The organism is Ureibacillus chungkukjangi (assembly GCF_044795995.1).
Classification (GTDB): domain Bacteria; phylum Bacillota; class Bacilli; order Bacillales_A; family Planococcaceae; genus Ureibacillus; species Ureibacillus chungkukjangi.
This window is the reverse complement of sequence record NZ_CP085009.1, coordinates 187,672-245,342: the sequence shown is the minus strand read 5'-3', so window position 1 is coordinate 245,342 and position 57,671 is coordinate 187,672. Positions and strand designations below refer to the sequence as shown.

Here is a 57,671-nt window from a genome sequence, read left to right as displayed (position 1 = left end):
AATACGAATTAGATACAGCGACTTCTAATACACCCACTTGTTCTTTCGCAACTTTACGTTTTAGATATTTTCCGTAATCTAACGAACCAACAAATTGTTTATCTTTAATCACAAACTCTCCTCGCAATAGGACACTAACCGGCTCCCCCAACACTTCTAACCCCTCAAATGCATTGTAATCAACGTTCATATGATGATTTTCTGCTGAAATGGTTCTTTTTGCATTTGGATCAAAAATTACAATGTCTGCATCAGTGCCAATCGCTATTGTTCCTTTTTGAGGATATAAGCCAAAGATTTTGGCAGCATTTGTTGAGATCATATCAACAAAGTCATTGAGTGAAATACGTCCTTTAGCGACACCCTCTGAATATAAAACACTAAAACGGTCTTCGATAAATGGTCCGCCATTTGGAATTTTTGAAAAGTCATTGATACCTAATTGTTTTTTTCCGTTGAAGTTAAAAGAGCATTGATCAGAGCCAATTGTTTGTAGTTGTTTTGCTTTTAAAGCATTCCATAGAGGTTCTTGATGTGATTTTGGTCGTAGAGGTGGAGACCATACATATTTGGCACCTTCAAAATCAGGTTTTTCAAGTGCTGTTTGGTCTAAAGTTAAATACGGTGGGCACGTTTCGCCGTAGACATCGTAGCCTTTTTCGCGAGCCTTGATAATTTCATCTACTGCTTCTTTACATGTCACGTGGACCACATAAAGCTTCGCACCTGCAACATGTGCTAATTCTATTGCACGTTTCGTTGCTTCCCCTTCGATTTCTGGAGGTCTAGTTAGAGCATGGTAAATAGGAGCAGTATTTCCGGCTAGCTTAGCCTCTTCTACAAGCTCATCGATAACTGAACCATTTTCACAATGGACCATTACGACAGAACCGGTTTCTTTTCCGATTTTAAACGCCTTATAAAGAGTACGGTCAGATGCTTGGAATTCCTTTGCATAGGCCATAAAGACTTTGATAGAAGTAATCCCCTCTTTTTCTAATAACAAAGGGAGTTCTTTTTCTGTTTCCTCATTTAAGTCACTAATCATCAAATGATAGCCATAATCGATCGCCGCTTTACCTTTAGATTTTTCATTCCATTTTATAACGGCATCAGATAGCCTAGTTTCCCCAGCTGTTAAGACAAAATCTAAAATGGTAGTTGTTCCTCCGAAGGCAGCTGCAATTGTTCCTGATTCCCAATCATCATCTGTTACCGTATTATTAAATGGCATATCTAAATGAGTATGGGGGTCAATTCCTCCCGGGAATACGTACTTTCCAGTTGCATCTATCACTTGGGCATCCTTGTCTTCAATCTTAGTCGCAATTTGAACAATTTTTTCATCTTCTATTAAAATATCTGCCTTAAACGTATCTGTCGCAGTCGCAATTGTACCACCTGTAATAATTTTCTTTGCCATAGTTTGAACTCTCCTTTTCTCATGACCAATTACAAGCCTGTAATCAATTATATGCTTTCATTTTCATAGAAAATCTCAAAATATCGAATTATTAAAATAGACGTTGCTCGATTTAATAGAAGGATGAAATCAAATTAACGCTTCTTTCATCGCTACCTTTGTTTGTAAATTCAATACTGTTTCAAGCAATACATCCGCCCCTTTAACACAATCCTCAAAGGTTGTTTCTTCCTCTTCACAGTGACTTTTACCATTAATACTCGGAACAAAAATCATGGCAGATGGAATGTAACTCGCAATGAATTGTGCATCATGACCGGCTCCGCTATATAGCCGTTTAGAGGAATAACCATATCCGTTGGACGCCTTTTCGATTTGGTTGCAAATTTCCTGGTCAAACACCACCGTGTCACGATCCCATAGCTTTTCTTTCTCTATTTTGCATCCACCCTCTAGCTGCGGCAGAGCGTGAATGATTTCTTCTACTTTAGCTATTATTTCTGAGTCCTTATGTCTTGCCTCTATTGTAAAGACTACTTTATCGGGAATAACGGTATGAATATTAGGTGTAACGTTCATTCTTCCTATTGTGTATACTAGCTCCTCATCCACTTTACCAAGCTCTTCGAGGAGCATCGTAATACAGTTGTTAGCTAAGAATAACGGATCCCTTCGCAGCTTCATCGGCGTTGTACCAGCATGGTTGGATTCACCAAATAGACGAATTTCATAGCAAACCATTCCTAGTACTCCTTCTACAACACCAATTTGGATATTTTCTGCTTCTAATACTGGGCCCTGTTCAATATGTAATTCAATATAAGCAGATGCCTCCGTCAAACGATTTTCTTCACTACCCTCGTACCCACTATTTTTCAATGCTTCTTCAAAAGAAACATATTCTTTATCGATGGATTTCAGCATTTTTGCTTTATCAAATTTACCTGATAGAACCCCTGAACTCATCATGGATGGTTCAAATCTTGCACCTTCTTCATTGGTGAAATTTACAATCGTTAAAGGTACATCTAATTCAATATCATTCTCTCTTATGGTCCTTACAGCCTCTAATGCAGTTAATACACCCAGAACGCCATCAAACTTACCACCCTTTACAACCGTATCTAGGTGTGACCCCATCACGATTGGAGGTAAGCTACTTTTTCCAGGAAGTGTCGCATAAATATTGGCCATGTCATCTAGTCGTATTTCCATCCCTAATTCCTTACAGCATTTTATGAAAAAGTTTCGAGCTTCTAAATCCTCTGGGGATAAGGAAAGCCTTGTTACACCACCTTTTTCAGTTGCACCAAACCGACTAAAGGCAACAATGGATTCTTTCAAACGAGCTTCATTGCATTTATACATTGAACACCCTCCAATACTTATGTTAACTTTTTTAACATATAGATTTATAGTTTATTTTAAGGTAAAATACTCTTACAGAATATGGTCATTCTTACTAAAGATTTTTGTGCAATTGCATAGTTCTAATGTTAAGTCTTCTAACATCCTAATAAGGGAGGAAGTTTAATATGGCGTCAGTAAGCGATCTACTAGTAGAACCAGAATTTAAAATGCTCAAATTAATAGCAGGAGAAAATGGGCTTTACAGGCAAATTTCTGGTATAAATGTGATTGAAAGCGTTGATCTAATTCCTTTTTGCCGTCCAAACGAAATCATCATTACAACCGGGATTCATTTAGATAGTGACTCAAAACAATTAGAAGAGCTTATAGAAAAGGCATTTGAGAAGAGGGTAGCGGGGTTTATCGTTAATACGGGACCTTATATTTCAAAGATACCTTCTTCAACTATTCAATTTGCCAATGATAAACAAATCCCTATTTTTGAAATGGCCTGGAAATATCGTATTGCCGACTTACTAAAAAGTACTTTTCAATTCCTTTCAGTAAAACAACAGTCTGCACACCAGCAGCAATCAGATGAAAAACTTCTATACAATTTGATTTTTCACTATGATGAATTTCAATTTTCGATTGAATCCTTGGAAAAACGCGGATTCCCGAATGGTTCAGAACTCGGAATTATCACTTGTACAACACCTACTTCCTCAAAAAATAACATTCATCGTTACGAATCAATTATTCTTTATGAATTTCAAAATCGTTATAATTACTTCCTAGCTTTAAAGCAGCATAATCAATTAATCTTTCTTATAAATCGGCAAGAGGTTAAAACAGCTCATATCCCATTTTCCAAAACAGTAGAGAAAATCTACGAAAAGGTGACTGAGATGAACGGTCAAGAGGATTTAATAATTGGTATGGGGAATTTTTCAACTTATTTAGGAGATATCGCAAAAAGCTACAAAGAATCTCTAACCGTCATTCACTTAGTAGAGCAGCACAAAAATCCCTTCATTCAAAAATACAAAGAAATTGGTGCCTATAAGCTACTAATGAATGTATCCGATCAATCAATTATAAAGGCGTTTCAACAGGATATGTTAGGGCCGCTTTATATGTATGACCACCTCCATAACACTGATTTTGTGCACTTTTTACGTATTTTCCTTGCAGAGGAAGGCAGCACTATTAGAATTAGCAAAAAACTATTTATTCACCGAAACACTGTGAACTATAAAATAAAAAAGATTGAAGCATTACTCGATGCCAACCTCAATCATACTTTTACAAGAACTAATTTAAATATGGCGTTGATGATTGAAGACATTTTAAGCCAGAAGAACAATCTATTAGAAAACTCGACTAAGCGCCAAGTCTTTTAGCAATATGCATTAGTTGCACTAAGGCGTAAAGTAAAAAATGGTGAAAAAGCTTAGACTTTTTCACCATCTATCTATTTATTTTGCTGTACTTTCTTTGCTTCGAAATGCATGAATAATAAAGGTTAATATAAACGCTAAAACTAATACGACAATAAATATTTCATTTGGAATGTGGATATTTACGAGAGTTAAGCCCATTTTAAGTGCAATAAATACTATCAACACATAGGCGGTCGTTTCCAATTCTGGCACCTTATTCATAAGAGTAATGAAAAATGTCGCAATACCTCGCATTAGTAAAATACCGATCATCCCTCCAAGTAAAACTACCCATACCTGTTCAGAGATAGCGAGTGCCGTAAGAATACTATCTACTGAAAAAGCTAAATCCATTAGCTCTACACTAATTACCGTTGCCCAAAATACACCGAACACCTTTACTAACCAGCCCTTGGGTTTCGCGTCAGCTTCCTCATCAGTATCCTGACCTTTACTTTTTTCACGGAAAAACTTAAATGCTAAATACAATAAATAAAGAGCCCCTATTAGTTTGATTGGCCAGAATTTAATTAACACTGTACCGAGTCCAATAAAGATAAAACGGAAAATGTAAGCTCCCCATAGCCCATAAATTAGAGCCTTTTTTTGCTGTTCCTTTGGCAGTGGCTTTACGAAAGCAGAAAGCACCAATGCATTATCTGCTGATAAAATACATTCCATGACTGCTAAAGACAAGATTAGTCCCCAGCTTTCCGAACTCGTTAATACGTTTGCCCACATATGCCAATCGAACATGGAAGCATAAGTTGAAAATATTTCTTCTAACACCCTACTCGTCTCCTCGAATTATGAATTGTAATTCATTTGCCATTCAATAGAAAAAAGATATATCCATATAATAGATATACCCCAAATTTACTCGTATCAATTATATGGCATGTCATTTCTAACAGTATTCATTATATACCTTTCAATTAATTTCAACCAATTTTCACACATAAATTTTATTGGTTAACCTCCCAATTCCACGTTAAGAATTCATTTTTTCAGAAAAATTTCTTTAATAGTAAATTCAGGATAATAATTCCAACCCCTTATGAATATGATGAATAACACTATGTATGATGGAGGTTTGGGAGTGGAAAATGTAAAAGCTATTGCCACCTTTCAGCTTATTGGAGAGGAAGTTTATCGTACAAATACGTATATACAATTTGGATCTTCGCGCAAGTCATTGGGTGCCGTGATCATGTTAAACCCTGGTTCAGCTGAGTTACAAGGAGAGGCAAGAAAAAAGCTAATTATGAATGGTTCCCATACTGATGAAACGACGATAGACAATACCATGCGTCAATTGATTCATTTTATGAAAGCTACTCATTCAAATTTAGAGGGCCGACTTCATATCTATAATTTATTTTACGTTAGAAATACCGCAAGTGTGGAAGCTATTGAACTTTTTGAGCTTTTGAAAACTACTGGGAAATATCCTACCATCACACTGCCTTCTCTTTTTGAAATGACACAGCATCCTTGGATCCTCATGGGCTGGGGAGTTGAAAAAAGGAATAGATGGCGTTATTTTGAGAAAGAAAAAAGAGATTGGCTTCAACTCATTAATGCAAGCGGCATCCCTTCATTCGGTGTCTTATCTGAGAATAACGAATACTTTCACCCTTGTCCAAAAGGTCCTGCCAAATCCGAAAGACTCCAACAGCTCATCCAAACATTCAACTTAAATATCAAGCCTCTTTCACTTGAAAAGTAAACATACCACTTGCAATTAATATAGAATGCCTCCCTATTAAACAATCCTAAAAACATGGAATTTCCTGCACTGTTGCTATCTAAATAAAAAAAGAGCTAGGAATATTCCCTAGCTTTTATTATTGCTTAAGTCTTAGTTTTGCCTGTTTTCGCATCCGATCTACTAAGAAGCCGCCTTTAAAGGATTTTGGCTCATAGGAAATGATAAATGCTTTTGGTTCAATGTTTTCAACAAGTGTAAATACTTCTTTTTCACGATTTCGCTTTGCTAATATTTCATATTTATAGCGATCGCTATCTCGCCCTTCTCCAACATAGGTTGTAATGGCGAAACCATTTATTCTTAATGTATCTACGAGTTCTTGATTTTTATTTTGTGTATTAATAGTGATATAAACGTAACCAATCGCTAATTTGTTTTCAATTTTCGTTCCTAAGAACATTCCCAGTCCAAATCCAACCGCATAAACAACCATCGCTAGTATATTTTGATCTCCATTAAACACTAAAGAAAGACCAAAAACATAAATCAGCATTTCTAGTATCCCAAAAATAGCCGCAAATAATGTAAGATTTTTTACTAAGAAAATCGTACGCAACGTTAATAACGGTACGTAAACGAGCTGCAATATTAAAATTAATATAATATTAGTCATACAAACGCCTCTTTCAAAATAATCTATTATCCTTATTGTTTACCCACAATGACGTATTGTACTCTTATTATTTTTTATCGTCTAGGTAGAAACCAATAATTTAACAATAAAAAGATATTCAAAAAGCCACTAGCTTTTATAAAGTGTACCCTTTGTAAAGGACATTTTGAAAAAGAGCCTAGGCAACTTGTTGAAGCTGCTGTCTGTATTTTGCAGGCGGCAGCTTTTTTAAATTCCATTGCCCACGATAATGATTGTAATAGGTCATGTAACTTTTGATTTCACGTTTTACTTCTTCAAGCGTTTCACAATTGCTAAAGTTTGTTTCATCTTTTAAATGCCCAAAGAATGATTCTTGAGGCGCATTATCCCAACAGTTTCCTCGCCGTGACATAGACTGACCTAAACCCATTTTCTTCACCAATGCCTGGTAAATCGGGCTTGTATAATGGAAACCCTGATCGGAATGGATAAAGGCATCTTCTGCTAAATGCGAATGTTTTTTTAATTTCTTCAACGTATTCAGAGCGATGTCCAAGTGTAAAGAAGATGACACTTCATAAGCTAGAATTTCGTTCGTTTCAGCGTCCTTAATCGTTGATAAATATGCACGTTTGCCGTTTCGATATGGCAAATATGTGATGTCTGTCAATAACACTTTACCCACTATACCTTGTTTAAATTTGCGTTTTAATTCGTTCGCATAAATGCGGTGTTCTTTCGTCGCTTTGACCATTCTTCGATAAGGATTTGCCTTGCGAATTGGACAGATGATGTTAAATTTCTTCATAATGCGGCGAATCCGCTTTAAGTTATAGGTGATGCTATATTGGCTTTGAAGCGTCATTTTAATTTGGCGTGCTCCCTTTTTACGTCCTCGGAAATGATACGCCTTTAAAATGATGTCTTTCACCACTTCATCTGCTTCATCTTGTTTGGCGCGATTTTGCGCTGATTTTTCATCAAAATGATGATAGAACCCTGAACGAGACACACCCATTACCTTACATAGATAGCTCACCATACGCTTTAGTTTATACTTTTGAAGCGTCTGGTGGATTAATTCAAATTTTAGTTTCGTTTCGATTGTAATTTCTTCTTCAACATCTGCCTTTCGAGTAGATCGAGCTTTTTTAGTAGTTCATTTTCTGCACGTAATAACTGGTTTTTCGCTTCTAAACGGGCGATTTTTTCTTCTGGGGTTAATTTCCGTTCAGAAGGTCGGCCGGAATTCATTTTACGAGTATCTTGTAAACCTACAATGCCAGAATTACGATAGGCTGCACGCCAGCGTTTCCCCGCTGTTTTAATACGATCCATTCCAATTAAGTCCACACTTAAGCCAGCTTCCTCGAAGATATCTCTAGGTAGCTTCCCCTGTTCATTTTCTGCAATAAAATGACGTTTGAATTCGTCGGTATAGGTAATCGCTTTCTCGCTGACTGACTTTACATAAGGGTTTCTTTTTAGCAGTTCTTGTTCTTTTTTCGTTAATAATCTTTTCGTCATTCTAATTCCGCTCCAACATCTTTTTTCTCATTATAAACAAAAGTACCCTACAAGAAGGACTTTTTTTAAAGTGTCCATCTTATAGGGTACATTTTATTATTACTAGTGGCTTTTAGATTTATTTAATTAATGCTTTTTTTACGTCTTCTATTTGACCAACATGACGCTGCTCATGATAGCCTACTAATGAAATCCATTGATTTAAGGTTAAGACACCAAAGCGACGATGGGCAAATGTTTTTTGATTTAAATCTTCCTCACTTGTTTCCTGTGAAATTTTTTCTAACGAAGCCCTTGAAGTAGCCAATTTCTGCTTTAACTCATCTAAGGTTTGAAAGTTATTAGCTGGCATTAAAAACTCTGGAGCATTAATCTTCTTAGTACGATCTGCAACTACATGAAGAGGGAATGTGCCAGGCGCCTCGAATTCATCCAATGTAAGCGAATGGCTGATTAAACGTACTGCATTTTCTTCCATTAAATATAAATGCTCTAAAACTTGTGCGATACTCCAAGACCCTTCTTCTATCACTTGATTTAATTGGTCATCTGTTAAATCACTAACACTTTCTAGAATCTCTGCTCGAACTTTATGTAGATTTTCCATTACCATTCCCCCAAAAAAGTCATTAGTATTTCATATTCCCTCTCACATCAACTTAGAACTTCCCCCAAAAATTAAAAAAGTGAGATACAAACCGGTATCTCACTTTAAATTAGGGGTATATTCACGAGCTATAGGGATGTGGATGGGTATGCTAATTTATTAGTAGCATTGGAAGAACCAGATACTATTCCGGTTGATGACATCATAAACCCAACCTCTAGTTCCTCTCCAACGGAAACCGATAATTTGATTTCCAAAGGCAAGCATTGGGAAGAACCAGAAACTATTACCATTTCTCAGCCATATAAATGTGTTTCTGAAAAAGCATCTTCTAATATTACCTATTCCGCCACTGCGAGTGAATTCTTGTTGTTGAATTGACGTCATTTGTGGTGTAAAGCTTGGCGGCGGTGTCGTTGGTGCTTGAAGTTGGCCTGGGCCACCTCCTGGAAAGCCTGGAGCTCCGGGGAATCCTCCTGGAGCACCGCCAGGGAATCCTGGAAGTCCTGGGATTCCTGGAAGCCCTGGAAGTCCTCCTGGAAAGCCGAATCTTTGTCCATCACCTCCTGGCCCTCTACCACGTGAATTATCAAAATCAAAAGGGTTCAATATACTACTCCTCCTTTCTATCTAATCTAATATCAATTTATGTAGAAAAAAAGAGCCCGTATAGGTTGTCCATCCCTACTATAAAAGTTTCTATGAAAAAAAGATTAAAAAGTATTTCTGCTAAGTCTCCTCCTAGATACTTGAAAAACCATAATAATTTTATTAATTCTTCACCATAAATTTTAAGAATCTATAAGAAAAACCAATAATGATGAATAATATTTAATTTTGAGAATATGTTTTAACGAATCGCTTTTTCTTATACAGCCAGAAAACTGGCCTAACAACCTAGAAGGAGCTGAATGCTATTCTTCAATTTGTTATTCCAAAGGAAAAATACAGTTTATGTCTTGTGAACCCGGGCAAAAAAGACGTTCAAGATGTTTATATGAAGTATTCTGGTTATGCGGTTGAGGGGTCAACGTATTACGAATTTGAACCAATTCACCTGCAAACAGAAGTACTTTATGGGGAAAGCTATGCCATTTTAGAGGAAGACAACACCTGGGAAGTAGATACCACATTCCAATATGAAGTTCTTTATGTTTCAGACGAAGGCATTATTTTAAAAAAGTTTCATCGAAAAAAGCTAGACAATGTGCAAACGCTAGAATCCCATCCTTTATTTCAATCAGCGATTTGGATGATCGAGGAAACCGCAAGCGAATACATTAATGAGGAAGATATAATTCAAATTGTTACAAATGATGTTTATGCTTCGACAGTGCCAACTAATAGTAGTACTTACCGATATCTAAAAGAACGAAGTGAGTTATTTGAACAATTTTTTGAGGATTTATATAGTGAAATGGATAATTATTATAACGGTGCGAAGCAAAACTCACCCGAGAAGTGGGATTTCGCCAACTATCTTCAAACAGATTACGGTGTTGAATTTGAACAATCTGAAGGAGCCGACATCGTATTATCCAACTGCTTAGGCTTAATGCGTAAATTAAACTTGACCTATCAAGAGATGGCAGAATATTTTTGTAAATATATATTGTAAGAAAAGATTGGCCTAATCCTTATCTGGGCCAATTTTATTTTTGTTTTTGTGGGTTTCTATGATCATCATCTACATTTCTTGCTCCCCCACAATTTCAATTATCCTTTATCCCCATAATATTTTAAATAATAGTTCGGTTAAACTATTTCGGGTTTAAAATTATTTAATTCGAAAGATGGATGAAACATACTAAATTTCACTGTTATAAACATTTTTTTCTTTAAAAATCAATAATATTGTTACATTTCTCCTCATACCTTTTAACATAGTGAATCTGCTGTCGTAGATGAAGGAGGTCATGGTCCATTTTATACATTTTTCTGATACTAACCGCAATCTGTCTAGTCGTCGCATTAAGAAAAAAACGCTTTGGAATTCTTGTAGTGCCTTTCGTAGCAATTGTGCTATTCATCATCGTGGAAATCATACTTGTACCAGTTCCATTTATCGATACTATTAAATTTATCTTTAGTCTACAGTAATTACGACACTACCTATTCTTCTTATGAACAATTCTACATTTCCCTAACGACTAAAACCTAGCTCTTAATTATCAATATCAATTTTCATTTTTTCTTTGTCTATCGAGAATAGCAGACAAAGTAAAAATAGAATTCTAACAAAAAGGAAGTGGGAAACTTAAGTTTGGTGTTTCATAAAACATCCTTACAAAAACGTTTTAGGAAATTGAAAAACAGGGGTGATCTAGTGAGAAAAATTGAGAAAAGCAAGGCTGACGCGTACTTCCGTGAGAAAAATACCTATATGGTTATCTACTTTATAATTTGGGCTATTGTTTCTTATGGTGTCGTGCTTATCGCTGAACCTTTAAGTGATGTTTATTTTAATGGGTTCCCATTACATTATTTTATGGGAGCACAAGGAGCTTTAGCGGTCTTTATTATATTACTATTTGTTAATGCAATTGTAGGGGATAAAATCGACAAAAAATATGGGATTGACCATAACAAAAATGAATTGATTGGTCGAGGAACGACTTCCAATCATTAAAAACTAACAGCACAATAAAGGGGGATGGTTTTTGGATACACAATTTATTGTTTCATTGGCGATGATTTTAGCGACTTTCGCTTTATATATTGGAATTGCCGTTTTAAACAGGGCAAAAGGAACATCTGAGTTTTATGTAGCCGGTCGAGGCGTACCACCATTATTTAATGGGATGGCAATTGGTGCGGACTGGATGAGTGCAGCTTCGTTCATCGGTATGGCCGGAACAATCATGATGCTAGGCTATGACGGGTTAGCTTATATTATGGGCTGGACTGGTGGTTATCTACTGTTAACGTTCTTGCTTGCACCACAGCTTAGAAAATCTGGTAGCTATACTGTTCCTGAATTTATCGGCGACCGTTATAAGAGTAAAGCTGCACTCATTATTGCAGCGATTTGTACGATGATTATTAGTTTCACTTATTCCATTGGTCAGTTGTCAGGTTCTGGAGTGGTAATTGGTCGTCTTTTTGAAATTGATGCGAGACTAGGAACAATGATTGGTGTCGTTATTATTGCAATTTATGCGGCATTCGGCGGAATGAAAGGGATTACATGGACACAGGTTGCACAATATCTTGTATTAATTATCGCTTATCTTGTTCCTGTAATTTTCATGTCACTGCAAATTACAGGTAACCCTCTTCCTTGGTTATCTTATGGAGAGGTTGTTAGTAAGTTAGGAGAACTTGATCGGGAGCTTGGACTATCTGAATACTTTGCTCCGTTTGAAAAAGGAAGTAAATGGCAATTCCTTGCACTTATGTTTACTTTAATGGCTGGTACTGCCGGTCTTCCTCACGTAATTGCTCGTTTTTATACCGTTTCTACAATGAAAGCTGCTCGTTGGTCAGGTGCTTGGGCATTATTATTCATCGGGTTATTATACTTCTCTGCTCCAGCTTATGCAGCATTCTCTCGTTTCATCTTAATGACTCAGGTAGCTGGAAGTAAAATTGCAGAACTCCCTGCCTGGACGAAAACTTGGGTAGATACTGGGCTATTAAAGGTAGCTGATTCAAGTGCTGATGGGATTCTGCAATGGAATGAATTAATCATTGCGAACGATATTGTTGTAATGGCAACTCCTGAAATTGCGAATTTAGGTATTTTTGTTATCGGTTTAGTCGCTGCCGGTGCTATGGCTGCAGCCCTTTCAACTGCAGGTGGATTATTAATCGCGATTTCTTCTGCCTTTGCTCACGACATTTACTATCGCATCATTAAGCCAACTGCTACAGACAAACAACGATTAAATGTTGGGCGTATCACAATTGTAGTGGCTACACTTTTAGCTGGTTTAGTAGCATTAAATCCTCCTGGAGCTATTACGCAAATTGTAGCGTGGGCCTTTGCAATTGCAACGGGTACATTCTTCCCTGCCCTAGTCCTCGGTGTTTGGTGGAAGCGTTCCAACTCAAAAGGCTTAATCTCTGGGTTGCTTGTTGGTTTAGGTGTAACCTTGGCTTATATCTTTGCTGCAAAATATGGTGGCTTTACAATCTTGGGCATTATCGATACAGGTGCTGGTGTGTTCGGTGCGATTGCTGCATTTGCCACAAACATCATTGTATCCCTTTCAACTAAACCACCTTCACAAGAAATCCAAGATGCCGTTATCAACCTTCGCTACCCAGAACAAATGACTTACAAAGACGGCGAAGTCTATATGGAAGATTAAAAAAAACGTACCAGGTACCCAAACAATTCTGAATTGTTTGGGTACCTGGTACTTTAATGATTTTTTTTATGAACTAAGAAATAGTATAAAACAAGAGCAATTAGGATTACTGGAACCATTGCTAAAAAAAGTATGCGGTAGGTTGTGTGAGGTTCAATCAGTCCTAATACAAATGGACCTACCCCTAATCCGATATCGAGTAATATAAAGTAGGTTGAAGTGGCAAGACCATATCGATGAGGTTCAGTTGACTTAACGGCCAAGGCTTGGGCAATGGAGTTCATATTGCCATACCCAATTCCGATTAACCCTGCTGCGACTAAAAAGAGAAACGAATTTGTGGCTTGACTAAATAACAGCATGCCGACTGCAAAAATACCTAACGCCGGATAGACTACTATATTTGCTCCTTTTCGATCCATTAAAGGGCCAGTGATTGGTCGAGTACATAGAATAGTAATCGCGTAGACAAGGAAAAAGTAGCTACCCGCTTTTACTAAATCAATACTCTCTGAGTAGAATGATAGAAACGACATCACACCAGAGTAAGCAAAGCCAATAAATAACACAATTATTGATATAGGCAATGCTTTTGGCTCAATATAGTTGCTAAGCTTAAACCCTTTTTCACTTGTTGCTTCCTTCTGTATAATTGGTGCTTTAATATTATTCAAATTCACAGTGAAATACATTAATACACAAACAACTACTAAAATAGCATTAAAAATAAATATAGAAGTAAAACTTTCTGTATTTTGTGTAAGGAGTATACCAATAAACGGACCAATTGCTGTTGCCAGCACTGCACTCATACTAAAATAACCAATACCCTCGCCACGTCTTGATGGCGGAATAATTTGTGCGATCAGTGTCCCTGTTGTCGTTCCAATAATCCCTACAGCTACACCGTGCAATAAACGAATTAATATTAATACTGGCAAATTCACAGCGATAAAATAAGCAAATGTTGTAATAAGGAATGCAATTAGCCCGATTTGAAAGGTTCTTTTACTTCCGATAGAGGTAATAACTCTGCCTGTTATTAATCGACCTACTAATGAACCAACAATAAAGATACTCGAAACTAGTCCAGCAGTACTTGTTGATGCATCAAATTCATCAACCGCATATCCTGCAATAACTACAATTAGTAAATAAAATATTAAAGTGACCAGAAAATTAGTCAATGAAATCATGATGAAATTTCTGGTCCATAATCGTTCTTTTTCAATCACGGTCTTTTCAATCACGTTCTTTACTCCCCTATCCTATCTCAATAGATTTTCTAATATTTGATTTAAGACATCGCGAGTAGTTTTCAAATCTTCCTCGTTAATGCCTTCGGTAAGCCCATTTAAAAATGTAGCTAACTCCTGTTGAATCGATATATAAACTTCTTTTCCTTTTTGCGAAAGGCGTACGTACTTTTCTCTTTTGTCCTCACCTTGAGTTACTTCGACAAACCCGAGTTCAATTAGCTTTTTTATCGTTGGTGTAATACTCGGTTTTTCAACTCGCATCTCTTTTGCGATTTCTGCCGAAGTACATGAATTCAAATCATTGACTAACCTTAAAACACTCCACTGAGTCGTATATAAATTATATTTTGCTAATCGAAGGTTTACTGCATTTACATATGGACGATAAAGCTCTCGATAGCTGTCAAAAAGTGTTGGCTCTAAACCACTCATTTTCATCCCTCCGAATTTAGATAGTTAGCCTAACTAACTATTATACTTTACACCTCACAAGAAGGCCTGTCCATATATTTAATACATAAACTTCTAGCAAAAAGTCATCTTAAGGAGATGAAACTTAATTCACTTTTTTTCGTATAATAATTATCACCAAAAATAAAACAAGATCATTTAAATAAATGAACTTTAAGAAAGGAAAGATTGTATGTTAGATAAGATTTTAAAGGGAATATTAGGTGGAGGACATGGGAAGCGCCGTCACTCCTCAAGTAGCAGAAAACATTATTCTAGAAAACACAATTACTACGGTCACAAGCATTATAAAAAAGGCTACAAACGTAGCTCCGGCTTTTTCGGTTCAAGAAGTTCACGCAGCTTTTTCAGTAGCTAATGATGCTTCGATATTTTTCCGAAAAAAAATACAATCACCTCGTAAAAGATTATGTAACAGCTAAAACCATTTATAACTTTATCGAAGAAATTGGTGTTGGGGCTTATGGGGTTGCCTATTTACTTGAGGATATGAATACTCATAAAAAATATGTGTTAAAACGCTTGAAAACAAAGCATCGTCATAAGAAAAAAATACGCCAAAAATTCGATCAAGAAATTTCAATTCTTAACGAAATAGAACTTCCAAATGTACCAAAGCTGGTTTCAAAAGGGGAAATTAGTGGAATCCCATTTTATATAATGGATTATATTGAGGGAAAGACCTTTGAACAGTCTATTTTTCAGGATGGGCAAATTTTCTCGCTCAAGCAATCCATGCAAATTACTAAGGAATTGCTTCAAATTTTGATAGAGTTTCATAAAAAAGGCATTGTTCATCGAGATTTACGCATTCCAAATATTTTACTAAAGGATAATACTCTTCATATTATCGATTTTGGATTAGCTGCATATATGAAACCTGAACTTCAATTAGATAAGATAAATAATCCGAAGCGAGCAGAAAATCATATTAGTGATCTATATTACATTGGGCATTTCCTGCTTTTTTTACTCTATTCCACCTACACACCTACCAAGAAGAAAGAACGAAGTTGGCAGGAGGAATTACTGTTACCACAAGAGGTTATTGAATATATAGAGCGACTTCTAATAATTCGACCTGCATTTTCTAGTGCTGCAGATGCATTACAAAGTCTACCTTTAAGAGAACATATTGAAAACACCAATATATACTAGTTTATGTTGTTTATTTACAAGATAAGGTATCAGTAACATAATTCTTGTCCATGCTTATAACAAATCTAGATGGAGGAATAAGACACCAATGTTACAATTTGAATCCGAACTTGATGGGAAACAAGCACAATTTGGTTATTTGCGTAATAAGTTAAAGAATTACGGTTTTTGCCTGGGCGGTTACTGGGATTACGATCGAGGCTTTTTCGATGCTATCTTGTCTAAACAGGATGGAGAAACAATCTATTTAAGGTTACCTTTTGTTGTTATTAGTGGTGTCCTTGATTCTGATAACGCTTATATTCAATTTAAAACCCCCTTTGTCATTAAACATATTGTAAATTACGGATTAGATTATGATGAAAGCTCTCTCTTAGATGCTACAGGGTTTAGTCAGTTCCAAACTCCCGTAGATAAAGATGGCAAAATTGAAAATAAACACAAATGGGTTCATGCTGGTGAGCAGGTCGTAGGAAAGGTGCTCCAATATATTAACTAAATAGAACGAGAAGCAATGTAGAACCTTTGGAATTTGGTTCTACATTGCTTCTTTTACGATTTATTGAAAAATTGAGCAACTTGGTCATAAATAAATTCTGTATTTGGAATCGGTTGGTTCGTAATTCTTAATGTAGTCATTCGATTTATGAGCCTAGATAGGTTATCCTCTAAGCTTCGATTTAAGTTGAATATTACCCCATAGGAGTACACGTCCTGAAGCTCATCTTCAATCCACCTTAATTTCCCAAAAACCTCAATCACCTCGTTAAGCACTTTAAACTCAAATTTAAATTTCATATTAGAGTTCACGGGTAGCTTTAAATTCGATAGAACCTTAATGCCACCCAAGCTTAAATTTTCAATTAATACCGGTGTTGAGCCTACCTGAACCACCTGATCATTTACTTCAGCAATGGTCATTTTACCATGGATATATAAAGGCAATTCAAATCGATAAAATTTACGATTTTCTCGCAAGCTGCTTTTCTTTTTCGTTCTTTGTACTGCCTTTAAATATCCTACCTGAATAATTTTTTCGAACTTTTCTTGGGGTACAGGCTCTGAAAACAGGAAGCCCTGTATCATATCGCACTCGTTGTGCTTTAAAAAATCCAGCTGTTCCTTATCTTCAACCCCTTCTGCAACCACTTTCATCTCGAGTCTTTTACCTAAAAATAAAATTGAAGCAATTACCCCTTTATCGACTTCACTTTCGCTCTTAATATTATTTATAAAGGTTTTGTCGATTTTAATGGTATCGGGCTTTATCTTCCTTAAATAGTCCAGAGAGGAATAACCGGTTCCAAAATCATCAACCGCTACTTTTACTCCTAATGCCTTTAATTCCTTTAGGATGGTTAAAACTGTTTGATCGGTTTTTAAAAGAGAGCTTTCGGTAATCTCTAATTCTAAGTATTGTGGCTTTACATCATACTTTTCTAATTGTGCCTTTACAAATTCGACTAATCCCTTTTTCATAAATCGAATTGGTGATACATTGATGGAAATCGGATAGAGACGGTAGCCCTTCCTCTTCCATTCATGAAGGATGGCACACACCTTTTCAATTTCCCAATCGATGATTTGATTTACCATATGATTTTCTTCCGCTAATGGGATGAATTCTCCTGGGGATATATCTCCCCACTCAGGGTGCTGCCAACGAATAAGCACCTCTGCCCCTACAACAAACCCTTTACTCGGCTCAACCTGAGGCTGAAAATATAAAGTAAACTCATCATTCAATAAAGCTAGTCGCATATCTCGGTCAAGAACATACTTTTTATAGGACGGGATATCTCTCGAGTGAGAAAACAAATGATAGGTATTTTTCCCCTGCCGTTTTGCTTGATATAAAGCAGTGTGTGCGTTTTCTAGTAAGGTTAACCTCCTCTCGCCCTCCTCAGGGAAGAAGGTAATACCGATACTCGTTGTAATATGCAAAACATAATCCTGGATTGTAATGGATTTTTCAAAAGTACCCAGAATTTTTTCTGCTAATTGATAAATTTCTTTTTCATCCCGATATTTCTTAACAATCATTATAAAATCATTGCTGTTTAAACGTGCAAGATAGCCTTCTTCCGGCGTTAGGTCAGATAAACGGAGCGCAATCTTTTTTAATGCCTCATCGCCAATTTGATAGCCTAACGAATTGTTAATAACATGGAATCGGTCGATATCAAAATAAAGTAACGCAAAATCTGCCCCTTCCCTACAGTCTTGGTCAAGCTTTTCAAATAAACTTTTTTGATTTGGCAGCTTTGTCAATGAGTCATAGTTTGCTAGAAAATTAAGTTTTTCTTCGATATCTACTTCATGTGTCACATCTGTAATCATGCCAAAAACCTGACTGACAATACCGTTTTCATTTACTCTAGGGACAATTTGTTCTAGAAGCCACTTTTTCTGCTCTTTTCCATCTGTAATCGGATACAGCATTTGCACCGTTTTCCCTTTGGCAACGAGCTCAAAATTAGTAGCCACTTCTTTTTTATGCATTGGGTGGACCATTCGATATCTTAAGGAGGGCGTTTCGTAAATTGTTTTTAAAGGCAGATTTAGAATCTCCTCAAACCCTTTTGAAGCATAGAGTAAATCACCATGAGGCTCCTCACGCATCCATATTCCTGTTGTTAAATGGTCGAATATATATTGGAAACTATTAATCTCACTTTCTATACCCTTTTCATCTAGTTGTATAGAGTCGAAATTAATCGTATTAGCTATTTTGTTTAGTTCGGCTATTTCAGTATTTTCTTCATTATTAAAAAGGCGTTTTAAAATATTCAATTTCGGTTCCTTATACCTTAAAATTCCCACTTCCTCCTACATTTATCAATAAATTGGAAATGTTTAGCTATTACCATTTTAGTATAAAAGTCACCGTTAAAGTATAGGTAATTTCTACCTATGTTATTGTTTGAAAATATAGCTCACCCCTCTCTAAGAGCTTGTACATAAAAAAAACAACCAAACTTTATGTTGGTTGCTTTTGTTTACTTTCACTTATTTATTTCAGTCAAAAAGCGGAAGGCTCTACTCATTGTAGTAGGAACGACCGATGCATGATTTTCCTCGGGTGCTATATACAATTGCTTTGTTTCACAGGTTGGGAGCTTATCATAAAACCGTATTGCATCTGTTACCATAAAGCCTTCCTGCTCCCCAGCAATGATAAATACTGAACAATTCTCCTTAACATCTTCATTTTCAAGATATTGGAATAATTCTTCGTCATTCCACCAAAGAGATGGACTTACTGCCAGGTAAGCTTGAAAGCACTTATTCTTAGTTAAGTAGCTCCAAAGCACAAAATATCCCGACAAGGAATGACCATATAAGGTTTGCTTATTTTTATTGATAGGATAGCGGGCTTCAATTACAGGCTTCAGCTCTTCCTCGATGAAGCGGCTGAAATTTTCTGCCCCGCCCAATTCATTTATCTCGACCCATTTACCTTTTGTATGCTCTGGGAAATGGTAGTCACTTGCTGGTGCTGTAAAGTCAAGAAACCTTCTAAGACTTTCTCCATTTTCCTGATGACCAATTCCTACAACAATGGCTCCCTCTATTTTTGTTTTTGGAGAGTTTCTAACTTGTAAATTAATCGTTTGTTTAGCAAAATCAAAGTAGCTTCGCCCATCAAGCACATAAATGATTGGGAACCCTTCTTTTGGTGTTTCCATATTTGGAACATATACCGAAATATCATATTGATAGTTTGTGTTTTTCGAATCTATTGTAAAATTACTCATTTAAACCTCCTGCAATTTTGGTGCCTTTTGCTTTTGCACATCGTAGCTAAAGCAGATCGGAGCATTTGTCTCCTCATCATGTAAAATCTTTGCGTTGATTTGAAATACCTCTTGTAATACTTCTGCATTAATAATTTGCTGTGGAGTTCCACACTTAATGATTTGCCCTTCTCTCATAGCAATCAAACCATCGGAAAAACGGGCTGCATGGTTGATATCATGCAATACCATGACAACCGTACAGCCATGTCTCTCATTCAGCTCCTTAACAATCATTAAAACCTCGAGCTGATGGGCCATGTCTAAGTAAGTTGTAGGCTCATCTAATAGTAGAATTCTAGTTTCCTGAGCTAAAGCCATTGCAAGCCAGACGCGTTGTCTTTGTCCGCCGGAAAGCTGAGCTAATTCCTTATTCCGATAGTCTAACGTGTTAGTTACCTCCATAGCCCATTCAATCACTTCAACATCCTTATTTGTAAGCCGATTTACATTTTTTCGGTGAGGGTATCTTCCATAAGAAATTAGCTCCTCAACCTTTAACTGGGCAGGTGCTGTTGGAGATTGAGATAATATGGCCAATTGTTTTGCAATTTCCTTGGTTGATAGACCCTCCATATTCTTCTCCTGCAAATAGACCTCACCATAATCCTTTTTCAAAATACGTCCAAGTGTTTTTAGCAGTGTAGATTTCCCACAGCCATTTGGACCTATAATTGTTGTAATCTGCCCTTCAGGTATGACTATATTTAGGCCATTTAATATTAAATTGTCTTGATATCCCGAGGACAGGTTTTCAATTCGAAATGCTGGATTCATGCTTTTCCTCCTACTCCTTTGCCTTTACTAGCAAATATAAAAAGTACGGGATGCCGATAATGGAAACGATAATACCAACAGCCAGCTCAGTCGGTGCAAAAACCGTTTTCCCTATAAAATCAGCAATTATTAAAAGTGAGGCACCTATAAGAGCGCTAACAGGTAGCACATATTGATGTCGAATACCAACTAGTTGTTTTGCGATATGTGGTGCCATTAAGCCAATAAAACCAATACTTCCTGAAACCGATACACAGGCACTTACTAAGGCTACACTTGCAAGTAGCAATTTGATTTTCTCTTTTTCAACAGCGATTCCCAGGCTAGTAATACTACTTTCTTCTAACTGGAAATAATCCAGTAAATAAGCTTTTTTATATAAATAAAATCCTAAAAGAATTATCCAGGGCAGCATCGAAAGAATAAAAATCCAGTTGGCATTATAAATCGAGCCAGCCAGCCAAACAGCAGCAGATTCATAATCCTTTTCATTCATTTTCAAGGATAAGTACATAGAAAGTGCACCAAAGCCACTATTAATAGCTATCCCGGTAAGAATTAATCGCTGCATATCTAGAAAACTATTTTTTATGGCAAACATGAAAATGAGTGCAGCAGCAATCGTCCCTCCTATGAATCCAAAAATCGGCATCATTAGGATGGAAAGCCAGCTACTAATATCTGCACTAACTATCTGTACCTGAAAGTAGTACATAAAAATAACGATTGCTGCACCAGCTCCTGCATTAATACCGAGTATGCCAGGATCAGCCAGCCCATTTCTTGTAATTCCTTGCAGGATAACCCCTGCCATCCCTAATCCAATACCAACTAATCCAGCAATAATAATACGTGGTAAACGAAATTCAAAGATTACTAGGTCGAAATCTCGATTGGGGTCTATTCTGAATAGCGTTTTCAAAACCTCTAGGATAGACATATTAAAAACACCATTTGTTATATGTAAATAGCTCGCACCTATTATTAGAAAAAGCAAAGTAATCATTATAAAAGGAAAGTTTTGGGTTGGTTTTTTAACCACGATTTTCACCCCCAAACCTTCTAATTAAATATAAGAAGAATGGTACCCCTATCAATGCTGTAACGACGCCGATGGGAGTTTCATATGGAAAGTTAATATATCGGCTCACCACATCACAAAGAGCCAAGAAAAATGCACCTAGTACTGCTGAACAGGGAATGATGTATCGATAATCCTCCCCCACTATAAATCTAGTAATATGAGGAATCACTAGACCGACAAAAGCAATTTTCCCTACAAGAGCAACTGCCGTTCCTGTTAAGCAGACGACTGCAAGCATACTAATTAAGCGCATCGCCTTTGTTTTTTGTCCTAGCCCAACAGCAATATCCTCACCCAATGATGAAATTGTAATCGCTCGAGCAGAAGCAATCGCAATAATAATTCCCAGGAAACCAAATGGGATAGCGAGTAATAGCATTTCTAGATCCACCATCTGCACTTTCGTGTTATACCAGCTACTTACGGTTTGTGATACCTCAAAGTACATTGCCACAGCCGTAGCGACGCTGCTAAGGAATGTACCAATAACCGTCCCGATAATAGCTAATCTCACTGGAGACAGCCCATTCCTGATTATTGAACCGAATCCAAAAACCAGTGCTGCACCAATACACGACCCTAGCATTGACAGTAAAATCATTTGGTAGTTTGTCAGTCCCGGGATGAATACTATAGCCAATGTAATAACAAAAGCAGAGCCATCATTTACGCCCATTAAGGAGGGAGAGGCTAAATAATTACGTGTAATCCCCTGCATGACCGCCCCAGCTACAGCAAGAAATGCACCTACTAAAATAACGGCTAGAGCCCGAGGTATTCGGCTAGTCCGAATAATTTGATGATCTATATTATTAACATCAAAATGAAAAATTGAATTCCACACAGTAAACGTACTAATATCTTTTGTTCCATATAAGATTGAGATTAAAGCGATAGCACAAATAAAGAACGGTGAACTTATTAAAATAGCGAATGGTCGATGAAAACTACTTTTCAAAATACCCACCTTTTCTGATTTTAAAACTGGTAGCTAGGTAGTTTATTTTTTCTAGCTACCAATGATTTAAATTTATTGGAATAAGTTTTCGTAAGCTGCATCTAAGAATTTTACTTTTGACCAGGCTGTACCACCCTGAGCTAAAGGATCAATCGAATTAACATATACTTGACTTGCTTTTGTAGCGGCTAGATTAGCGAAAATTGGATTGCTTTGTAATTCTTCCAAGCTTTTTGGAGCCTCTGCATTCTCACTTGTTTCAAATTGAAGGAAGATAGCATCCGGGTTTACCTCAGCTAAGGTTTCTAGCGTAATTTCAGCCTGTGCTTCTGTTTTCGCAATAATTTCAGGTACAGGAGCACCTAAATCTTCATATAACACAGGATTTAAATACACATCTTGTGGATAGATATACATTAAGCCACCACGAATACGGATGATTAAAATCTCTTTATCTGCTAATTGCTTTGTTGCTAAGCTTTGTGCATCTGCAACCTTTGTTTCGTAATCAGCAATTATTTTTTCTGCTTCCGCTTCTTTTCCGCCAAGCTGTGCAAGAACCGTTAAGTTTTCTTTCCAGTTTGTTGAAATATGAGAATACGGAATCATCGTTTGAATTTTATTCATTTTCTCAACTACATCTTCGCCCCACTTCGATGTACCAACAATCACGTCTGGCTGCAAAGCTAATATGCTCTCAGGATTTGGCTCTCTCTTATCACCAATCAGCTCAGCCCCAGCTAAATCATCTGCTATGTAAGTAGGAATTTCCCCACCAATTTGTAATACCCCAGCAGGTTTAATGCCCAATATAGCGGCGTCCTCCATAGCTTCTAAACTAGCGGCTACAATACTGTTTACTTGTGTAGGAACTTTGTAATCTTTGCCTAAGTATGAAATTGTTTGTGTTGCTGATTTCGTCGTTTCCCCTGCTGAAACAGTTGTTGTTTCCTGTTGAGACACCTCTGTATCTTCATTGGTAGCTTGTTCGTTACCCGCGGTACATCCTGCTAATGCTAATGTTAAAATTGCTACTGCACCAAATCCCCATCCTCTTTTCATTTCAAAACACTCCTATAGTTAATATTTGTAAAAGTCGACTTTTATAATGATAATGATAATCGTTTTCAATTAGATGTCAAGAGAAGATTTGAATTATATGAAAATTAGGGGGATTGGGGGCGGTTTGAAGAGGCATTCTTATATGAGGAATTAGTACGGTTGAATGATAATAATCTTCTTGCTTTTGTTCTACGCTACTGGCTTATGTGACTGTCATTTTTCTTGGGGATTGCTCTGGATTTTGCCTTCATTTGGTGCATGAAGGATGCTTTTCGTGGGGATCGCTTCGGCTTTGGCGTTCATCGAGTTCGTGAAGGTCATTTTCCTTATCCATTACTATCGTTTTGTCTTTCATCAACCTCATGAAGGTTACTTTTCTTATCCATCGCTATCGTTTTGTCTTTCATCAACCTCATGAAGGTCGCTTTCCTTATCCATCGCTATCGTTTTGTCTTTCATCAACCTCATGAAGGTCATTTGCCTTATCCATCACTATCGTTTTGTCTTTCATCAACCTCATGAAGGTCATTTGCCTTATCCATCACTATCGTTTTGTCTTTCATCAACCTCATGAAGGTCGCTTTCCTTATCCATCACTATCGTTTTGGCTTTCATCAACCTCATGAAGGTCGCTTTCCTTATTCATCACTATCGTTTCGACCTTCATCTACCGCATGAAGATCACTTTCCTCATGCATCACTCCACTTTCGACCTTCATATATTCAAAAATCATCAAAACACAAGAAGATACAAAAAAGCCCTAAAAGCTTCACATTCAAGCTTTTAGGGCATTCTAAATTATCAACTATATTGATGCTGATGTAATCTTGCAAAGATACCGTTATCTGCAACTAAATCATTATACGAGCCATCTTCTTCTATACCATTTGGCGTTACGACCATGACACGATCCGCATCCTTAATGGTAGCTAAACGATGGGCGATAACAAGGGTTGTACGGTTTTCTGCTAATTCTGCTAAAGATTCTTGGATAATCTTTTCTGTTTCTGTATCGAGTGCAGAAGTAGCTTCGTCTAAAATTAGAATTGGCGGGTTTTTTAAGAACATACGAGCAATCGCAAGTCTTTGCTTTTGTCCGCCCGATAGCTTTAAGCCACGCTCCCCAATTTCTGTTTCTAAACCATGCGTTAAATTATTAACAAATTCCTCTAAATGGGCTTTTCTTAAGGCTTCAACAATCTCTTCCTCTGTAGCCCCAAGCTTACCATAAGCGATGTTTTCACGAATTGTTCCTGTAAATAAGAACACATCCTGCTGCACAATACCGATTTGGTCACGTAACGAACGCTTTGACATATCGCGGATATCCATTCCGTCGATTGAGATCGACCCACTTGTGACATCATAAAAACGTGGTATCAATGAACAAATCGTTGTTTTCCCTGCACCGGAAGGACCAACAAAGGCTGTCATTTCCCCAGCTCTTAAATCAAATGAAATATCATTTAAAATAACCTTGTCTCCTTCATAGCTAAAGGTTACGTTCTCAAATTTAATGTCCCCATGTAAATACTCAACATCGGTTGCACCCGGTTTGTCTTGCACTTCTGGTTGTTCATTTAGCATCTCTTGGAATCGTTTAAATCCGGCCATTCCTTTTGGATACAGCTCAAGTAATGCACTTATTTTATCGATCGGCTTGATTAACACATTTGTGTAAAGTACAAAGCTTACTAACTCTCCGTGGGTTAGCTTTCCATTCAGACTTAACCATGCCCCAACAACTAGTACGACTAGAGTTAGTAATCTTGTCATCATGTAAATTCCTGAATGCGTCCCAGCCATAACTTTATAACCTAATAATTTCGCCGTTTTAAATAAACCATTTTGCTCGCGGAAACGGTCCATTTCAAATTTTTCATTTGTAAATGATTGCACAACACGTATTCCAGAAACACTGTCTTCAATACGGCCATTTACATCCGCTATTTTGCCATACATCTCTTTCCAGGCTTCGTTCATTTTTTTATTACTGTATGTAACAATCCAAATTAAGAACGGTACAGCGACAAGAGCAACGAAAGCTAATGTTGGATTGACGTTGAACATAATCAAAAATGCCCCGATGAACGTCATAATCGCGATGAAAAAGTCTTCCGGTCCGTGATGGGCAAATTCTCCAATATCAAACAAGTCATTTGTTATTCGACTCATTAAATGCCCTGTTTTGTTATTATCGAAGAAACGGAAGGATTGCTTTTGGAAATGGTTGAATAAATCCTGGCGCATATCGGTTTCAATATTGATTCCCAGTTTATGTCCTAGATAGTTGACGATAAAATTCAAAATCGTACTAAGCACATATACCAATAGCAATAAAATACTTACATTTACGATTATTCCCCACTCATTCGTTGGAAGCAATGTATCGATAAACCATTGAACTGCCATTGGAAATGCTAATTCTAAAATGGCTACTATAATTGCACTTGAAAAATCGACTATAAATAATCGTTTATGCGGCTTATAATAGGCAAAAAACTTTGAAAGCATGGAAGTCTCCCCTCATTTCGGTTTACGAAGTATAATTTCTAATTTTAACCTATCTATAGGTAAAATGTTAGAAAAAAATTATGTTAATCTAAGAATTTTTACAAGCTGTTCATTTAAATAGTCTGCCTCCTGCTCAAAGTCATTATTATACCACTCAATAATTAATCCTAAAATAGCATTTGCCGCATATGTTGCCTGGAAATTTGAGTCAATACTGTCCTCTAATTTATAATCCTTATCTAAATTTCCTCTTAAAAGTCTCTTAACCTCTTCAAGTAATAAATAATAATACGTTAGAGGTACATTTTTAGATAATATAATACGATAATATTCTTTATACTTCTCAACATGATGAAATATTCGAATTGTCGTTGGATTTAATTCTTTAGGATTTAACTTTATGACATGTCGATAAGGCTCCTGATAGGAGTTTGCTAAATCCTCCACAATCTCTTTAAAATATTCTTCGAATAGATCACCAATCTGTGTGTAATGCAGATAAAAAGTGCCCCTATTTACTTTTGCAATCCGACAAATTTCAGAAATTGAAATGGCTTCTAACGGTTTATTTTTTAATAAAGTTAGTAATGCTATATGCAGTGCTTCCTTCGTTTTTACAATTCTCAAGTCGAGTTGAGTCATTTTTTTCACCCCTTATTGAACAAAAGAGACATGTTGTGTTCATTACTAAACATTATACTCTTTTTTGCTGATTGAAAGCGTTTACTTGATTCGTTTATAATTTTATTGTACAACTGTTCAATAATTTAACGGGAGGTTTTTTATTATGAGATTACAGGACAAAGTGGCAATCGTTACAGGCGCAGCTTCTGGTATGGGGAAAGCTATCGCTGAGCTTTATGCAAAAGAAGGCGCAAAAGTAGTTGTTTCTGACTACAATTTCGAAGGAGCACAAGCAGTAGCAGAAGGTATTAAGGCTGCTGGTGGAGAAGCTATCGCTAACCGTACAAATGTCGCTGAATTAGGTGATTTAGAAAACCTATTCGCTGAAACAAAAGCAGCATTCGGTAAATTAGACATTTTAGTAAACAATGCTGGAATCATGGACGGCATGGAGCCTGTCGGTGAGATTTCAGATGAAAAATGGGATCGTGTATTTGCAGTAAACACTACTGGTGTTATGCGTGCAATGCGTATCGCAACAAATATCTTTTTAGAACAAGGTCACGGTGTAATCGTAAATAACATCTCTGCAGGTGGTTTGCGTGGGGCTCGTGCAGGTGCAGCCTACACTGCTTCAAAACATGCCGTAACTGGCTTAACAAAAAATACTGCCTATATGTATGCAAACTCAGGCATCCGTTGCAATGGGATTGCACCTGGTGGAGTAGAAACAAATATAGGTGCTTCAATGACAGGCATTTCTCAGTTCGGTATGGGACGTCAACAAACTGGTAGTGGTACAATGCCACGTGTTGGTAAGCCTGAGGAAATCGCACAGCTTGCCTTATTCCTTGGCTCTGATGAATCAAGCTTTGTAAACGGTCAAGTAATTGCTGCTGATGCTGGTTGGACTGCATACTAATATATTGAATTAGATTTTTTGAGGGGACCATTGAATAATGGTCCTTTTCATATCACTTGAAGGTTGAAATACATTTCGGGCATGAAGCAGTTTATTCGAGTGTTGAGCTGCAGGTGATGCAAGGTTTCCTTTCAAAGATACAGTTCCCGTACCGGCTCTTTAGCCTAAAAGCTCTGGGTTTCCTAGCACTTGAATTGCTAATTCAGTGAAATAGTTTGCTGCTACGTCTAATGCATCTTCGTTCAATTTAAAGGCTGGATGGTGCCAAGCTTTTGGACCGTCAACACCCACCCACACAAAATAACCTGGGATTTGGGTTTGATAGAAAGCAAAATCCTCGCCGGCAGGAATTTGTTCAGCCTCAACTGCTTTGTAGCCAATATTTTCTGCTGCCTCAGCTGCAATTTTCGTAAATCGTTCGTCGTTATTTACAACTGGGAGATAAGAAAACCATCTAAATTCAGCACTTGCTCCGTAACTTTCTGCAATTCCTTCCGCAAGAGCTTGCATACGTTTACCGATCACTTCTCGGGTTTCTTCCTGGAATGTTCGAACTGTCCCTTCTAGTTCTGCTTTCTCCGGAATGACATTCCATGTGTTGCCTGATTGAAGCTTTGTCACCGAAACAACAGCATTATGGAATGGACTTAAATTTCTGCTAACAACACTTTGGAACGCACTAACAATTTGACTAGCAATGACAATTGGATCAATCGTGTCATTAGGAATACCTGCATGTCCACCAACCCCAATAATATCTAATTCAAAACGATCAACACTCGCCATTAAAGAACCGGAACGTATACCTATCGTTCCTACTGGAAGCTCGGGTTTATTGTGCATCCCGAAAATCGCTGATACCCCTTCTAAAACACCTTGTTTAGCAACATATACCGCGCCTTCGGCAACTTCTTCTGCCGGTTGGAAGATTATACGAACTGTCCCTTTTAGCTCCGAACGGCGATACTGTAATAATATTGTTGCTCCAATCATCGACGAAGTATGGAAGTCATGACCACATGCATGCATAACCCCATCTGTTTTAGAAGAAAACTCAACTCCAGATTGCTCCACGATAGGAAGTGCATCTATATCAGCACGTAATGCTATCGTTGGTCCATCTTGTTCACCCTTTACTTCACATACTAGGCCAGTTTCCAAAGAGTAATCTAAAACCGTAATACCTGCTTCCTCTAACCAATGACGAATACGCTTTGTTGTTTCATATTCTTCAAAGGCTAGCTCGGGGTTTTCGTGAAGTTCCCTACGATATGCAACAAGCCTTGATTGTAAATTTTCAACTAAGTTTGTTCCCATACTAAGTACCTTCTTTCTAGATGTATTTATTCAACAGATTCCAAATAACGATAAAGTGTTGACTTACTGATACCGGTTTCATTTTTAATATCAAGTAATGTGTAATTTCCTGAATCGTACATCGCGATAGCTTTTTTTATATTTTCATTTGACTTTTTAGGTCGTCCGATAGATTTCCCTTGTTCTTTTGCATTTACAAGACCAAGAGTTGTTGATTGTTTAACAATATCGGTTTGGAAAGCAAGCAAATGGTCTAGCATTTCAGTTAACGTAAAATCCAAGGCTCCCTTACTTTCTATCTCTTCATTAATAAACTGAATGGTCACACCATCTTTATCACATAATTTTAGTAGCTCTATGAGGTGTCTTGTTGTATCAGCAATAGCAACCATTCGTTCAACAAGTATGATATCGCCTTTTTGTAGAGCCATTAACATTTTTTCAAGCTCTACTCTTTTTTTGGGAGAGCCGTGTAATTCCTTATATATCTTTTCACAGTTGGAAAGCTTTTTTAGCTGTTCGTTGCAATCTTCATCATTATATAAAGGACGTATATACCCGTAAATCATTTATTTCACTCCTTTTCAATTCCCAAAAAGGTTCCTTTTTAGGAATAAAAGTGTTATGATAGCCAAAGAAATTTTAAAGTAAAGGAGATTTCCATGCAAAGTTTAAAACAACAATGGTTCGGTAATATCCGTGGTGATATATTATCTGGACTTGTAGTAGCACTTGCACTTATTCCAGAAGCAATTGCCTTTTCTATTATCGCTGGCGTTGACCCTATGGTTGGTCTATATGCATCCTTCACGATGGCTGTCATTATCGCCTTTGCTGGTGGACGCCCCGGGATGATTTCCGCCGCCACTGGAGCAATGGCTTTAGTAATGGTTCCATTAATAAGAGATTATGGAGTAGAGTACTTATTTGCAGCAACCCTTTTAACAGGGGTTATTCAAATAATTTTTGGTGTACTAAAAGTAGCTAAATTAATGAAATTCATTCCAAACGCCGTCATGATTGGCTTTGTCAATTCATTAGCAATCTTAATCTTCATGGCGCAGGTACCACATTTTATCGGTATCTCAACAATGACCTATGTCTTTGTTGGCGTAACTTTATTACTTGTCTATACATTACCACGTTTCATCAAGGTGATTCCAGCACCGCTTATTGCGATTGTTGCATTAACAGTAGTGGCAATTTTTAGTGGTATTAATTTAAGAACGATTGGAGATCTTGGAACAATCACTCAATCACTACCAACATTTATTATTCCTGATGTTCCCTTCAATCTTGAAACATTTAAAATCATATTTCCATTCTCCATTTCACTTGCCATAGTCGGCTTAGTGGAATCGTTATTAACAGCTCAAATTGTTGATGATATGACAGGAACTGAAAGTAATAAAAATCAGGAAGCACGTGGACAAGGAATCGCCAACATTGTTACTGGATTTTTTGGAGGAATGGCTGGTTGTGCAATGATCGGTCAATCTGTTATTAATGTGAAATCTGGTGGGCGTGGTCGATTGTCTACTTTAATCGCCGGCTTATTCCTAATGTTTTTAATACTAGTGCTTGGTGATTTAGTCGTTAAAATCCCAATGCCTGTTTTGGTTGGTATCATGATTATGGTTTGTATTGGCACTTTTGATTGGAGCTCATTTAAATACCTTGTCAAGGCGCCTCGAACAGATGCCCTTGTCATGCTTACGACAGTTGTAATAGTCGTTTGGACACACGACCTTTCGAAGGGTGTTATTGCCGGGGTCATTCTAAGTGCCGTATTTTTTGTAGTTAAAATATCTTCAGTCAAAATCATGCAGGAAGATAATCGTTATTTTGTAAATGGACAGCTATTCTTTGCTTCTACTGACTCCTTTGTTGACTACTTTAAATATAATGAAATTAAAAGTAATAACATTCAAATTGATTTCTCAAATAGTCGCATTTGGGATGACTCTGGTGTTGGTGCACTTGTTAAGGTGGAAGAACTTTTAAAGGAAAAAGGGATTCAGGTTGAAGTGGTCGAATTAGATGCTTCCAGTAAGAAAATTATTTCGCAATTAGAAAGCCTATCTTCATCTCATTAGGGGGGGATTATAATGTACAAACATATTTTACTTGCTGCTGACGGTTCAGAAAATGCTGTTCGCGCTGCTAAAGAAGCCATCAAGATTGCTTCTTGTAAAGAGGATTCATTTATTGAAGTAGTTTATGTAATAGACTTCGACAAATCAAAATCAGGAGTATTACATTCAAGCTCAAGTGAAGCTTTAAATTTAGAAAGGCGTCAAAAGATTTCTAAAGTAGAACAGACACTTAAAGAATCCAATGTATCTTATAAAGTAACTTTTTTACACGGGGAACCGGGTCCTGAAATCGTCAAATACGCCAATGAACAGCAGGTCGAATTAGTTGTCATTGGTAGCCGCGGCTTAAACGGTTTACAGGAAATGGTTTTAGGCAGCGTTAGCCATAAAGTCATGAAACGTGTTAACTGCCCTGCATTAGTTGTAAAATAAACATTAAAAGTCTCTTCAAGAACATTAAAATACCCCGTAAAAGCTAGAAACCAATCTATCCTTTACGGGGTTATTTATGTTTATTTAAAAAGCTGCTTCACCATTGTTCCGTTGTTATTATAAACCCTTACCTCTGCATATGCTCCGTTTATAAACGTAAGCTGGGGTGGCATATGTCCACAATCTATATCATATGCAATGGGCACATTTAGTTCTTCAGCAAGCTCCATATAGACATCCAATATATGATAGTCATTTACGGTTTCATTTGCCGCGCTTCTTCCAAATAAAATCCCACTACAATTTTCAAACCAACCAGCTAGCTTCATCTGAACAAGCGATCTTCGCAAGTCGGGCACACTCAATTCACAGTTTTCAAAGTACCAGATAATCGGATCATTATTTATGTACTTTTGTTGGAATTGCCCGACATCCCCAAATGGAGTGCCAATTAAATGACGGATAACATCAATACACCCTCCAAGTAAGCGCCCTTTTATGAGAATCGGGGTATTTTTAATGGTCTTCCATTTTGTTGGCTCAGTTAAGTGATACACCCAATCGGTTACATAATCATGCTGCCATCTTAGCTGATACATTTCAGAGGGATACTGGGTAATTTCCTCGCCCTTTTTTGTAAACAACACCTTTTCCCACATGGCTGTTGTAGGATCCGATGCTTGTCCACGCATATCGATTAAATTTGGCCCGTGTGCTGTAGCGATTCCTGTTTTTAAAGTGATAGCCAGCAAAAGCGAACTTATATCGGAATAGCCGAGTATCCATTTAGGCTTAATATTATCAAAGTCGATATGCTCTAAAATTTCGATTAACAGCTCTCCGCCCCAAGGTGGATATATCAATTGGACAGTGTCATCTCGCAACATTTGATTCAGTTCCTCTGCTCTTACTGTTGCTTGCGCCGACTTCATTTTATATTGAGTCCAGCATGTTTGTCCTATTAAAAATTCGTAGCCTTTTCCTTTCATACGATAAACTGCCTCTTCTAATAAGGAATGCTGCTCCAAATGTAATCCAGATGAAGGTGCCGTAACACCAATTTTTACTGGCTCATTTAATAATGGATAACGAATCATCAAAATAGCCCCATTTCGTCTATAAATACTTATGTTTTTAATAACATATTATACACTCGAGTTATTTAGGATTAATTTTCAAAAAAATAAAGCCGATTTCTGAATAGAAATCGGCATTGTTCATTTAATTATTCTTCATTTTCATCGAGGTCAGTACCTGTACCAGTTCCACCAGTACCTGTTCCGCCTGTTGTTCCAGTACCACCAGTTCCACCTGTTGTACCAGCACCGTCAGTTGTAGTACCACCTGTTCCACCCGTTGTACCATTTGTTGTACCACCAGTAGAATTATTAGTACCACCAGTACCATCAGTTGTACCATTGTTGGTACCCATTCCATCTTCTGTATCTAATATCTCATCGTCACCGACAGTATTATTGTTAGTACCTGTACCGTTTGTGTCATCATTTAAATTAGTATCCACGTCATTTACATCTTCATTAATAACGTCATCATTTTGAGCCTCATCAGTCAAACCACATCCAACTAAAGCTCCTGCAAAAAGAAACATAAACGGAATTGCTAATAATTTTTTCAACACATTTTCCCTCCTTAAAGTGATGGTCTTAGAATGTGTTGTTTTAAGGAGGATATACTTATTTTTTTTATAAATCTTCCCCATAAATCCCTACAGTTTGGCGCACAATAATAAACTCTCTTCCATCCCAATGTAGCAAGTTTTCAACAAAGCCTAATCCATCTGCATGGTAGCGTCCAGCAATTTGTTGCATAGTAAGCAAATCATATTTGCCATTTCGCGCTAAATCAACAGGATAAATCGCACTGATTGGATCTACCCAGCCTTCTATTGGCTCTTTTAGCGTGCCATCTGCATTGTAAATTTCATTTAAATAATCTGAGCCCTTATATTGCAGATCTAAAGTATATTTTTTCTTTGGATCTCCACTATATACGCCGACTTTATAGTTATTTTCATATTGCACCTTAAATGTGTGCCGGTCATTAAATTGAACAGAGTCAAAAATTTTCATCAATCTTCCTTGGATAAAGGAATAGACGTAGGCAAAAATAACGCCTCCACTACCACCCGAATCCATGGCAACAAGGATATCCTTCACTCCATTCCCAGTCAAATCGCCTAACCAAATCGTTGGCTCATAACCTGCATTTTCTGATAGTGGAAAGGCTTGGAATTGATTAGTTCGACCATCTTTAAGCACCATCTGGATATTCGTGATATACGGACTATCCGATTGCTTTGTACCAGTTAAGTAAATCCAATCAGGATGCCCATCTCCTGTTACATCCCCCATTGCGCTAGCAACGACTGTCTGACCAGTAGCTGACACTCTAGGAACCCTTCTCCAATAAAATTGATTATTCATCATCATTCTCCTTGCTATAGATTCTTCTATTTATTAAATGAGCTAAGGCAAGGAAAAGTGTAGCTTTATCGATAAAAATAAAAACCACACAAATACCTACTGAAAAACAGTATTTGTGCGGGTATAGGTTATCGTTTGTTAATCCATGAAAAAATAATGGCAATTATAATTGCAAAGCCAAGATAGCCCATTAGTGAATATACCTGGCCGACTAGTGTAGTAAAGCCTACAAAGCTACACATAAAGCCAATTGCACCTACCATAATGACAATCGGTTTGTAGTTTGGATCCTTTCGCGGGACAAAACGAACTACAAACGAATAAAAAAGACCAACTGCTGTGTTATAAATCATACCTAATAATGCAACCGCCATTAATAATCCGAGCGCTGGGTGCATATTAGCTGCAATTTCTAGAATCGGCATGTCCTTCCCAGCTACCACATCCATTTTAGCTAACATGGCCACATTAATAAGAATGATTAAAATCCCCAGCATTACCCCGCCAATTATTCCCCCAAATCCGGCTACTCTGCGACTAGTTGCCGTACTGCCAACAACTGTCATCATAGCAACACTTGTAGCAAGATTATAGGATACGTAAAGTAGTGCGCCCATTAGCCAATTGGGAGCAGCTACTCGTTGATGCTGTGCTAATATATTTTGCTCTGCTAAAGTTAAGTCCATAGTAAAAATCGAGTAGATCGCTATAATCAGCATTATTCCCAACAAATAAGGTGTAGCTACAGCGATTACATTAATGATATTTTTTACATTTAGCATTAATGTTAAAACCGTAATGATTACCATAAACAGACTACCGATAATCGGATCAATACCAAGTATTTGATACAAAGTAGCTCCTGCTCCTGCAAACATTGCTACTGTTACGGCAAATAAAAAGAAGGTAATTAATATATCTAGAATTGATCCAAATGATCGACCTGCTATGTGATAAACAACTGCTTTATGTGATGTAGTATGTAGTTCATAGCCTAATTGCGCTATATTCATTCCTAAAAATGCAAAGCCTATCATAGCAACGATAGCACCAACAATCCCATAAATTCCAAAGCCAGTGAAAAATTGCATGATTTCCTGTCCAGATGCAAAGCCACCACCAACAACTAATCCAACAAATGCGCCACCAATTTGAAAACTCTTTTTCACCAATTCCCTCTTTTCTAAAATTGGACAATCATATATCTAAGCTTTTTTGATATGATTTCTCTCTCTTTATACATACGTCTAAGGGAGCAATTAAATGATTTTCAAATTTCGACGAAAAAATCGCATGGAAGAGTAATTTGCCATACCCATCCCTGCGATTTTTGTTTTTTACTTATAGGTTTTACTAGCTACAGTATATTTTGTAATAGCTTCTAAATTCGGTTTAAAACCAATTCCTACCTCCTGTGGGACGGTAATATAACCATCCTCTACAACAACTTCTGGTGTGATAATATCCTGTTCAAAGTAATGGCTTGAACCTGCTGTGTCACCTGGCATAACAAAGTTTGAAAGTGATGTTAACGCTATATTGTGGGCACGACCAATCCCTGACTCGAGCATACCGCCGCACCAAACTGGAATCCCTTTTTCTTCACAGTAATCATGGATTTTTTTCGCCTCTGAAATCCCACCAACACGACCAATTTTAATATTGATAACACCACAGCTTCCAAGTTCAACGGCTTTTCGAGCATCTTCAAATGAATGAATACTTTCATCCAAACAAATCGGTGTTTTGATTTGCTTCTGTAGCACAGCATGGTCAATAATATCATCCGATGCAAGGGGCTGTTCAATCATCATTAGGTTAAATTCGTCCAGCTGTTTAAAGACGTCCACGTCCTCTAAAGTGTAAGCTGAATTGGCATCTGCCATCATCGGCATATCCGGGAATCTTTCACGAAGAGCACGCATTACTTCAATATCCCAGCCCGGCTTAATTTTTAGCTTAATGCGTTTATAGCCATCCTTAACTGCCTTATCTACAACTTCTATTTGTTTCTCTATCGTCTCTTGAATCCCTAAACTAATCCCCACTTCGATTTTTTCCTTTTTACCACCTAGTGCCTGTGCTAAGGATTGATTCGTTTGCTGTATATAAATATCCCAAATAGCCCCTTCAATTGCAGACTTCGCCATATAATTTTTTCGAATTCCCTTGAATAGCTGCTCAAGCTCATCAGGATGCTCGATTTTATTATTTAAAATTAATGGAATTAAAAAGTCCTCTAAGATATGCCAATTGGTTTTTAACGTTTCCTCGTTATACCAAGGGGCATCAAAAGCAACCGATTCTCCAAAGCCGATTGTTCCCTGCTCATCAGTGACCTCTAATAATAAAAATTCTTTATCGAGAAAGGTACCAAAGCTTGTAGAGAAGGGGGTTTTGAGCTCCATTTTCAAATGACGGATTGTTATTTCTTTTATCTTCATAGTTTTCCTCTTTTCTTCTATGTGAGTTCGATAAGCTCTCTTTTTATAAATTGATAGTAATGAACATCTTTTCCTTTTTCCAAGCGAACAGCTGCATAGCCATTTGAAAATAACATTTGAATCAGACTGCGCGTCTTCAAACGCCAATCTAAAGCAAGCTTTGGATCTGTTGCTTTTAATTGCTGAAAACTTTGTGGTACTGGTAATAAATATACATCTTCTTCAAGAAGAAGTTGAGAATTCACCTCTGCAAGTACAGGGAAGTTTAAGTCATTCATTTTATATGGAGCAACTATACTCGCTTTTGTTAAGTCGATTGCATGCTTTTTTTCCACATACTTTGATGTTAAATGCCAATTCACCTCAAATCGATCTGATGGAAGTCCCTTATTTAACCCATCCTGCATTTCACCATAGCAGTTTTCTATATATGTATCGCAGATAGTGTGTAATTTTGTTAGGTTTAAATAGCCGTTTCGTGTTTCTAGTGGATCATATGTCCACAACATCATGTCATAGCCGCGCTCAATAGCAATTTTTCTCTGTTCCCACTTTAGTGCTTCTCCAATTCCCTTTTCACGTACGTTTTTTGAAATTCCTAGGATATGTGAGGTTAGATGAACCTTTCCTTTTTTATATCCCGGAAAACTATAACTTACACCTACTAGCTTTTCTCCCTCAAATGCCCCAACAACAATTCCACCATTTTTAATAGCTGTTAAGGTTTGATGAATTGGAATTGGTGGATGTCCCCAAACCTCCACTTCAAGTTGCTGCATTTTTTCGAGCTCTTCAATTGATCTTATCTCTCTTATCTCCAACTCTAGTCCTTCTTTCTAGATGAAGTTATTTATACATAATTATATATATTCAAAAGGGGTTCCTTCTTTTATTTTTTAAATTAAATTATCCCAATGATCCATTTTCTAAAAGTGTTGATTCCCGAATATAGAATGTTACAATTATAGGAAAGTTTTTGAAATTTTTCATAAATTGATTTTAAGGGGATGTACTATTTGCAGAGACAACACATAGGGGTGCTAATTGGGGGCGTGCTGCTTTTAGTTGTTGCAATGGGAATCAGTCGTTTTGCATTTACACCGATTTTACCATTTATGCGAATTGATGAAGGACTTTCATTTGAGAAAAGTGGCTATTTAGCTTCAAGTAATTATATCGGTTACTTTGTTGGAGCTCTAGGTGCTGGATTTATCTATCGCAATAAAAAGAATTTTTTGCTTCTAACCGTTCTTCTGAATGTATTATCGATTTTGATAATGGGGCTAACACATTCCTTTTTACTGTGGGTGCTCTTACGCTTTGTTGCAGGCGCTACTAGTGGCTTTATTTTTGTACTTACATCTAGCATTATTATGGATTACTTAGCCTCACATTTTCAGACACGTTTTTCAGGCTTTTTATTTTCTGGAATTGGAATAGGAATTGCGATTTCTGGCTTACTCGTCCCTTTTATAGAAGGTATTTATGATTGGGAAGGCACTTGGTTAGGGCTAGGAGTTCTAAGTGCATTATTTGCAATCTCCACTCTCGTTCTTTGGAAAAATATATCTATTAAAGATGGAGTGAAAGTTGAAAAAACAAATGATACAAAAATCCTTCAGGGGTTTATGCCCTGGCTAATTATCGCTTATGGCTTAGAGGGTCTTGGCTATATTATTACAGGGACATTTTTAGTAGATATTATATACAATATTGAGAGTTTAAGATCCTTTGCGAGCTTTAGTTGGGTAATCGCAGGAATTGCTGCTGCACCAGCTGCTCCTATTTGGATGATGTTAATCTCTAAATACTCTACTGTCAAAGTTTTATCAATTGCTTACATATTACAAGTGATTGGGATTCTATTACCTGTATTCACTCAAACAGCTTGGAGTGTACTTCTATCAGCCTTTTTGTTCGGCTTTACTTTTGTAGGGATTGTATCTCTTTCAACTGCATATGCACGCGAACTATTTCCAAAGCAAAGCGGTGTTGTCGTTTCAGCTCTAACAACAGCTTATGCACTCGGTCAAATTATTGGGCCTATATTAGCAAGCTCGGTTGAATCCTACTTTAATAGCTTTAAGGCGCCGCTTTCCTTCGCAGGCTCGATTGTAACCGTCGCTCTAGCAGTTCTACTAGTAGGAAAATGGTATAGCGATAGAAAAGAGCTTTCTAAAGCTATAGAGGCTTCCCATCATGCACGTTAAATCTATTATTTAGTAGCTTCTCTTTAGATAAGAGAAGCTTTTTTACTTCTCTCCATTCCTAACCTCAATTAATCCTCCAGCATTTCTCTAGTCACTCTCCCAACTTCTATATGAAAGTAGATTCATTCCTCCTGTTTTCATATTAGCCTTTCGTAAGTTTTTAACTTTCATGGCTATATGTCCATGAACTAAATCTATTAAGCGAATATTATGGTACAGAAAGGAGGTGAAGAAATGGTTTGTAATTGTTCTTACCCATTCACTTGCCCTGTTCACACTCCTCCAAAAAGGCAAAGGGATGACCTAGAACTTCAAAGAATGGATACAAACCACCTTATTAATCTATTATTAATCTCTGTTTTTATGAAATGGCAACATGACCAAGACGGAGTGGAGCGCCCAATAAGAAATGATTACCACGTTGGAAAACAAACTCATCTGGTAGATTTAACTGAACAGCGACTGCTAATTCATTTTCTTTCCCCTCTCAAGCGGATTCTCCATGAGGAATTGGAAGTGTGCATCCAACATTTCTTAGAAACAATGCAAATGCAGCATGAAGTATATAGAGGAAACTGCCAATGTGATCATGTAAGCAAATGCTATAATGCAGAGAATTCTGAAAAGGGTTCAGAGGAACACCATAATAATTGTTTAGTAATATCGGATATTCTAAAAGCCTATAAAATAACCAATCATCCATCAGATTCTAGCAAATGCGAGCATTGTGAAGATTGCACGTTTACTCAAACCGAGGCAGTGGAATCCGAATTCCAACAGCCGCCTCTTGAAAAGCAACAACAGCATGTTGATATTCCTGAGAAGATTTGGCTTCCAGATGTACTTTCTCTTTTGCACAAAGAAGGATTTCTCCATTTAGATGCCTTATTTTCTAAACCGGAATCTGAGTTCAAAGAAGATTCCAAAAGTATAAAGCCCTAAACCGAATCTAGCATCAATCACAACCAATAATGATGAAAACCTCCTCCTTTCTGTCATTATTCACGAATGTGATTGGAAGCTAATAATTTAAACACTTTTACTTGAACGTATGAATTTTAAGATTTATTGTAAATTTGGCTACCTTTTTATTAAGGGCAAAATTTTCTTCCACTAACCCATTTTATACAACCTATTTAATGCCTATTAGTTCGAAGCTAATAGGCATCTTTTTTGTGTGAGGGGGGCATCTGGCTAGTCTGACGCGTCTCACACTCGATTTCCTTTTGAGACGCGTTTCATCAGCACAGTTACCCCTCCTCTTTTCCCAAAACAAAAAGACGAGGAAAATTAAAATTTCCCTCGCCCTCGTCGCATCCTGCCCAAGCCTAAACGCTATTCTTTTTTTCTAGATACTAGATTTTTTAGTTTCTCTGTTAGCCCCATTACTGCTGGCATGAATACCGGTAGCATCAGGAAGCTTAGTAATACTAGGCCGATTAATACAAGAATGGCTACTTGCATTAATGTGATGATGCCTGATGGAATTAGAGCTGCAAACGTACCGCCTAAAATTAGTGCAGCTGATAAGACAACGCCGCCGATATGTTTTGATGCATCAATAATTCCTACACTGCCTTGATCCTTCACCTCATGGTAGCGCATCATTAAGAAGATACTGTAATCTACTCCTAATGTCACAATCATGATGAAGCTGAAGAATGGTACATTCCAGCTCAGGATACTTTGACCTAGCACTGCTTCACTTAATAATTCTGCAAGTCCAAGTGATGTGTAGTACGCTAAAATTAGTGAGCCAATAATGATAATTGGCTGCCAAATCGAACGTGTGATAAACACTAGTACAAGCGCAATACCGATCATCATGATGACAATTGTGCGTGTAAAGTCATCACTTGAGATTTGCTGTAAGTCTACATTGGCTGTAGATTTTCCACCTAATGCGATTTCTGCATCAGAGAGGCTCGCATTTTTAGCTGTTGCTTTGATTTGCTCGTCAATGTCCTTGATGATTGCCATCGCTTCTTTTGAATATGGATTTACATCTAAGATAATCGTCATTTTAGTCATTGTACGATCATTCGACATATACATATTTAAGCTTTCTTCAAATTCCTCGCCGTCTAGAACCTCTTGCGGGATATAAAATACGCTATTTGAATCTGAGCTAGATACTTCACCAAGATAATCCTGTGCGTCTAATAAGCCATCACTAATTTCAGTTAAGCCATCTGTACTCTTTGCTAAGCCGTCTTGTAATTGCTGCATTTTATCTTGTAGAGTAGCTAAGCCATCTTGCAATTGTTTTTGACCGTCATTCACAGTAGATAAGCCTGTTTTCAGCTCACCCGTTTTTGAGCTAATTTCATTGACCCCTGCTTCACCAGATTGAAGACCTGTCGCTAAAGTATTTGCTCCAGTTTGTAATTGCCCTACTCCTGCTTCAACCTGCTGTAAGCCATTTGTAATTTGAGAAAAGGCCGTATTTGCTTCATGTAAAGAAGCAACAGCACCATTATATTGTGGCGTAAGCTCTATTAATTTTGCCTCTAACTGTGCAAGCTGTGCTTGAGCACCTTTGGCTGTTCCAATTACTGTTTGAACATTTACATCAGAGGCTAACTCTGGATTTGATTGAACTAATGCATTCATGGATTGTTCAATTGCTACATAACCTTGAGCGCTACTTGCTATCGCATTTTCCACTGTAGTGAAAAGCTCACTAAATGCACTAAATCCATTTTCAAGCTCTCCATAGCCTTGCTGTAATCGTGTTGCACCGTCACTTAACTCCTCGATGCTTTGCTTCAGGGTATTTAAGCCAGTCGCTAACTCTGTTGCACCGTTTGCACCATTTTCAAAGCCTTGTGCTACTTGGTTTAAAGCGTCACCTAGTTGCCCAACGCCCTGCTCCATCGAAGACGTACCATCGATTAGCTGCTGGACGCTGTCAAAGCTGTTTTGATCGACTGCTCCAAGCTTATCTTCAGCTTCAGAAAGTCCTTCATTAATCGTTCCTAAGCCTTCTTGTGCAGAGCCAAGACCTTCATTTAACGTATTTGTTTGATCTTGAATATATAAATCCTCTATTTTCTCACCAGCTGGACGTGTTACCGATAAAACCTTTGAGACACCATCTATATTTGAGATGACTTCTGCCAATTGATCGATGTCCTGTAAGCCTTTTTGAGTTGCTAGAGAGTCCTCAGACTTAATGACCAAAGTTGTTGGTGATGAGAATCCAGATGGGAAATGATTTTCAATCACATTGATTGCTTGTTTTGATTCGTAATCATCACTGATTTCAACTAAGTCGTTATAATTCAGCTCGCCAGAATATTTAATAATAAATGGTACCGAAATCGCTGCTACTAATACCAAAGCGACAATTGGTCTAAAGAAGGAATGCTTTGATAAAAATAACCAGATTTTATTTTCACTATGGCCATTAATAGTTTTAATCGGCCAGAACATTTTAATGCCAAATACCGCCATAAAGAACGGATTTAATGTAAGTAGAACAAGTAATAACACCGCTACCCCAATGGCAACTGCTGATGTTGCTTGGTAAAGCTTGAATTCAGCTAGATACAAAACGATAAACCCGATAAAAACAGCAATTCCACTATAGATAACTGTTTTACCCGCAGTACGATATGTCTCCGTAATCGCCTTTAGTATATGTCCACCCTTACCAAGCTCTTCTTTAAAGCGTGTGTAAAGAAGGATATTATAATCTGTCCCAATTCCAAATAAAATAACGATTAGAAATACCTGGGTAAAGTTCGAAAATGGGAAGTCAAACTTATCAACAAGCTGTGTAACAATCCCAAGAGAAACGATGTACGAAACGCCCACTGTAATTAAAGAAATTAAAGGTACTACTGGTGAACGGAAAACTAAAACTAAAACAACCAAGATGAAAACAATGGCAATAACCTCTGTTTTCTTAATGCCCTCTTGAGAAGACTTAACGAAATCATCCATTACAATATCTGTTCCTGTATAATAAGAATCAACAGATTGTAATTTGGTTTTGTCTCGTAAGCTTTGAGCAGCTTCTTCCACCGTTCCTTGACTTTTGTCAACGGAAATTTGAGTCAAGATTGTTGTGCCATCATCGGAAACGAGTTGCTTTTCTGCTTCCTCACTATCAGAAGGTGCAAGCATATCTGTAATGCCTAATTCACCACTTTTGTCTTTTAGTGATTGGATAGCTTGGTCGACCTCTTCAAGCTGCGTATCACTTAATGCTTCATCACTTCCACTAGTAAACACTGCTATAAACTCATAGGCATCTGTACTATCGTCTGCCATTTCTGTTAGCAGCTTAGATGCTATTTGACTTTGTGTATAGGACGGAATTTCTGTTTGACCTTTTTCACGCACTAGCATATCTAAGTTTGGCATTGTGACAATCATCACGATGGAGATAATGACCCATATTAAAAACGATGCTGTACGTACATTCAGCCAATTTTTCAAAACTAATCACCTTTCTTCTATATATTTCATTTTGTCCATAAACTTTTGATTCATGAAAAACTCTATAAATACCCTAACATGATAAAAAAGTTTACAATATAGACAATCAGGGTCGATTTGTTTAAAAAATAATTGGAATAAATAGGTGAAAAAATGAAGCATAGTGATGAAACGAAAAGAATTCTTTCTGTGTCCTTAAAGGAAATTATGAGAAATAAGCCGCTTGAAAAAATTTCAATTCGGGAGCTGACCGAAAAAGCCAATGTGAATCGCCAAACCTTTTACTATCATTTTGAGGATATATACGATTTGCTTAAATGGACCTTCCAGCAGGAAACGGTTCAGTTACTAGATGTGGATGAAAACTCACTTTTTTGGAAGCAAGGATTACTGCAGCTTTTCAAATATTTAGAGGTAAACAAAGAGTTCTGTTTAAATGCTTTACAATCCTTAGGTAGAGGTCATTTAAAACGGTTTTTTTACTCGGATATTTCTACAATGCTCGGGAAAGTCATTAAGTCACTTTGCAAAAATTTAAATGCAAGCGAGGAGCATGTAGCATTTCTAACACATTTCTATACACTTTCCTTAGCAGGTCTTGTAGAAAGCTGGCTATTGGGGGAAATGGATCAAACACCGGAGGAAATTATCGAGATAATTGATACCTTCATCCAAGACCAAATACGAGGAGCAGAGCATAGGATTAACGGGATTGGTTAGAACTCTAACAAAACTGGGGGGTAGTTTAAAATGGAATTCGCTAATTTCACAGTGATTTTTTTAGAACTCCTTGCGCTTTTTTTATTTTTGTCTGTATTATTTGAATTTGTATTTAAAAATAAAAAAGTGCTGATTTCAGTATTAAGAAATTTCATTTTACTGGTGTTTATTAATTTTTTTGTAATTTCACAGCATGAATATATGTTTGAGAATTTTCGAAAGCACGCTTATGGGATGTGGGCATTGCTATTCCTTATGTATTTCATATTTATAAGAGATTTATATTCATATATAAAGTCTATAAAATCGGAAAGAGCCAGTATTAAAGAGTAGTGTTGACGTTTTTTACTTTCTTTCTAAAAAAACAGCACTCATCTTCAAAAAAAGATGATGTGCTATTTTTTTCGTCTCCGTTTTGTCGATTGCGAGATTCCGAGCTCTTCTCTATATTTAGCGACTGTTCTTCTAGCTATAGGAATACCTTCAGCTAGCAGGATGTTAGCAATTTTCTGATCGGAAAGCGGTCTTAAAGTATCCTCATTTTCGATAATAGCCCTTATTTTTTCTTTTATGAATAAAGGAGACTCTACCTCGCCACCTTGTATCCTTACCCCCCGCACGAAAAACGTTTTTAAAGGCAATGTCCCTTGTGGTGTTTGGATAAATTTTTGGCTAATCGTTCGACTAACGGTTGATTCATGAAGCCCTAAGCTTTCTGCAACGTCCTTTAACCGAAATGGAACCAATTCCTTTTTCCCGTTGTTCAGAAATGCCCTTTGTTTCTCCACAATACTTTCCGTGACTCTAAAAAGCGTTTCATGTCGTTGCTCAATACCGCGCATTAAAAGAAAAGCCTCTGAAAGCTTAGTATTTAAATACTCTTTTATTTCCCCTGAAGCGTTTGCTCGAAGCAATTCCACGTAATAAGTATTAATCGAGACTTCAGGTAAATATCTATCATTCAAATGAATAACATACTCGCCATTCATTTCTTCAACAATAATATCTGGAATAATATATTCTTGCTTTGAAGACAGAAATTCCCTTAACGGTCTTGGATTCAACTGCTTAATATAAGAAAATAAATTTTCTACTTCTTCATTTGTCATTCCATATAATTTAGCAATCCTTTGAAAATCCCCTTCTGCTAAAACTTCCAAATGATTTTGAATAATCAGCACTGTATTTTGAGGAGCATCCTGTTTACGAACCACTTGCAAATACAAGCACTCTGCTAAATTACGAGCTCCGATTCCAGCAGGCTCAAGGCTTTGCAGCACAGCAATAAGCTCTTCACACCTTTCTATCGAGAGTTGAAAACGTTCTGCTATTTCCTCAATATCACAATCTAAATACCCTAAATCGTTTAAATTGCGAATTAAATAAAGTACTATTTCTCGATCCTTCTTAGACAAATGTTTTAATAGCACTAGCTGTTCCATTAAAAAAGCTTCCATCGATTCTTCTCGATTAGGAACCTGTAATAACGGGTCAAAGCTTTCATCCTTCATAGAACTAATCGCTTCGGGAGCCTGAATTCTTGCCATCTCAAGTATATGCTTCGAATCAATTTCCTTTAATTCAATAAGTGGGTTTGCCTCTGCTTCTTCTTTTATGAAATTTTCAAGCTCCACCAAAGAATATTTTAAAATCTCTAGTGATTGCCTCGCTTGAGGTGTTAAGGACAGCTTTGTTTCTAGCTTTTGCTGCATATTTAAAGAAGCTTCCATTTAACCCCCCCTTTCTTAAATCTTTTGTACCCGTATATCTAACCGTTTCATTCGATATTGCAGACTTTGACGGCTAATTCCCAAAGCTATTGCTGTATTGGTAATATGAGAATGATGCTTATGTAAATAATGCTCGATTGTTTGCTTTTCAAATAAGGCTAATTGATCCGTTAACCCCATAGTCTCCTCCATTGACTCCGTAAATTCTGGCGATGAAGCAGCCATTTTCACTTCACTCTTCCTATATTGATAAGGTAAATGGTCAAACTCGATTACTTGTTCATAATTCACCAGGTTCATGGATGCTTCTATGACATGCTCAAGCTCCCTGACATTACCTGGCCAGCTTTGCGCTTCAAAAAATTGAAGCACTACATTTGAAACTGATTTTACATTCAGCTTGAATAACTCATTATATTTTTGAATAAATTCCTTAATCAGCACTGGAATATCCTCGTATCGTTCTCTTAAAGGAGGAATAAACAACGTCACAACGGCCAATCGGTAATACAAATCCTTTCGTAAACGATTATTCGAAATCGCATCAATCGGATCCTCATTTACCGTAGCAATCACTCGCACATCAATCGGGATTTCCTTAGAACCACCTATTCTTCGTACCTTTCTTTCCTGCAAAACTCGTAATAGCTTTGCTTGTAGAGAAATATTCAAGGAATTCAATTCATCAAGCAAGATTGTGCCACCCTGTGCCTGCTCAAATAATCCTGGACTATCGATAGCACCTGTAAATGCACCTTTTGTCGTACCAAAAAGAATCCCTTCGATTAGTGTATCCGGTAATGCAGCACAGTTTTGAGTGATGAAGGGAGAGTCCGAACGATCACTTTCCGCATGAATACTTTGAGCAAATAATTCTTTTCCTGTTCCAGTCTCACCAATTATTAAAACATTTGAATTGGTACGGGTCGCTCGCTTTGCCAAAGCAATCACTTCTTTTATTTCACTGCTTTTCCCTATAATATGATTGAATGTAAAGTCTGTCTTTGTTTGTCTAAGATTTTGGCGCATTAAGCGTTCCATTCTTGTCACATCTGTTGCGATTTCAACAGCCGCTGAAATTTCCCCATCCATTGTTAAAGGAAATGTATTGTTGACTGTCGTGATTTCTACACCACGATTATTAAAATAGGTTTGCTTCACATTGACGATTTCCTCGCCATTTTGTAGCGATTTCAATAATGTGCTACTTTGATTTTCTTGAAATCGAAAGACATCTCGCACATCCTTATGTAAAACATCTTCTTTATCCATCGCTTCCATTTCACGCATTTTTTTATTATAAATAATTGTTTTTCCTTCTTGGTTAACAGCATGTATTCCTACACCAACACGCTCGATAATTTCTTCATATAATTTTTTCATCATATACTCATTGTGATTCAATTGTATATCACCTCATATTCATCATACCGTAAAAATATTTTGCTAAATAGATGTAATTCTAAGAAATTTTGCGCAAATTTTTTTGGCGATTAACGAATTATGTTATCAATACTGACCGTAAAGTTGGCATGGAAATTGCTTATTAAATTAGTGTAACAAGTAGCATAATTTTAATAGCAATAATTCACTTTCCATTGGGGAACAAATAAGTAATGAAATCTGTTTTACCGTTTCAGGGTAAAGTGTAGTTGCAGGACTTTTTAAGGAGGAATATTAATGACGACAAAATCAGCTAGTGTAATCAATCAAACAGAAAAATTTGGTGCACATAACTATCATCCACTACCAATCGTAATTTCAGAAGCCGAGGGAGTTTGGGTACAGGATCCTGAAGGCAATAAATATATGGATATGCTTTCTGCCTATTCTGCTCTTAACCAAGGGCATCGCCACCCTAAAATTATTAAAGCTCTTATCGATCAAGCAAACCGTGCAACATTAACTTCACGTGCCTTCCATAACGATCAGCTTGGACCTTGGTACGAAATGTTAACAAATATAACTGGCAAAAACATGGTACTACCAATGAATACAGGTGCAGAGGCAGTAGAGTCTGCCATCAAGGTAGCACGTCGATGGGCTTACGAGGTTAAAGGCGTAGAAGATAATAAAGCTGAAATTATTGGCTGTGTTGGAAACTTCCATGGTCGTACAATGGGCGCTGTATCTCTATCATCTGACGAAGAATATCAACGTGGATTCGGTCCACTTTTACCAGGCTTCAAGTTAATTCCTTATGGGGACGCAGAGGCACTTAAAGCGGCAATAACACCAAATACTGCTGCATTTATCGTAGAGCCAATTCAAGGTGAAGCTGGAATTGTAATGCCACCTAAAGGATTCTTAAAGCAAGTGGAACAAATCTGTAAAGAAAACAATGTTTTATTTATTGCCGACGAGATCCAAACTGGTCTTGCTCGTACAGGTAAAATGTTTGCTCACCAATGGGATGAGGTAAATCCAGATGTTATCATCCTAGGTAAGGCTCTTGGTGGTGGGGTATTACCAATTTCTGCTGTTGTAGCAAATAGTGATATCCTAGGTGTTTTAAGCCCTGGCTCTCATGGTTCAACATTTGGCGGAAACCCTCTTGCATGTGCAGTATCAATTGCATCTTTAGAGGTACTAGAGGAAGAAAAGCTAACTGAGCGTTCTTTAGAACTAGGTAACTACTTCCAGGAGCAATTGCGCGCAATTAGCCACCCTTCTATTAAAGAAGTTCGTGGTAGCGGATTATTTATCGGGGTTGAATTATCCGTTGCAGCTCGTTCTTTCTGTGAACAACTAAAAGAATTAGGCCTATTATGTAAAGAAACACATGACTACGTTATTCGATTTGCTCCTCCATTAATCATTACAAAAGAGGAAATCGACTGGGCTTTAGAAAAAATTAGAGCTGTATTTGCATAATTGTTTTTATAAAGAGGCTGTTCGAATTATTTTCGAATAGTCTCTTTTTTACGTTAAAATAAAAAAAAGCGTCATTCAAAAGGAGTTATAGATATGCAAACGATTTTTATATCTGGATACCGTCCTCATGAGCTCGGTATTTTTAATGATAAACATCCTGGAATACCAATTATTAAGAAGGCCATTGAAAATGAATTAAGGATTTTGTTTGACGAAGGGCTTGAATGGGTAGTGATTAGTGGGCAACAAGGGGTAGAAACCTGGGCAGCTGAAGTCATAATTGAGCTGAAAGACGAATATCCTAATTTAAAATACTCTATTATTACACCCTTTTTAGAGCAAGAGAAGAACTGGAACGAGCAAAAGCAACAAAAATATCATTATATTGTTTCCAAGGCTGATTTTGTCACAAGTGTTACGAAAAGACCTTATGAAGCGCCTTGGCAATTTATCGAAAAGGACAAGTTTATTATCCAAAATACAGATGGAATCCTCCTTGTGTATGATGAAGACAATGAAGGCTCTCCGAAATATGTTAAAAAACTTGCACAAAAATATGAGGATCAGCATAACTATAGGATTATAGAAATTAATGCATATGATTTACAATCAATTGCAGAAGATATGCAAAGAGAAGATTGGTAAAAACCACCTGTCTTTGCATACTCTATTATGGTTTCACTTATTGTTCCTCGATTATTGCTTCTTCTTTTCTTCTCTTATCAACCATTTAAAAACATTTCATTTTAATTCAGAAATTATTGATTAAATTTTCTGACATTTAAAGTATTTTTTGCTATAATGGAATGAAATTCAAATAATTTATTATTATAAAGGAGATGATGCTATGCAGCAAATCAGATTTGTAAAAGAGCCAAAGCCTATTAATGTATCTCATGATACGTATAGAAGAGAGTGTATGTACACTAGAGGGGTCCACATTCCGTTTGATGATTTTGTAGGCATTTTAGAGGATATGTCTGAGGATACGAAGCTTTACTTTGAATTCCATAATCCAGGAAAACAAATTACACCAGGTACGTATTTAAATGGGCATGCAGGGCTTGCAAAAAGCATTGTAAATTACTATCAAAATACAAAGGATATGCAGGTTGGTAGCTTAATCGGCCAAGATTTCTATGTTAAAATTATTTAAATTTTGAGGTGACAATAAGGTGAATACCAACTAAAAAACACCGCTTTGTTCGAATGCCAATGGCGCTTCGCTTCAAGCGGTGTTTAACTATAATTATCTCTTTTGAATTGAAATCGTCCAAGCTGCTTCGTCTAATTGCTCAAAGTTCGTTACAGTATGACCAGCTTCTGCTGCCCAAGTTGGAATTGACTCTGTTCCTTGTGTACAGTCAAATTCAACTACAAGTACGTCGCCTGAGTTCATGTCCTCGATTGCATTTTGAGCTTCGATTAAAGGAAATGGGCAAACCATTCCTTTTACTTCTAATGTTTTTTGCATTTCATTTCCTCCTCAAATTTTTTATGCAGGTGTTACTTGCTCTCTTAGTTTTTGAGCCTTTGCTTTTTGGCGTGGGCGTACAAAAACAAAGTATGATGCTGTCCAAGTACCTAAAATCATGAATACTAGACCAATCCACCCCTGCCATGTCATCATTGCCGTCATTACTAAGCCATTCCCGATTGAACAGCCTCCAGCAAGACTTGCACCAACACCCATTAAATTACCGCCAACAAAGCTATTAATCCCTGTTTTTACATCTGGCATTCTAAAACGGAATTCTTTACTTGCCTTAGCCGCAATAAATGATCCTGCAAAAATACCTAGTACTAAGAATACGCCCCAGTTAATGAAGCCCGAATCACCTGTAGTTAAATATTGCAGAATATTAGCTGATGGTGTTGTAATACCTAAACCAAACACACGACCAGTTGCTGCACTTAATGGCCAAGCTATTAAAGCAATAACACCGATTAATGTAGCCGTTACAAAAGGATGCCAACGTTTTTCAAATAAAATATGGGCTAACCCTGTACGTTTTGGTTTTAATGATGGAACTACAACTTTTGGTTTTGTTAATTGTTTAAAAACAATAAATCCTACTATCGCAACAAATGGAATAATGATTACCCAATGGTTAATGCCAAATGTTTCTGCAATAGAGTTTGTTGGCATTACAGCAGTTGCCTGTGCCTGTTGATTAAACGGTGCAAAAACACCAGACTTCATCATCGTGCTCATTAACATATAACCTGCTAATGCAATCCAGCTACCGATTAAGCCTTCCCCAGCACGATACCAAGTACCTGTTGCACAGCCACCTGCTAGAATAATCCCAATTCCGAAAATAAACGATCCAATAATGACCGAAAGAATTGGTAAAGAACCAGCAGAGTATTCGAATACACCTAAATCTATAAGTAAAAATACACCGACACTTTGTACGGCAATCGCAATTAGCAGCGCGTAAAACATGCGGTTATTTTTTGCTATATACATATCACGGAACCCACCTGTTAAACAAAAACGACCTCTTTGCATAACGAAGCCTAATAATGCACCACAAAGTAGCCCGGTAATTATCATATATGTCACAGTCTCACTCCTTATCAAAATTTAATCCTTAGTAAATCAATATGATTATAATACATTATAGATTACTAGTTTACAATAGTTTTTTTGTATACAAAATGGCCGATCGTTCCTTTTGTGCATTTTAAGGGACTATTTTATCTTTTAAAAAAAGTGCGAAATAATTTATCTGAAAAATGTTGACAATTTAATTGATAATGATTATCATTATCATATATTAATACTCTTTCGAGACAAACCCCTCAGACTTCTCGAATAAATATTATGGAAAATGGCAAATCTACTAAAGGTTTGCCATTTACTATTTTGACTTCTAATTTGGGGTATAGAATACATATATATTTTTAAAGGAGTGTTGATAGAATGGAATTTCGAATTGAAAAAGACACACTAGGTGAAGTACGTGTACCAGCAGACAAAATTTGGGGCGCACAAACACAACGTAGCAGAGAGAACTTCCAAATTGGCGAAGAAAAAATGCCCATTGAAATCGTCCATGCCTTTGCAACATTAAAAAAGGCTGCCGCTATTGCCAATAAAAAATTAGGCAAGCTTCCAGAAGTTAAAGCAGAGAAAATCGTTGCTGCAGCCGATGAAATTCTTACTGGCAAATGGGACGACCAATTCCCCCTTGTAGTTTGGCAAACAGGCAGTGGAACGCAGTCAAATATGAATGTAAATGAAGTAATTGCCTTCCGTGCAAACCAAATGCTTGAAGAGCAAGGAAGCTCAGAGCGTATTCATCCAAATGATGATGTAAACAAATCTCAAAGCTCGAATGACACCTTCCCTACTGCCCTGCATATTGCTGCAGTAGAAATTGTTGAAAACTATTTAATGCCTCGCCTTCAATTATTAAAAGCTACTTTAAAAGAAAAGGCAGATGCATTTAACGATATTATTAAAATTGGCCGTACCCACCTACAGGATGCAACGCCACTAACATTAGGTCAGGAAATTAGTGGTTGGCACCATATGCTCGTTAAATCTGAAAAGATGATTATGGTAAATATACAATTTTTAAAGGATCTTGCAATTGGCGGAACTGCTGTTGGTACTGGAATTAATGCACATCCGAAATTTGGCGACATGGTAGCAGAGGAAATCAGTTCATTAACTGGCCAAGACTTCAAATCGTCGGAAAACAAATTCCATGCACTGACAAGCCATGATGAAATCGTATCCGCTCATGGGGCACTAAAGGCTCTTGCTGTAGATTTAATGAAAATTGCCAATGATGTTCGCTGGCTTGCAAGTGGACCTCGAAGCGGAATTGGTGAAATTACGATTCCAGAAAACGAGCCAGGAAGCTCGATTATGCCTGGTAAAGTCAACCCGACTCAAAGTGAAGCGATGACAATGGTTGTCACGCAGGTCGTTGGAAATGATGCAACAATCGCGTTTGCCGCATCACAAGGGAATTTCGAGCTAAATGTATTTAAGCCAGTTATCATCTACAACTTCCTACAATCCGCTCGCCTACTTGCAGATTCGATGAAGTCCTTTAATGATAATTGTGCAATCGGCATCGAGCCAAACAAAGAGGTTCTTGAACGAAATCTTGAAAACTCATTAATGCTAGTAACAGCATTAAACCCTTATATCGGTTACGAAAACGCCGCTAAAATTGCGAAGAAAGCCCACAAGGAAGGCACAACTTTAAAAGAGGCAACCCTTTCACTTGGCTTACTAACGGACGAACAGTTCGATGAATATATCGATCCGAAGAAAATGATTTCCCCGAACGCTGAGTAATAGGGGTGATGGGGTTAACCAGGCAGAAAAACATAATGTTTTTCTCCCTGGTTTTTTGTATTTGGGAATCTAGCGGTTTTAGGAGGTTAAAGTAGTATTCGGGAGAGTGCGTGGTTAGACTTTGAAGTGTTTGATTTGGCGGATGAAATGCAATCTCTGATGGGAATTTGATTCGGTATGTACTTCATCCGGCTTATGAACGGCATCACTGGTGCTTTTTTGACTCGCGATGCACTTCATTCAGCTTATGAACGGCATCTCCAGCACACTTTTGCCTCACGATGCATTTCAACCACCTTATGAACTGCATCTCCAGCACACTTTTCACTCACAATGCACTTCATCCCGCTTATGAACTGCATCACCGGCACACTTTTGGCACCCCATGCACTTCATAATACTTATCTAACATATCTTACATCCGATTTTCTCTAAAACAGCACTTCTTACTTCATTTGCACTCCAATACCTTTATAATGAAACTAAACTCTCGTAACCGGAAAGGAGTTCTTATAATGAATCAGCCAATTTTATGTGTTGGAGAACTTTTAATAGATTTTTTTAGTACTGATCGTAATGCCAATCTAGTAGATAGTGTTTCATTTACGAAACAAGCTGGCGGTGCGCCTGCAAATGTCAGTGCGGCGATTGCGAAGCTTGGAGGAGAAGCTCATTTTTGCGGGAAAGTCGGGAATGATTCCTTTGGCGACTATCTCCAAAAAACATTAGAGCATCTAAACGTAAATACAACACTTTTGTTCAAAGATGACACTCATCCCACAACATTGGCATTCGTTTCTTTACAGGAGGATGGTCAACGTGACTTTATCTTTAATCGAGGCGCGGATGCATTTTTATCGCTCAATGAAGTTCCAAAAAACCTATTCGATACTATGAAACTCGTACATTTCGGTTCTGCTACTGCCCTTCTTCCGGGTGCTTTGCAACAAACTTATACGAAATTACTTGATGCGGCTAAAGACAATGATTGTTATATTTCCTTTGATCCAAATTTCCGATCCGATTTATGGAAAGGGCAAGAGGCTGAATTCGTTAAATTGGCCCGTGATTTGATTGCAAAATGTGATTTTTTAAAGGTAAGTGACGAGGAGCTGACTCTTTTAACCAACAAATCCGATATTACGAAAGCTGTTTCTGAGCTTCATGCCATTGGTGCCAAATGTATTGCTGTTACCCTTGGAAAAGCTGGCACTTACCTTTCCTTTGAAGAAAATTCAGCAACTGTCCCTAGTATCCCGATACAAGCAGTGGATACAACCGGTGCTGGTGATGCATTTGTAGGGGCAACGCTTTTCCAGCTCGGTAAATTGGAGAATCCCCAATCATTAAGCTTCCTAGAATGGCAAAACATCGTTCACTTTAGTAATAAGGTTGCCGCAAAGGTTTGTGAAAAGATTGGTGCTATTACCGCTTTACCTACTATTGAAGACATATAAAAAGGGAAACTCAGTTGTCGTAAATGACCTCCTGAGTTTCCCTATTTTTTATTTTGCCTCTATTGGCTGGGTATGCAAAGCATCTACTTTTTTCGAACCAATAATGTTGAACAATATATTTAACACAATCGCCGTTACAGATCCACATACAATACCGTTTGAAGTTAATACAGAAATCCATTCTGGCAATACTGCGAAAATATTTGGAACGAATACTACTCCTGCACCTAAACCAACCGCAATTGCAGCAATCATTGCGTTTTCAGAAGAACGCATGATTTCAGGAGCAAGCATCGTAATTCCTTGTGTTACGACCATACCGAACATTGCAAGCATTGCTCCACCAAGTACTGCCGTTGGAATAATTGTTGTTAAAGCCGCAACTTTGGGTAAGAAGCCAAGTGCAACTAACAAACCACCTGTAATAAAAATGACTTTACGCTCTTTTACACCTGACATTTTAACTAGCCCTACATTTTGTGAGAACGTTGTGTACGGGAAAGCATTAAAGATACCACCAATAATTGAAGCTAACCCTTCAGAACGATAACCACGAGATAAATCCTTCGATTCGATTGGCTTTTTCGTAATATCACTTAGAGCATGATATACCCCCGTTGACTCTACTAACGAAACCATAGCTACTAGTGTCATTGTAAGTATTGCCCCAAAATCAAATGTTGGTGTGCCAAAATAGAACGGTTGAACCATATGTAACCAGGAAGCCTCTGACACTGGTGAAAAGTCTACTTTTCCAAAGAAAACAGCAATTACTGTACCAATAACTAACCCAAGTAAAATTGAAATAGCACGAGTAAATCCAGTTGTAAAACGATAGATTACTAGAATTAAAGCAAGTGTAATCATAGCTAAGGATACATTAATAGCAGAACCAAAATCCTCTGCACCTTGTCCACCGCCCATGTTGTTCACTGCTACTGGAATAAGTGAAATTCCGATAATTGTTACAACAGAGCCTGTTACGATTGGTGGGAAAAATCTAACCAATTTCCCGAAGAATCCAGAAATTAAAACAACGATAAGTCCAGAAACAATAATGGCACCATAAATTGCACCAATTCCCTTTTCAGAACCAATTGCAATAATTGGAGTAACTGCTGTAAAGGTACATCCTAATACTACAGGTAAACCAATACCAAATGCTTTTCCTCTCATTACCTGTAGAAGTGTTGCAATACCACACATCATAATATCAATGGCTACTAAATACGTCATTTGCGTTGCATCGAACCCTAAAGCACCACCAATAATCAATGGAACTAATATGGCGCCTGCATACATCGCAAGTAAGTGTTGAATACCAAGTGTCGTTGCTTTTACATTATTCATGTGAACAATATCCTCCTAATATGCTGCCTTAGATGTTAGTTAATTAATCGTAAAACTCAACTTGTCCATTTGTTAAAGATTTAATGTTGGCTAAAGATTCAATACGAATTCCTTGTTCACGTAAGTGCATTCCGCCTTCTTGGAATCCCTTTTCAATGACAATTCCTACTCCGATAACGGTTGCACCAGCTTGCTGTGCAATATCAAGCAAGCCTTTTACCGCTTCTCCGTTTGCTAAGAAGTCATCGATGATTAATACGTTATCATCAGCTGTGATGAAGTCCTTTGAAACGGAAATTTCATTTGTTTCGTTCTTTGTAAATGAATGTACATTTGCTGAATAAAGGTTACCTGAAAGTGTTAACGACTTTCTTTTTCGGGCAAAGACAACAGGAGCACCGATTGTAAGTCCTAGCATTGTTGCTGGCGCGATACCTGAAGATTCAATTGTTAAAATTTTAGTGATTATTTGATCTGAGTAGCGATTGGCGAATTCATCACCAATTTCTTTCATTAATAGTGGATCAATTTGATGATTTAAAAAGGAATCTACCTTTAAGACTGTGTCTGATAGAACCTTGCCTTCTTTAAGAATTTTGTCTTTTAATAGTTGCATGCTACAGTTTCCTCTCTTTATGTTTTTTATGATTAGATACAAAAAAACTCGAAAAACTTATTCCGCTATGAGGGAACAAGTCTTTCGAGTTGCGTTCGAAAGTTAATAGAATACGAAATAACCTATAGAACAACGGACATTCGTTTCTAAACATTGTTTCTCTCATAGTCGACTTATTTACGGTAAGTCGGTAGAAACTTGCGAGCCATATTCTCGCTATTATATGAGTGAATATAAAAGCTGTTGTTAACAGCGAAATGTTAAGTTTTCGTTAAGAATGTCCTCATTATAAACAGTGATGGATTTGTTTGCAATAACATACCAAATAATAAAACGATTCTAATTATTCGGAAATTAGCTATTTATTTAAAAAATATCAAGGTTAACGTTCGTGTTTATTTCCAATAACTATCATAATTCATATAGGATATCACAATAGTTGAGTTAATTTTTCTTTAAACTCCCCAAAAGTTTTTCCTTCCTTACCGAAGGCCCCCATACTTCTACAAACTAAGATATTCACATTACGACCATTCTTTAGGGGTAATTTCGCTATTACTCCACTATTTTCCAAAGTCTGAACTGACGCAGAGATGTTATCTACTTCAATATCTATCAATTGCTCCTTGTACTGCTCCAAAAAGAGTTTGTATGCTGCAGATCCCTGAATGACTAAAAATTCCGGTTCAAATTCATTGATTACTTCTTTGAAAATTTCAAACCCCCTCAAGTACAGAGGATCCTTCCCCTTTTTTAACTGCTTTAAATTTTCATTTTCTAGATTAAGACCGTTAAGACTTGAAAGGACGACCTGTTCTCTTAAATTTTCATTTACCCAGGAGGCAAAATGTAATGATCCCTTGTATTCTCGAGAGGCTTCAGCAATTTCATCTTGAAACAGATCACTGAATAAAGCTGAATCCACTAATGTTTCCGACAAAATTTGAGAATCAGATGCATCTACCTCCAACAATGGCTCTGGATTTGCTCCCACGAGTATTACCCTAGCTTTATATGGGTTGCCGAGTGTTTGAAAAGGTAAATATAAAATTTCCCCTGAATGTTCATCTATTATCCATCGCTCAATTTTTTTCAAAAAGCCCGCTGAAACTGCCATTTTCACTACTCCCTTTATCTTTCGTACTTTATCTATGTCCATTATAGCAAGGACAGCTTTCAAAAATAAAAAAAATCGGTAAAACTCATTATGCTGAATTTTACCGATTTAGTACTATCTATGTGTTTCAACATCGCACTCTTCTAAAGGTACAATTTTAGTTTTATGCTTGATTTTATAGCCTAACCATAGAGCGATAAAGAGTGGAATCCCAATATATGAAACGGCTACTCCATACCAATCGATTGAATCCAGAGAAAATGCTGTATAGTTTTGCCCAACAATTACAATGATACAGACGATTAACGCAAATAATGGCCCGAATGGATAAAATCTCGCTTTATATGGAAGCAGGTTAATATCATGCCCTTGTAACAAGTACGCTTTACGGAAACGATAATGACTGATTGCAATCCCAACCCATGCTATAAAGCCTGATAAA

52 protein-coding genes and 1 riboswitch (2 of these 53 only partly in view) are annotated in these 57,671 nt (G+C 37.2%); of the genes, 18 read left to right on the top strand and 34 right to left on the bottom strand.

Translation table 11 applies throughout. From position 1 onward, the window contains the following. Nucleotides 1-1,423 carry the 5' portion of a dihydropyrimidinase gene (gene hydA, locus LG296_RS01115; protein ID WP_107937589.1) on the bottom strand. The gene continues 8 nt to the left of window position 1, outside the view, so the window shows 1,423 of its 1,431 coding nt (coding positions 1-1,423); the start codon lies at nt 1,421-1,423; its stop codon lies off the left edge, out of view. Between the two features lie 129 nt (nt 1,424-1,552). After that, nucleotides 1,553-2,791, bottom strand: coding sequence for a Zn-dependent hydrolase (locus LG296_RS01110; protein WP_107937587.1), 1,239 nt, complete (start codon nt 2,789-2,791; stop codon nt 1,553-1,555). A gap of 167 nt (nt 2,792-2,958) precedes the next feature. Here LG296_RS01110 and LG296_RS01105 point away from each other — a divergent pair, with 167 nt between their 5' ends. Continuing rightward, on the top strand, nt 2,959-4,176 hold the full coding sequence (locus tag LG296_RS01105) for a PucR family transcriptional regulator (RefSeq protein WP_107937585.1): 1,218 nt from the start codon (nt 2,959-2,961) through the stop codon (nt 4,174-4,176). 75 nt (nt 4,177-4,251) lie between these two features. On the opposite strand, the gene LG296_RS01100 is transcribed toward LG296_RS01105, so the two are convergent. Then, nucleotides 4,252-4,971 (bottom strand): TerC family protein, encoded by a 720-nt coding sequence (locus LG296_RS01100; RefSeq protein WP_107937615.1) that lies wholly within the window; start codon nt 4,969-4,971, stop codon nt 4,252-4,254. A gap of 343 nt (nt 4,972-5,314) precedes the next feature. Here LG296_RS01100 and LG296_RS01095 point away from each other — a divergent pair, with 343 nt between their 5' ends. Further along, nucleotides 5,315-5,944: a DUF1643 domain-containing protein gene (locus tag LG296_RS01095; protein ID WP_181418115.1), complete on the top strand. Its 630-nt coding sequence runs from the start codon at nt 5,315-5,317 to the stop codon at nt 5,942-5,944. Between the two features lie 118 nt (nt 5,945-6,062). Here LG296_RS01095 and LG296_RS01090 read toward each other — a convergent pair whose 3' ends face one another. The 4 genes from LG296_RS01090 to LG296_RS01075 form a co-directional block, all read right to left on the bottom strand. Further along, the gene (locus tag LG296_RS01090; protein ID WP_107937581.1) at nt 6,063-6,599 is read right to left on the bottom strand and encodes a DUF2179 domain-containing protein; all 537 of its coding nucleotides are present in this window, start codon (nt 6,597-6,599) and stop codon (nt 6,063-6,065) included. 178 nt (nt 6,600-6,777) lie between these two features. Continuing rightward, a protein-coding gene (locus LG296_RS01085; RefSeq protein WP_235867716.1) for an IS3 family transposase occupies nt 6,778-8,108 on the bottom strand; the annotation gives its coding sequence in 2 pieces (ribosomal slippage) (nt 6,778-7,727 and nt 7,727-8,108; 1,332 coding nt in all). Nucleotides 8,109-8,226: 118 nt separating this feature from the next. After that, nucleotides 8,227-8,715, bottom strand: a complete 489-nt coding sequence (locus LG296_RS01080) for a DinB family protein (protein WP_181418019.1) — start codon at nt 8,713-8,715, stop codon at nt 8,227-8,229. Nucleotides 8,716-8,874: 159 nt separating this feature from the next. Beyond that, nucleotides 8,875-9,324: a hypothetical protein gene (locus LG296_RS01075; RefSeq protein WP_181418018.1), complete on the bottom strand. Its 450-nt coding sequence runs from the start codon at nt 9,322-9,324 to the stop codon at nt 8,875-8,877. Between the two features lie 352 nt (nt 9,325-9,676). On the opposite strand from LG296_RS01075, the gene LG296_RS01070 reads away from it, so the two are divergent. From LG296_RS01070 to LG296_RS01060, 3 genes are all read left to right on the top strand, one after another. After that, the gene (locus tag LG296_RS01070) at nt 9,677-10,333 is read left to right on the top strand and encodes a hypothetical protein (protein WP_146223211.1); all 657 of its coding nucleotides are present in this window, start codon (nt 9,677-9,679) and stop codon (nt 10,331-10,333) included. A gap of 708 nt (nt 10,334-11,041) precedes the next feature. Next, nucleotides 11,042-11,344 carry a DUF4212 domain-containing protein gene (locus tag LG296_RS01065; protein ID WP_107935130.1) on the top strand — a complete coding sequence of 101 codons (303 nt, stop codon included), beginning with the start codon at nt 11,042-11,044 and terminating at the stop codon, nt 11,342-11,344. A 31-nt stretch (nt 11,345-11,375) separates the two neighbouring features. Then, nucleotides 11,376-13,028, top strand: coding sequence for a sodium:solute symporter family protein (locus tag LG296_RS01060; RefSeq protein ID WP_107935131.1), 1,653 nt, complete (start codon nt 11,376-11,378; stop codon nt 13,026-13,028). Between the two features lie 53 nt (nt 13,029-13,081). Here the strand turns inward: LG296_RS01060 and LG296_RS01055 are convergent, their stop codons facing one another. Both LG296_RS01055 and LG296_RS01050 read right to left on the bottom strand, forming a co-directional pair. Then, nucleotides 13,082-14,224 carry an MFS transporter gene (locus tag LG296_RS01055; protein ID WP_181418021.1) on the bottom strand — a complete coding sequence of 381 codons (1,143 nt, stop codon included), beginning with the start codon at nt 14,222-14,224 and terminating at the stop codon, nt 13,082-13,084. A 72-nt stretch (nt 14,225-14,296) separates the two neighbouring features. Next, nucleotides 14,297-14,719, bottom strand: a complete 423-nt coding sequence (locus LG296_RS01050; protein WP_181418017.1) for a MarR family winged helix-turn-helix transcriptional regulator — start codon at nt 14,717-14,719, stop codon at nt 14,297-14,299. A 396-nt stretch (nt 14,720-15,115) separates the two neighbouring features. Between LG296_RS01050 and LG296_RS01045 the strand changes: the two genes are divergently transcribed. Both LG296_RS01045 and LG296_RS01040 read left to right on the top strand, forming a co-directional pair. Then, complete coding sequence (locus tag LG296_RS01045) at nt 15,116-15,916, top strand: protein kinase domain-containing protein (protein WP_107935134.1); 801 nt, start codon at nt 15,116-15,118, stop codon at nt 15,914-15,916. 88 nt (nt 15,917-16,004) lie between these two features. Further along, entirely contained in the window at nt 16,005-16,415 is a 411-nt protein-coding gene (locus LG296_RS01040; RefSeq protein ID WP_107935135.1) for a YugN family protein, read from the top strand. A gap of 53 nt (nt 16,416-16,468) precedes the next feature. On the opposite strand, the gene LG296_RS01035 is transcribed toward LG296_RS01040, so the two are convergent. The 8 genes from LG296_RS01035 to LG296_RS01000 all read right to left on the bottom strand — a co-directional run bounded on the left by LG296_RS01035 (nt 16,469) and on the right by LG296_RS01000 (nt 26,751). Further along, nucleotides 16,469-18,709, bottom strand: coding sequence for an EAL domain-containing protein (locus tag LG296_RS01035; protein ID WP_146223210.1), 2,241 nt, complete (start codon nt 18,707-18,709; stop codon nt 16,469-16,471). 212 nt (nt 18,710-18,921) lie between these two features. Continuing rightward, nucleotides 18,922-19,674: an alpha/beta hydrolase gene (locus LG296_RS01030; RefSeq protein ID WP_107935137.1), complete on the bottom strand. Its 753-nt coding sequence runs from the start codon at nt 19,672-19,674 to the stop codon at nt 18,922-18,924. After that, a complete protein-coding gene (locus tag LG296_RS01025; protein ID WP_107935138.1) occupies nt 19,675-20,490 on the bottom strand; it encodes an ABC transporter ATP-binding protein in 816 nt (271 codons plus the stop codon). Nucleotides 20,491-20,500: 10 nt separating this feature from the next. Next, on the bottom strand, nt 20,501-21,496 hold the full coding sequence (locus LG296_RS01020; protein WP_107935214.1) for an iron ABC transporter permease: 996 nt from the start codon (nt 21,494-21,496) through the stop codon (nt 20,501-20,503). Nucleotides 21,497-21,524: 28 nt separating this feature from the next. Beyond that, nucleotides 21,525-22,532 (bottom strand): iron ABC transporter permease, encoded by a 1,008-nt coding sequence (locus tag LG296_RS01015; RefSeq protein WP_107935139.1) that lies wholly within the window; start codon nt 22,530-22,532, stop codon nt 21,525-21,527. Between the two features lie 72 nt (nt 22,533-22,604). Further along, entirely contained in the window at nt 22,605-23,594 is a 990-nt protein-coding gene (locus tag LG296_RS01010) for an ABC transporter substrate-binding protein (RefSeq protein WP_107935140.1), read from the bottom strand. 802 nt (nt 23,595-24,396) lie between these two features. Continuing rightward, entirely contained in the window at nt 24,397-26,109 is a 1,713-nt protein-coding gene (locus tag LG296_RS01005) for an ABC transporter ATP-binding protein (protein ID WP_107935141.1), read from the bottom strand. A 78-nt stretch (nt 26,110-26,187) separates the two neighbouring features. Then, the gene (locus tag LG296_RS01000; protein WP_107935142.1) at nt 26,188-26,751 is read right to left on the bottom strand and encodes a TetR/AcrR family transcriptional regulator; all 564 of its coding nucleotides are present in this window, start codon (nt 26,749-26,751) and stop codon (nt 26,188-26,190) included. A 145-nt stretch (nt 26,752-26,896) separates the two neighbouring features. On the opposite strand from LG296_RS01000, the gene LG296_RS00995 reads away from it, so the two are divergent. Further along, nucleotides 26,897-27,655 (top strand): SDR family oxidoreductase, encoded by a 759-nt coding sequence (locus tag LG296_RS00995; RefSeq protein ID WP_107935143.1) that lies wholly within the window; start codon nt 26,897-26,899, stop codon nt 27,653-27,655. A gap of 159 nt (nt 27,656-27,814) precedes the next feature. Here LG296_RS00995 and LG296_RS00990 read toward each other — a convergent pair whose 3' ends face one another. Next, the gene (locus LG296_RS00990) at nt 27,815-28,972 is read right to left on the bottom strand and encodes an amidohydrolase (protein ID WP_107935144.1); all 1,158 of its coding nucleotides are present in this window, start codon (nt 28,970-28,972) and stop codon (nt 27,815-27,817) included. Between the two features lie 26 nt (nt 28,973-28,998). Further along, nucleotides 28,999-29,541 (bottom strand): recombinase family protein, encoded by a 543-nt coding sequence (locus tag LG296_RS00985; RefSeq protein WP_107935145.1) that lies wholly within the window; start codon nt 29,539-29,541, stop codon nt 28,999-29,001. 93 nt (nt 29,542-29,634) lie between these two features. On the opposite strand from LG296_RS00985, the gene LG296_RS00980 reads away from it, so the two are divergent. Then, nucleotides 29,635-31,068: a SulP family inorganic anion transporter gene (locus LG296_RS00980; RefSeq protein WP_107935146.1), complete on the top strand. Its 1,434-nt coding sequence runs from the start codon at nt 29,635-29,637 to the stop codon at nt 31,066-31,068. Nucleotides 31,069-31,080: 12 nt separating this feature from the next. After that, the gene (locus LG296_RS00975) at nt 31,081-31,500 is read left to right on the top strand and encodes a universal stress protein (RefSeq protein WP_107935147.1); all 420 of its coding nucleotides are present in this window, start codon (nt 31,081-31,083) and stop codon (nt 31,498-31,500) included. Between the two features lie 80 nt (nt 31,501-31,580). On the opposite strand, the gene LG296_RS00970 is transcribed toward LG296_RS00975, so the two are convergent. The 6 genes from LG296_RS00970 to LG296_RS00945 form a co-directional block, all read right to left on the bottom strand. Beyond that, entirely contained in the window at nt 31,581-32,597 is a 1,017-nt protein-coding gene (locus tag LG296_RS00970; RefSeq protein ID WP_107935148.1) for a S66 peptidase family protein, read from the bottom strand. A gap of 128 nt (nt 32,598-32,725) precedes the next feature. Beyond that, the gene (locus LG296_RS00965; RefSeq protein WP_181418016.1) at nt 32,726-33,136 is read right to left on the bottom strand and encodes a hypothetical protein; all 411 of its coding nucleotides are present in this window, start codon (nt 33,134-33,136) and stop codon (nt 32,726-32,728) included. A 67-nt stretch (nt 33,137-33,203) separates the two neighbouring features. Next, nucleotides 33,204-33,944 carry a hypothetical protein gene (locus tag LG296_RS00960; protein ID WP_235867625.1) on the bottom strand — a complete coding sequence of 247 codons (741 nt, stop codon included), beginning with the start codon at nt 33,942-33,944 and terminating at the stop codon, nt 33,204-33,206. A gap of 128 nt (nt 33,945-34,072) precedes the next feature. After that, nucleotides 34,073-35,113 (bottom strand): hypothetical protein, encoded by a 1,041-nt coding sequence (locus tag LG296_RS00955; RefSeq protein ID WP_107935150.1) that lies wholly within the window; start codon nt 35,111-35,113, stop codon nt 34,073-34,075. Nucleotides 35,114-35,281: 168 nt separating this feature from the next. Continuing rightward, nucleotides 35,282-36,388 (bottom strand): o-succinylbenzoate synthase, encoded by a 1,107-nt coding sequence (gene menC, locus LG296_RS00950; protein ID WP_107935151.1) that lies wholly within the window; start codon nt 36,386-36,388, stop codon nt 35,282-35,284. Between the two features lie 17 nt (nt 36,389-36,405). Beyond that, the gene (locus LG296_RS00945) at nt 36,406-37,209 is read right to left on the bottom strand and encodes a GNAT family N-acetyltransferase (RefSeq protein ID WP_248283776.1); all 804 of its coding nucleotides are present in this window, start codon (nt 37,207-37,209) and stop codon (nt 36,406-36,408) included. A 195-nt stretch (nt 37,210-37,404) separates the two neighbouring features. On the opposite strand from LG296_RS00945, the gene LG296_RS00940 reads away from it, so the two are divergent. Both LG296_RS00940 and LG296_RS00935 read left to right on the top strand, forming a co-directional pair. Beyond that, nucleotides 37,405-38,598 carry a YbfB/YjiJ family MFS transporter gene (locus LG296_RS00940; RefSeq protein ID WP_107935152.1) on the top strand — a complete coding sequence of 398 codons (1,194 nt, stop codon included), beginning with the start codon at nt 37,405-37,407 and terminating at the stop codon, nt 38,596-38,598. A 234-nt stretch (nt 38,599-38,832) separates the two neighbouring features. Beyond that, complete coding sequence (locus tag LG296_RS00935; RefSeq protein WP_107935153.1) at nt 38,833-39,540, top strand: hypothetical protein; 708 nt, start codon at nt 38,833-38,835, stop codon at nt 39,538-39,540. 393 nt (nt 39,541-39,933) lie between these two features. Here LG296_RS00935 and LG296_RS00930 read toward each other — a convergent pair whose 3' ends face one another. Next, the gene (locus LG296_RS00930; RefSeq protein WP_235867624.1) at nt 39,934-43,044 is read right to left on the bottom strand and encodes an MMPL family transporter; all 3,111 of its coding nucleotides are present in this window, start codon (nt 43,042-43,044) and stop codon (nt 39,934-39,936) included. A gap of 153 nt (nt 43,045-43,197) precedes the next feature. Between LG296_RS00930 and LG296_RS00925 the strand changes: the two genes are divergently transcribed. After that, the gene (locus LG296_RS00925) at nt 43,198-43,764 is read left to right on the top strand and encodes a TetR/AcrR family transcriptional regulator (protein WP_107935154.1); all 567 of its coding nucleotides are present in this window, start codon (nt 43,198-43,200) and stop codon (nt 43,762-43,764) included. A 395-nt stretch (nt 43,765-44,159) separates the two neighbouring features. Here LG296_RS00925 and rpoN read toward each other — a convergent pair whose 3' ends face one another. Both rpoN and LG296_RS00915 read right to left on the bottom strand, forming a co-directional pair. Then, on the bottom strand, nt 44,160-45,494 hold the full coding sequence (gene rpoN / locus LG296_RS00920) for an RNA polymerase factor sigma-54 (RefSeq protein ID WP_107935156.1): 1,335 nt from the start codon (nt 45,492-45,494) through the stop codon (nt 44,160-44,162). Nucleotides 45,495-45,509: 15 nt separating this feature from the next. Beyond that, nucleotides 45,510-46,880, bottom strand: a complete 1,371-nt coding sequence (locus LG296_RS00915; protein ID WP_107935217.1) for a sigma-54-dependent Fis family transcriptional regulator — start codon at nt 46,878-46,880, stop codon at nt 45,510-45,512. A 294-nt stretch (nt 46,881-47,174) separates the two neighbouring features. On the opposite strand from LG296_RS00915, the gene LG296_RS00910 reads away from it, so the two are divergent. From LG296_RS00910 to LG296_RS00900, 3 genes are all read left to right on the top strand, one after another. Further along, nucleotides 47,175-48,368, top strand: coding sequence for an ornithine--oxo-acid transaminase (locus LG296_RS00910; RefSeq protein WP_107935157.1), 1,194 nt, complete (start codon nt 47,175-47,177; stop codon nt 48,366-48,368). A gap of 93 nt (nt 48,369-48,461) precedes the next feature. Beyond that, on the top strand, nt 48,462-49,013 hold the full coding sequence (locus tag LG296_RS00905) for an SLOG family protein (protein WP_107935158.1): 552 nt from the start codon (nt 48,462-48,464) through the stop codon (nt 49,011-49,013). A gap of 202 nt (nt 49,014-49,215) precedes the next feature. After that, nucleotides 49,216-49,524: a hypothetical protein gene (locus LG296_RS00900; protein WP_107935159.1), complete on the top strand. Its 309-nt coding sequence runs from the start codon at nt 49,216-49,218 to the stop codon at nt 49,522-49,524. Between the two features lie 93 nt (nt 49,525-49,617). Here LG296_RS00900 and LG296_RS00895 read toward each other — a convergent pair whose 3' ends face one another. Together LG296_RS00895 and LG296_RS00890 are read right to left on the bottom strand one after the other, a co-directional pair. Beyond that, nucleotides 49,618-49,842 carry a sulfurtransferase TusA family protein gene (locus tag LG296_RS00895; RefSeq protein ID WP_107935160.1) on the bottom strand — a complete coding sequence of 75 codons (225 nt, stop codon included), beginning with the start codon at nt 49,840-49,842 and terminating at the stop codon, nt 49,618-49,620. Between the two features lie 21 nt (nt 49,843-49,863). Continuing rightward, nucleotides 49,864-50,928 (bottom strand): YeeE/YedE family protein, encoded by a 1,065-nt coding sequence (locus LG296_RS00890; RefSeq protein WP_268968877.1) that lies wholly within the window; start codon nt 50,926-50,928, stop codon nt 49,864-49,866. A gap of 369 nt (nt 50,929-51,297) precedes the next feature. Here LG296_RS00890 and fumC point away from each other — a divergent pair, with 369 nt between their 5' ends. Together fumC and LG296_RS00880 are read left to right on the top strand one after the other, a co-directional pair. Then, nucleotides 51,298-52,689: a class II fumarate hydratase gene (gene fumC, locus LG296_RS00885; protein WP_107935162.1), complete on the top strand. Its 1,392-nt coding sequence runs from the start codon at nt 51,298-51,300 to the stop codon at nt 52,687-52,689. A gap of 512 nt (nt 52,690-53,201) precedes the next feature. Then, nucleotides 53,202-54,146: a carbohydrate kinase gene (locus LG296_RS00880; RefSeq protein WP_107935218.1), complete on the top strand. Its 945-nt coding sequence runs from the start codon at nt 53,202-53,204 to the stop codon at nt 54,144-54,146. A gap of 48 nt (nt 54,147-54,194) precedes the next feature. Here LG296_RS00880 and LG296_RS00875 read toward each other — a convergent pair whose 3' ends face one another. The 4 genes from LG296_RS00875 to LG296_RS00860 all read right to left on the bottom strand — a co-directional run. Further along, the gene (locus tag LG296_RS00875) at nt 54,195-55,496 is read right to left on the bottom strand and encodes a nucleobase:cation symporter-2 family protein (protein WP_107935163.1); all 1,302 of its coding nucleotides are present in this window, start codon (nt 55,494-55,496) and stop codon (nt 54,195-54,197) included. Between the two features lie 43 nt (nt 55,497-55,539). Further along, entirely contained in the window at nt 55,540-56,112 is a 573-nt protein-coding gene (locus LG296_RS00870; protein WP_107935164.1) for a xanthine phosphoribosyltransferase, read from the bottom strand. A gap of 145 nt (nt 56,113-56,257) precedes the next feature. Beyond that, nucleotides 56,258-56,359: riboswitch (purine riboswitch) on the bottom strand. A 183-nt stretch (nt 56,360-56,542) separates the two neighbouring features. Beyond that, complete coding sequence (locus LG296_RS00865; protein WP_251401262.1) at nt 56,543-57,292, bottom strand: RNA 2'-phosphotransferase; 750 nt, start codon at nt 57,290-57,292, stop codon at nt 56,543-56,545. A 51-nt stretch (nt 57,293-57,343) separates the two neighbouring features. After that, nucleotides 57,344-57,671, bottom strand: partial view of an amino acid permease gene (locus LG296_RS00860; RefSeq protein ID WP_107935166.1) — the final stretch only. Its footprint extends 1,127 nt past the window's final position; the window shows 328 of its 1,455 coding nt (coding positions 1,128-1,455); its start codon lies off the right edge, out of view; its stop codon occupies nt 57,344-57,346.

Bases quoted from the DNA above. Each gene is read 5' to 3' on its own strand.
- LG296_RS01110 (WP_107937587.1), bottom strand. From the start codon at position 2,791: ATGTATAAATGCAATGAAGCTCGTTTGAAAGAATCCATTGTTGCCTTT.
- LG296_RS01105 (WP_107937585.1), top strand. From the start codon at position 2,959: ATGGCGTCAGTAAGCGATCTACTAGTAGAACCAGAATTTAAAATGCTC.
- LG296_RS01100 (WP_107937615.1), bottom strand. From the start codon at position 4,971: ATGTTCGATTGGCATATGTGGGCAAACGTATTAACGAGTTCGGAAAGC.
- LG296_RS01090 (WP_107937581.1), bottom strand. From the start codon at position 6,599: ATGACTAATATTATATTAATTTTAATATTGCAGCTCGTTTACGTACCG.
- LG296_RS01080 (WP_181418019.1), bottom strand. From the start codon at position 8,715: ATGGAAAATCTACATAAAGTTCGAGCAGAGATTCTAGAAAGTGTTAGT.
- LG296_RS01055 (WP_181418021.1), bottom strand. From the start codon at position 14,224: ATGATTTCATTGACTAATTTTCTGGTCACTTTAATATTTTATTTACTA.
- LG296_RS01050 (WP_181418017.1), bottom strand. From the start codon at position 14,719: ATGAGTGGTTTAGAGCCAACACTTTTTGACAGCTATCGAGAGCTTTAT.
- LG296_RS01045 (WP_107935134.1), top strand. From the start codon at position 15,116: ATGATGCTTCGATATTTTTCCGAAAAAAAATACAATCACCTCGTAAAA.
- LG296_RS01040 (WP_107935135.1), top strand. From the start codon at position 16,005: ATGTTACAATTTGAATCCGAACTTGATGGGAAACAAGCACAATTTGGT.
- LG296_RS01030 (WP_107935137.1), bottom strand. From the start codon at position 19,674: ATGAGTAATTTTACAATAGATTCGAAAAACACAAACTATCAATATGAT.
- LG296_RS01025 (WP_107935138.1), bottom strand. From the start codon at position 20,490: ATGAATCCAGCATTTCGAATTGAAAACCTGTCCTCGGGATATCAAGAC.
- LG296_RS01020 (WP_107935214.1), bottom strand. From the start codon at position 21,496: ATGATTACTTTGCTTTTTCTAATAATAGGTGCGAGCTATTTACATATA.
- LG296_RS01010 (WP_107935140.1), bottom strand. From the start codon at position 23,594: ATGAAAAGAGGATGGGGATTTGGTGCAGTAGCAATTTTAACATTAGCA.
- LG296_RS01005 (WP_107935141.1), bottom strand. From the start codon at position 26,109: ATGCTTTCAAAGTTTTTTGCCTATTATAAGCCGCATAAACGATTATTT.
- LG296_RS01000 (WP_107935142.1), bottom strand. From the start codon at position 26,751: ATGACTCAACTCGACTTGAGAATTGTAAAAACGAAGGAAGCACTGCAT.
- LG296_RS00995 (WP_107935143.1), top strand. From the start codon at position 26,897: ATGAGATTACAGGACAAAGTGGCAATCGTTACAGGCGCAGCTTCTGGT.
- LG296_RS00990 (WP_107935144.1), bottom strand. From the start codon at position 28,972: ATGGGAACAAACTTAGTTGAAAATTTACAATCAAGGCTTGTTGCATAT.
- LG296_RS00985 (WP_107935145.1), bottom strand. From the start codon at position 29,541: ATGATTTACGGGTATATACGTCCTTTATATAATGATGAAGATTGCAAC.
- LG296_RS00980 (WP_107935146.1), top strand. From the start codon at position 29,635: ATGCAAAGTTTAAAACAACAATGGTTCGGTAATATCCGTGGTGATATA.
- LG296_RS00975 (WP_107935147.1), top strand. From the start codon at position 31,081: ATGTACAAACATATTTTACTTGCTGCTGACGGTTCAGAAAATGCTGTT.
- LG296_RS00970 (WP_107935148.1), bottom strand. From the start codon at position 32,597: ATGATTCGTTATCCATTATTAAATGAGCCAGTAAAAATTGGTGTTACG.
- LG296_RS00960 (WP_235867625.1), bottom strand. From the start codon at position 33,944: ATGAATAATCAATTTTATTGGAGAAGGGTTCCTAGAGTGTCAGCTACT.
- menC (WP_107935151.1), bottom strand. From the start codon at position 36,388: ATGAAGATAAAAGAAATAACAATCCGTCATTTGAAAATGGAGCTCAAA.
- LG296_RS00935 (WP_107935153.1), top strand. From the start codon at position 38,833: ATGGTTTGTAATTGTTCTTACCCATTCACTTGCCCTGTTCACACTCCT.
- LG296_RS00925 (WP_107935154.1), top strand. From the start codon at position 43,198: ATGAAGCATAGTGATGAAACGAAAAGAATTCTTTCTGTGTCCTTAAAG.
- rpoN (WP_107935156.1), bottom strand. From the start codon at position 45,494: ATGGAAGCTTCTTTAAATATGCAGCAAAAGCTAGAAACAAAGCTGTCC.
- LG296_RS00915 (WP_107935217.1), bottom strand. From the start codon at position 46,880: ATGATGAAAAAATTATATGAAGAAATTATCGAGCGTGTTGGTGTAGGA.
- LG296_RS00910 (WP_107935157.1), top strand. From the start codon at position 47,175: ATGACGACAAAATCAGCTAGTGTAATCAATCAAACAGAAAAATTTGGT.
- LG296_RS00905 (WP_107935158.1), top strand. From the start codon at position 48,462: ATGCAAACGATTTTTATATCTGGATACCGTCCTCATGAGCTCGGTATT.
- LG296_RS00900 (WP_107935159.1), top strand. From the start codon at position 49,216: ATGCAGCAAATCAGATTTGTAAAAGAGCCAAAGCCTATTAATGTATCT.
- LG296_RS00895 (WP_107935160.1), bottom strand. From the start codon at position 49,842: ATGCAAAAAACATTAGAAGTAAAAGGAATGGTTTGCCCATTTCCTTTA.
- LG296_RS00890 (WP_268968877.1), bottom strand. From the start codon at position 50,928: ATGATAATTACCGGGCTACTTTGTGGTGCATTATTAGGCTTCGTTATG.
- fumC (WP_107935162.1), top strand. From the start codon at position 51,298: ATGGAATTTCGAATTGAAAAAGACACACTAGGTGAAGTACGTGTACCA.
- LG296_RS00875 (WP_107935163.1), bottom strand. From the start codon at position 55,496: ATGAATAATGTAAAAGCAACGACACTTGGTATTCAACACTTACTTGCG.
- LG296_RS00870 (WP_107935164.1), bottom strand. From the start codon at position 56,112: ATGCAACTATTAAAAGACAAAATTCTTAAAGAAGGCAAGGTTCTATCA.